We start from the raw sequence: 54252 nt of genomic DNA on the forward strand, positions 1-54252 counted from the left end.
GCGTGACCTCCACCGACTTCTGCCAGCGCGGGTCCTGGAACATCGTCGTGAAGTTGTCCAGCCCCACCCACTCGGGCGGCGTGAACAGGTTGTACCGGGTGAACGCGTAGTACAGCGACGCGATCATCGGCCCCGCCGTGAGCACCAGGAACCCGGCGATCCACGGCGACATGAAGAGATAGCCGGCGATGTTCTCGCGGCGCCGCCCGCGCCGCCCGGCGGCAGGAGCGGCGGACCGCTTCTTCACCGGGCGCACGGGCGCTTCCTTGACGAGCGTCATGGTGGTACGTCCCCTCAGCCCGCGAACGCGGCCTTGGCCTCGCTGAACAGCGCCTTGGCGGCGTCGGCCGGCTTGGTCTTGCCCTGGGAGACCTCGCCCCCGATCCGCAGGAACGCCGCCTCGATGACGTCGGCGCCCGACGGGTGCGGGGTGATCTTGCCGAGCACCCCGGCCTTGGCGACCTCTTCCTCGTACGCCTTGACGCCCTTGTTCTGGGCGTCGGTGGGCACGAACGCGTCGTACTGCTCGGTGGTGGCGAGGATGCCGCGGTCATAGCCCATGATCTTGCCGACCTCGGGGTCGTGGACCATGAAGGAGATGAACTGGGCGGCCTCCTTGGGGTGCTTGGTCCCCGAGAAGGCGCTGAGCATCAGCGAACCGAGGTACTGGCCGGTCTGCTTGCCGTCCGTGGTGGGGATCGGCGCCAGCCCGTAGTCCGACTCGCCCTCGCCCTCGTAGCGGATGGAGAAGTTGTCCCAGGTGAACTCGGACGCGGCGAGCCCGGCCGACAGGCCGGACTTGGGCTGGACCTGCTCGATCTTCTTCGGGTCGGCGACCAGCCCGGACTTCACGCGCTTGTACGCATCCGTCCACCACTGCGTCAGATCGTCCTCGGTGAAACCGAGATCGGAGTCCGTGAAGAACGCCTTGCCGTTCTGACGGAGGTACAGGTCGTACAGGTACATGATGGCGTGATAGCCCGTGTCACCGGCGATCTTCAGCTTGTCCTGGATCGTCTGGAGCGCGTCGAAGTACTCGTCCCAGGTCCAGCCCATCTTCGCCTCGACGCCCGCCTTCTTGAAGGCCTTGAGGTCGATCACGAGTGCCATGGTGTTGGCGCCGACCGGGATGCCGAGCTGCTTGCCGTCGACCTGACCGTTCGCCAGAACGCCGTTGCGGAAGTTCTCCAGGCTCAGATTCCCGGAGTCCGCCTGCGTCTTGAGGTCCAGCAGAACTCCGCGCTTGTCGTACTTGCGCAGGAACCCGACCGCATTCTGGAAAACGTCCGGCGGATTTCCGCCCGAGGCCTGGGTCTGGAACTTCTCCCAGAACGCGGCGTAATCGGTGAATTCGGGCTTTATCTTGATCTTCGGGTGCTTCTTCTCGAAGACCGCGATCGCCTTCTTCATGGCGATGGTGCGCGGCTCTCCACCCCACCACGCATAACGGAGTGTCACCGTCCCGTCCCCGGAACCGCTGTCGCCACCGCACGCGGTGGTCGCACCCAGCCCGAGCGTGGCAGCCGAGGCCCCGGCCACCTTCAGGATCGTTCGCCTCTCAACATTCCTGCTGGTTCCCATGTCTGGGCCCCCTCCCCGCAGCATCATTGCCGCCTGCATGAATCGTTTCAAGTAAGCGCTTGCTGGCACAAGCTACGAGGGGCCTCGGGGTGCGTCAATGATTCGGACAGGATTTTCTTGCGGCACCGCCGGGCGAGTTGACGCCGCGTCGAGGGCGAGAGGCTGCGCCCACGGGGTGAAGTCGCAGGTGAGGAGCGATGATTCGGCGGGCCGAACGCGAACCGGCCAGTCCGGCTCGGATGTTGTCCGGCCGAAACTCGCCGGAGGTGCGAGACCGCGAACACCGGTGGTGTGAGACCGGGAACGCCGGCCGGCGCGAGGCCGGGAACGACGTCGGCCCGTCTGCGCTCTCGCAGACGGGCCGACGTTCCGGGTGGGCGATACTGGGTTCGAACCAGTGACCTCTTCGGTGTGAACGAAGCGCTCTCCCACTGAGCTAATCGCCCGGACGCAGGAAGAACATTACCCCATGTCAGGGGGTGCCTGAGCACCCCCGCAGCGGCCCGTCACTGGTCCTTGACGCGCCACGGCATCTCGAAGCCGAACTTGTACACGTACACCGCGACGAGCGCGGCCACGATCACCAGACCCAGCGAGGTCAGGATGATGTTGCGCCGGCGCACCTTCGGATCCAGCGCCCGCTGGGCCGCCTCGGTCACCTTGCGCTTGGTCCAGCGCAGCACCAGCTGGGCCCAGACGAACTCGGTCGCCCAGATCGCCATGCCGCCGAAGATCACGACCCAGCCGGGCCCCGGCAGCGGAAGCATGATGATGCCCAGGACCACCACCGCGAGCCCGATGACGAAGATGCCGACCTGCCAGCTCAGGTGCAGCACCCGGCGCGCCTTGATGAACTCCGGCGCCTTCGAGCCGAGCCCCTGCTCGCTGCGGGCCCCGTCGGTCCCCGTCTCATTCGATGCCACGGCCACCTCGGCCCGCTCGTCACTCCCCGTATTCATACGGCCCAACTTTACCCGAGGGAAACCAGTCACCGGAATGGTCGTACCTCTCGAACGGGGTCTCGGCCGGAAGAGTTACGTAAAGGCACGCAAAACACCCAGAGGGGTTTACAACGGCACCGTAGGTGGCATGTCGATTTCGCCGACGTGCGAATCCCCGAGCGCACACTGAGCGAAAGGCCCTGGCGCTTATGAACACCACGGTCAGCTGCGAGCTGCACCTGCGCCTCGTTGTGTCGAGCGAGTCCTCCCTGCCTGTCCCCGCAGGCCTGCGGTACGACACGGCCGACCCCTACGCCGTGCACGCCACCTTCCACACCGGAGCCGAGGAGACCGTCGAGTGGGTGTTCGCCCGCGACCTGCTCGCGGAGGGCCTCCATCGGCCCACCGGCACCGGCGACGTCCGAGTCTGGCCGTCGCGCAGCCACGGTCAGGGCGTCGTGTGCATCGCCCTGAGCTCCCCGGAGGGCGAAGCACTGCTCGAGGCCCCGGCCCGGGCCCTGGAGTCGTTCCTGAAGCGAACCGACGCGGCCGTGCCTCCCGGCACGGAGCACCGCCACTTCGACCTCGATCAGGAGCTCTCGCACATCCTGGCGGAGAGCTAGGGCGCGAGGCCCCACCAAGCCGCCCGGCGCCGTCGACTCGGGGTGACGGCTCGGGCCAACACAACCGCATACAGGTACGCCCACCGGCGCCGTCACCGCGGATTTTCGCGGTGCGGCGCCGGTGGGCGTACCCGGTTCGGGCCGATTCGCGGGGTCCGTGGCCGGTACGGGCGCCCGTGGAGCCATTACCATCGGCCAGCATCGGCGGGCGCCCGCCCGACCCCCAGGCCAGGGAGCGAAATGTGCTGATCACCCACGACATGCGGTGTGCCCTCGACGCCGTGGTGGATCTGGTGAACACCGCCCCGGAGGACGCCACGACCCCGGACGCGCTGCCGGACGTGGCGACTCTCGCCGAGTTCGTGGACAGGCACGAGATCAGCGACGTCGGCGTTCTGTCCGAGTTCGACCTGTCGGCGGTGCGCAAGATCCGCGGACGGTTCGCGGCGATCTTCTCGGCGCCGGACGCCAGGGCCGCCGCCGTGCTGATCAACGAGCTGGTGGCCGCGGCCGGCACCACGCCCCGGCTCACCGACCACGACGGCTACGACTGGCATGTGCACTACTTCGCGCCCGGTGCCTCCGTCGCCGACCATCTCGCGGCGGACTGCGGGATGGCGCTGGCCTTCTTCGTGGTCGCCGGGGAGCAGGAGCGGCTGCGGCGCTGCGAGGCTCCCGACTGCCGGCGCGCCTTCGTCGACCTCTCCCGCAACCGCTCGCGGCGCTACTGCGACAGCCGCACCTGCGGGAACCGGCTGCATGTGGCCGCCTACCGGGCGCGCCGCAAGGAGGCGGCCGGCTGACGGTCGGCCCGATGATGACGCGGTACCCGGCGGGTGACGCCGGGCACCGCGGGAACGGCTCAGAGCAGCAGCAGGTCGTGCAGCGCAGCCATGAGCAGCAGACACCCGATCACCGCAAGGAAGATCATCAGCGGTGGCTGGGAAAGGGCGAAAAGGCACCCGCGCGGCTCGTCCTGAGGTGGCGCGGCGTCGCTCTGTGTCGTGTCCAGCATCTCGCGGGCGATGATGACGCAGTCCGCACCCCCCGGATGACCAACACGCCCGGATGAAAGGGTAGTTCGCCGGATCCCGTGACGGGCCGATCAGGTGGTGGACCACCTCGGTACGACTGCTGACCGACTGTGTCGTTTCAGTGCGCCCGCATCCGTCATATGCCGTGCTTCTTCAGGATGGCCTCGATGTCGCTGAAGTCGTCCGCGGAGCCGGAGCGCGGTGCCGCCGCGGGACGGGCCGCCGGGCGCGAGGTCGGGCCCAGGGAGGGCGCCGAGGCCGCCGGGGCCACCGCCTCGGCCTGGGCGGACCGGGCCGCCCTGCGCTCCTTGCGGGTGCCGCCGCGCCGGCGTTCCACCGCGCGGACGCCCACGAGGAGCAGCCAGGAGGCGCCGAGCACACCGAAGCCGGCCCAGGCCGTCGGGCTGAACGCGGTGTCCGCCACCCAGTCGACGACACCGGTCATCACCAGCCCCAGCGGCACCAGAGAGTACGCGGCGAGCCGGGCGGCGGTCAGGAAGCGCTTGCGGTACGCGGTGACCGCGGCGATGCCCAGGCCCGCCGCGGCGACGGCGGAACAGACGGTCTCGGCAATCATCCGGTCCTCCAGGCAGGGCTCGCTCGGGCGGCTCGTCCCTTCCATCCTGCACCGCCCCCGCCCCGCGGGGCCATGCTCCGGCCCGACATCAGGGACATCTCCGGGTCGGCTCCTCCCGAGGTGCCGGTGCGCGGTGCGGGCGGGGCCGACGACGGCACGGGGTCGATTGGGTCGTCCGGCGCCCGGCTGGGAGACTGGGGCCATGAACGACTCCTCCCCCGTGCGCCCCGTCGTCCCCGTGCTCGACGTCTGGTGCGAGCTCCAGTGCCCGGACTGCCGGAGCGCGCTGGACGACATCCGGGCTCTGCGGGCCCGCTACGGCGACCGGCTGGAGCTGCGGCTGCGGCACTTCCCGCTGGAGAAGCACAAGCACGCCTTCGCCGCCGCGCAGGCCGCCGAGGAGGCCGCGGAGCAGGGCAGGGGCTGGGAGTACGTCGAGGCGGTGCTGGACCGGGTCGAGGAGCTGGACCGTGCGGGCGAGCCCCTCCTGGTCGAGGTCGCCGGTGAACTGGGGCTGGACGCCGAGGAGTTCGACACGGCGCTGATCGACGGCCGGCACATCCTGATCGTCGACGCCGACCAGGCCGAGGGCAAGGCGATCGGCGTGACCGGCACGCCGACCTATGTCGTCGACGGCGAGCGCCTCGACGGCGGCAAGAGCCAGGAAGGCCTGCGCGAGCGCATCGAGGAGATCGTGGACCGGCTGCTGGCCGCGCCGGGCGCCTGAGCCGTCGCGGCGCTACAACAGCGGCTTGTGGAAGGTGTACTGCGTCGTCTCGTAGCCGAGTGACTCGTACAGCCGCTCGGCCGGGGTGTTGCCCGCGAAGACGTTGAGGCCCAGGGTCCGTCCGCCGATGGCGTGGGCCTGGGCCTCCGCCACGAGCATGAGGGTGCGGCCGTGCCCCCGGCCGCGGTGGGCCTCCTCGGTCTCCACGTCGAAGATGAAGGGCCTGCCGTCACGCAGGGCGAGCCAGAGGGTGCCCACGCGCGTGCCCTCGTGCTCCAGGACGCTGAACCACACGTCCTCGGTGGCCAGCCCGTCGCCGAGGAGAGTCTCGTGGTCGCGCTGCGACTTGGCGCGTGCCTCGGCCTCGGGTACGCCGCGCTCGATCCACGTACGCGTGTATTCCTCCGACTCGTGCGCCAGCCAGGTGTCGAACTCGTCCTGCGTCATGGGGCGGGCCCGGCTGCCGGCGGGGAGTTCGGGCGGGGTCTCGCCCAGTCGCTGCACCATGCCGCGGTTGCGCAGGACGTAACCGAGGGCCCGGACGAGCCGCAGCCCCGCCTCGGCGTCCGCGGGCACGCTGAGCTCGATCAGCCGGCACCCCCAGCTCCGCGCGACCTCCTCGGCGGCGAGCGCGGCCACCGTGCCCCGGCCGCGCCTGCGGTCGGGTTCCTCGATGCGCAGGTCGTGGACGCGGGCCACCGAGTCGCCGAAGGCGGGCGAGGTGCCGAGGTGGACGGCGCCGACCGGACGGCTGTTCACGCACACCTGGTAGTGGCGTGAACGCGTGCCGTCGGCGTGGTGCTGGAGCGGCTCGGTCGGCCGCAGTGTCGTGGTCATCAGGGGTGTTCTACCCGCCACGCGCGCGTGCGTCAGCCCGTTTTCCGGGGCGCCGCACGGATCTCACGGATCGAGGTCGTTCCCGGCCCGCTCGTCGAAGATCCGCATGGCCTTCGCGGTCACCGGGCCGGGGGCGCCCGGCAGTTCGCGGCCGTCGACGCGGTGCACCGCCTGCACGTCCCGCAGCGTGGAGGTCAGGAAGACCTCGTCGGCCCGCTCCAGCACGTCCAGCGGCAGGTCGGTCTCCTTGGCGCCGGTCCATTCGACGACCAACGCGCGCGTGATGCCCGCGAGGCACCCGGAGGTGACCGGCGGGGTGTGGAGCTCGCCGTCCAGCACGACGAAGACGTTCGACCCGGTGCCCTCGCAGAGCTGTCCGACCGTGTTGGCGAACAGCGCCTCGGACCCGCCGTGCTCACGGGCCCGGGCGAGCGCCACGACGTTCTCGGCGTACGAGGTGGTCTTCAGGCCCGCGAGGGCGCCGCGCTCGTTGCGCGTCCAGGGGACCGTGATCACGGCCGTGGAGTCGGGGCGGCGGGTGGTCTCGCCGAGGGCGACGACGAGGGTCGGGCCGTGCTCGCCGCGGTCGGAGCCGAGGGGGCCGCGACCGCCGGTGTAGGTGATGCGGAGCCGGCCGAGCGCCATCGGGTTGGCCTCGAGGACGGCCGCACAGCCGCGGCGGGCCTCGTCGAGGTCGGGGTCGGGCAGTCCGAGGCCGCGGGCGGAGCGGGTCAGCCGGTCGAGGTGCCGGGTGAGCGCGAACGGTTCGCCGTGCACCGCCTTCACCGTCTCGAAGATGCCGTCGCCCACGGTCAGCCCGTGGTCGAGGACGGAGACACGGGCGGACTCGATGTCCTGCAGCCCGCCGTCGAGCCAAACCTTCACTGGTCCTACCTCGCATGTCTGTACCGGGGTCCCGACCGCGGCCGGACCGGAAGCCCCGGGCCGGCACGGTACGTCAGGGTCCCCCACTCACCTCGTACGTCCCCGACGCTACCGCGAGCAGCCGGGCCGCCTTCAGCTCGGTCTCCCGCCACTCCCCCTCCGGGTCCGAGCCCCAGGTGATGCCGGCGCCGGTGCCGAACCGCAGCACGCCCTCGGCGCGGTCGATCCAGAAGGTGCGGATGCCGACGGCCAGCTCACCCGTCCCGCGATCGGCGTCGACCCAGCCGATGCCGCCGCAGTACGGGCCGCGGGGCGCGGTCTCCAGGGCGTCGATGATCCGCAGGGCGCTGGACTTGGGGGCGCCGGTGACGGAGCCGGGCGGGAAGGCGGCGTCGAGCAGCTCGGGCCAGCCCGCCCCGTCGCGCAGCTCGCCGCGGACCGTGGAGACGAGGTGGACGAGGCCCGGGTGCTTCTCCACGGCGCACAGGTCGGGGACGCTGACGCTGCCGGTGGCACACACGCGGCCGATGTCGTTGCGGACCAGGTCCACGATCATGACGTTCTCGGCGTAGTCCTTCTCCAGGAGATCCGCCTCGGTGCGGCCGGTGCCCTTGATCGGCCCGGACTCGACGATCCGGCCGTCGCGCCGCAGGAACAGCTCGGGGGAGGCGGTGGCTATCTCCACACCGTGCTCCGGCAGCCGGATCGTTCCCGCGTACGGAGCCGGGTTGCCGCGGGCCAGCAGGGCGGTCAGCTCGTCCACGTCGGCGCCGGGCGGAACGGGCGCGGTCAGGACGCGGCAGAGGTTGGCCTGGTAGACCTCGCCGGCCGCGATGTGCTCCCGGACGCGGCGGACGCCGGCCGTGTATCCGGCGCGGTCGAGGGAGGAGGTCCAGCCGTCGGCCGCCGGGCCGTGCCATCGCCCCGGCACCGGCGCGGGCACCGGCGCGTGTCGTACGTCACGGAAGCGGGCGCAGGTCAGACGGCCCTCGAAGTCGGCGCAGACCGCCCAGAAACCGCTGGAGTCCAGAGCGGCGGGGTCGCTGGTGACATCGAGGAGGCCGGTGGCGAGGCGCTCGCCGAAACGGGCGAGGGGAGGCAGGTCGGGCACGCGTCGAGTCTAGGGCGGGTGTCCGACAGGTGACCTGGTCATGTCCCTCCGGGGCCCCTGACCAGGTGCCGGCGTTCGTGCGGCGCAGCACGCTGCACAAACGCGTTTTTGTACTGGCCCGGGAATCCGCTAGAGTTCAACACGTCGCCGGGACGCGCAAGCGGATCGGAAAGACAGGCGAACGTAGCTCAGTTGGTAGAGCGCAACCTTGCCAAGGTTGAGGTCGCGAGTTCGAACCTCGTCGTTCGCTCGAAAGAGCAAGGGGATCTTCCCGACCCCCGCACTCCTGGTGGAGTGGCCGAGAGGCGAGGCAACGGCCTGCAAAGCCGTCTACACGGGTTCAAATCCCGTCTCCACCTCCAAGGACGATTAGCTCAGCGGGAGAGCGCTTCCCTGACACGGAAGAGGTCACTGGTTCAATCCCAGTATCGTCCACTGGATCTTCGACGGATCGTCGACGGTCTGACCCGCGCGATTAGCTCAGCGGGAGAGCGCTTCCCTGACACGGAAGAGGTCACTGGTTCAATCCCAGTATCGCGCACGCAGCCCCTCTCACGGGGTGGCTGACCTGGACGATTAGCTCAGCGGGAGAGCGCTTCCCTGACACGGAAGAGGTCACTGGTTCAATCCCAGTATCGTCCACGCACCGAAGCCCCCGGCCCTGCGGCCGGGGGCTTCTTCGTGTCTGCCGGCTGTCAGCTGGAGAACAGCATGTGCCCGAAGCTCTTGTGCCGCTTGTGGCCGTAGTGGCCACCGTGACCGCCGTGCTGCGGGGCGCCCCAGGCGGGGGCCATGGGGGCCGCGGGTGCCGCCGGGTAGGCCTGCGGGGCGGCCGGGGGCGGCGGGCCGGGCTGGGTCCACTGGGACTCCAGACGGGTCAGCGCCTCCAGCTCGCCGTAGTCGAGAAAGATCCCGCGGCAACCGCTGCACTGCTCGATCTGAACACCGTTGCGGTTGTACGTGTGCATGGGCGCGTGACACTTCGGACACTGCATCGTCGGCTCAACTCCTCGCCGGTTGGTCCTGCTTCGCGTTACGCCAGGACAGACACTGTCCGGCTCCGGTCGGTTGCACCCTACTTCGCGTTGGTCCGGGGCAACTCGGGCGGGGCCGAACCCATTCGGGCACAGGCGTCGACAAGGAGCTGTTCGACCTCGTCCAGGGAGCGGTTCGCCGCGGCGGCCTTGGTCAGGGCGCGGGCCGCGGTCTGCACGGTGAGGGCGCGGGCCGGGACGTCCAGGGCGGGCCAGGGGTCGCCGTCCGCGGGGACGGCCGGGCCGCCGGCCGCGCGGTAGGCGTCGAGGAAGCGGGTCCAGTCGTCGGGGTGGAGCAGGCCGCAGGCGTACCAGGCGGCGGGGCGGGCGAGGTCCCAGGCGGGCACGCCGTGCCCCAGGTCGTCCACGTCGATCAGGCGCCAGGGGCCGTCCGGGGCGGGGTGGCGGACCAGCTGGCCGAGGTGCAGGTCGCCGTGGCAGAGGGTGGTGGTGTCCGGCATGGGGGCCTCGGCGCGGGCCCAGGCGGGGAGGGCGGACCAGGCGTCGAGGACGGGTCGTACGAGGGGTTCGGGGGCCTTGGGTGTGGTGCGGAGGCGGGCGATGGACTGGGCCGCCTTGGCGGGGCCGCGCATGGGGGGTGTGCCGGGTGGGGTGGGGGCGCGGTGGAGGTGGGCGAGGAGGGTTGCGGCTTCTTCCCAGGGGGCCTTGTCCGGGGCGTCCGGGTCCACGGGCGTGCCGTAGGGCCAGAACGTGACCAGGCGGCCGTGCAGGATGACCGGCGTCGGGGTGAGTGGGGGGAGGAGGACGTCGGGCAGGGTGGTCGCCGTGGTGAGGCGGGAGGACAGCTCGGTGGGGGGTGTGTCCGGGGCGTGGGCCTTGGCGACGGTGTCGGCGTGGCGGACGACGGTGGCGTCGGGGCGGTCGGCGAGGACGCTTGTCGCTCCGCAGGGGCACGCGGTGGTGTGGGAGTGGGCCCTGGCCTTGACTCGGGCGGTGAGCTCGGAGAGCAAGGGGGTGGTGGTCACGGGGCTCCCTGGGCGGTGGTGCGCTGTCTGGTCGTGAGGGTACGGGGAGGCGCGGCCGTCAGGTGCTCGGTGTTGTGGCTGGGCTCGGGCTGATTTCGCCCCCGCCGCCCCTACCCGTCCCATCCTCCAGGGGCGCCGCGCCTTCGGCCCCGGCCCCCCGGGGGCTCCGCCCCCAGACCCCCGTCGGCCCCGAAAGGGCCTCGTCCTCAAGCGCCGGACGGGCTGGAACAGCGGGACCCGCATCGAGAGGCGGAGCCCCTCCGGGTGGGTGGGGGCTCCGGACGGCAAACCCTCGCCCTCGAACGCCGGACCGGCAGAAACAGCGGGACCCGCGTCGAGAGGCAGAGCCCCCTCCAGGCGGGTGAGGGCTCGGGACGGCAAGCTCTCGCCCTCGAACGCCGGACGGGTGCGGACACGGCAATGCCGGCGCAGCTCCCCAGCTGCACCGGCATCTGTGCCGTCCGCCGCACCCCCGTCCCCACGGGGTTTCATGGGTGGATGTCCCCGCCCGGACCGCTCTTCCGGGCCTGGGGTCGCCGCTCAGCGCCCCAGCATCACGCCCACGGACGACGCTTGTGTGGCCACTGTCTCCCAGCCGTCGAAGACGAGGAGGAGCAGGGCCGCCAGAGGGAGGGCCATGAGTGTCGCCACCAAGGGGTGGCGCCGGCCCTGACGGCGGGGCTTGCGCTCCTGGGCGCGGATCAGCGTCCGCGGTGCCGTGTGGGCCATGGTCCCTCTCCTGACCGTTCTCCGTTGTCGTTGGCAAGCGGCGGGTGTCTGACCTCGGGGGACGAGTGCTGCACCCGCCGCTTGACCTCAAATCTAGGCGCCCGGGGTCTGCCGGACGTCATGCCCTCGTACCGATTGGCGGGCCTCCCGGAGGATGAGCCGTGACCTGCGGCCTACTCCCCTGGGTGGAGACGAGGGCCTAGGTCTTGGGGTCTTCCCGGAGGGGCTGCCCGGACTGTCCCGCTTTCTCCGAGGCGTCCTCGCGCGGCACCGGCTGCTCGACCAGTGCCAGGACCCGGTTGGCCATGAAGCGGGCCGTACGGACCACCGTGCCGCTCCGGGTGACTTCGCTCACTTCCACGACACCTCGGCGTACCGCCGTCTCCACTCGGCGGCCCGCCCTGCTCGCCACCACCTCGTACGTGCGCGTCGTGTCACCTGCGTCCACGACTATCTCCACGCGATCACCCTTCACGGGTTCAATCCCCCTTCTGTGACGGGTGGTTGGGATCACAGCTGCGGCGAAGCCGCCCTGCTCGCAAGCTCCCTGACCACCCCTCAATTCTCCCACCCGGCACTGACAATCCGTCGGGACGAGAGGGCGCGGCCTCTGCGCGCGGGCGGCCGTGGAAACGTAAGCTGTGGCTCGTCAGACGGACCGGGCAGCGGGGATGAACATGGCGATGATGCGCCTGAGGCGCGAGGACCCGCGCGTCGTCGGCTCGTTCAGGCTTCACAGACGGCTCGGCGCGGGCGGGATGGGCGTCGTCTACCTGGGCTCCGACAAGAAGGGGCAGCGGGTCGCGCTCAAGGTGATCCGGCCCGATCTGGCGGAGGACCAGGAGTTCCGTTCGCGGTTCGCGCGTGAGGTCTCGGCGGCCCGGCGGATCAGGGGCGGTTGTACGGCGCGGCTGGTCGCGGCCGACCTGGACGCCGAGCGTCCGTGGTTCGCCACGCAGTACGTGCCCGGGCCCTCCCTGCACGACAAGGTCGCCGACGAGGGCTGCCTGGGCGCGGCCGAGGTCGCCGCCATCGGGGCCGCCCTGTCGGAGGGGCTCGTCGCGGTGCACGAGGCGGGGGTCGTGCACCGGGATCTCAAGCCGTCCAACATCCTGCTGTCCCCCAAGGGGCCGCGGATCATCGACTTCGGCATCGCCTGGGCGACCGGCGCCTCCACCCTCACCCATGTGGGGACGGCCGTCGGCTCGCCCGGCTTCCTCGCGCCCGAGCAGGTGCGCGGCGCCGCCGTCACCCCGGCCACGGACGTGTTCTCGCTGGGGGCCACCCTGGCGTACGCCTCCACGGGCGACTCCCCCTTCGGGCACGGCAGTTCCGAGGTGATGCTGTACCGCGTGGTGCACGAGGAGGCGCAGCTCAACGGGGTGCCGGACGCGCTGGCTCCGCTGGTGCGTGCCTGTCTCGCCAAGGACCCCGAGGAGCGGCCCAGCACGCTCCAACTGTCGCTGCGGCTCAAGGAGATCGCCGCGCGCGAGGCGCAGGGGATGGCGGACGTACGGCCGCCCGCGCCGCGTGCGGGTGACGGTGACCGGCCCAGTGGGCGGCTCGCCGAGAGCTATCCGGAGCAGCAGCGTGCGCAGCGGCGTCCGCAGGGCCAGGCGCCGGGGCCCACCCAGCGCACTCCCCCGCCCCGGGGTTCCGCTCCGCGCGGGTCCTCGCAGTCGTCGCGGAACGGGTCCGCTTCCCGGGGTGGCACCGGGGCCTCCCGGAACGGGGCGCGGCCCACGCCCGCCTCGCGCAACTCCACGCGTTCCGGGAACCGTCCCGCGCCGCGCAGCGGGGCCGGCAGGCCGGGGCCGCGGACCACGGGGACGGGGCGTCGGCCCGCCAATCCGCGGCTGCTGAGGCAGCGGCTGTTCGTGTTCGTGGTGGTGACGCTGCTGGTGGCGCTGGGTATCGCCGCGGCCCAGGGGTGCCAGGGGCCGGCCCGGGGGCTCGAGGACGATCGTGAGGTCGTCCGGCATCAGCGGGTGCATGTGACGCCCGCGGACGACGGGCCGCTGATGAAGCAGCGGTTCGAGGCGACGTTCGACTCGGCCCGCTGAGGGCTCGGAGCGTCGGCAGAACGCTGTCGAAGAACTCCACGCCGCCCTCGAAGATCGGGGCGAGGGCTAGAGCGCGGGGCGGCCGGTGGCGACCGCGTAGAAGGCGACCGCGGCGGCCGCGCCCACGTTGAGGGAGTCGACGCCGTGGGCCATCGGGATGCGGACCCATTCGTCGGCGGCGACCAGGGCCTGGGTGGAGAGGCCGTCGCCCTCCGCGCCGAGCATCAGCGCGACCCGGTCCATCTTGTGCGGGGCGGCCTCGTCGAGGGTCCTGGCCTTCTCGTCCGGGGTGAGGGCGAGCAGGGTGAAGCCGGCCTCGCGGACCGAGTCCAGGCTCTTGGGCCAGGTGTCGAGGCGGGCGTAGGGGACGGAGAAGACCGCGCCCATGGAGACCTTGACGCTGCGGCGGTACAGCGGGTCGGCGCAGTCCGGGGAGAGCAGGACCGCGTCCATGCCGAGCGCCGCCGCCGAGCGGAAGATCGCGCCGATGTTGGTGTGGTCGTTGACCGACTCCATGACGACCACCCGGCGGGCGGTCTGGAGGAGGTCGGTGGCGGTCGGGAGCGGCTTGCGCTGCATGGAGGCGAGCGCGCCGCGGTGGACGTGGTAGCCCGTCACCCGTTCGGCGAGGTCAGGGCTGACGGCGTAGACCGGGGCCGGGAGTTCGTCGATGACGTCGCGCATGACGTCGACCCACTTCGCCGACAGCAGCATCGACCGCATCTCGTAGCCGGCGTCCTTGGCCCGCCGGATGACCTTCTCCCCCTCCGCGATGAACAGGCCCTCGGCGGGTTCTCGTCTGCGGCGCAGTTCGACGTCGGTCAGGCCTGTGTAGTCGCGCAGGCGCGGGTCGTCGGGATCCTCGACGGTGATGAGATCGGCCACAGGGTGATACTGCCTTGCTCTGGGTGCGGTGCCAACGGCTGGGGACGACTTGGGTTACCCGGGGTTACTCCCCGGTCTTCGTGCCCGCGTTCACGACCTCGCCGATGACGATGACGGCCGGCGGCCTGACCTCCTCGGCGACGACCGTCTCGGCGACCGTGGCGAGGGTGGCGTCCACGCGGCGCTGGGCGGCCGTGGTGCCCTCCTGGACGAGCGCGACCGGGGTGTTCGGGGACTTGCCGTGCGCGACGAGGGTCTCGGCGATCTTGCCGATCTTGTCGACGCCCATGAGGACGACCAGGGTGCCGGTCAGCTTCGCGAGCGAGGGCCAGTCGACGAGGGAACGCTCGTCGTCCGGGGCGACATGGCCGCTGACCACCGTGAACTCGTGGGCGACACCGCGGTGGGTGACCGGGATGCCGGCCGCGCCCGGGACCGAGATCGAACTGGAGATGCCCGGGACCACGGTGCACGGGATGCCGGCCTCGGCGAGGGCGTGCAGCTCCTCCATGCCCCGGCCGAAGACATAGGGGTCGCCGCCCTTGAGGCGTACGACCGACTTGCCCTGCTTGGCGTGCTCGATGAGCGCGTTGTTGATGGCCTCCTGGGCCATGAACCGGCCGTACGGGATCTTCGCCGCGTCGATCACCTCGACGTGCGGCGGGAGTTCGGCAAGCAGGTCGCGCGGGCCGAGGCGGTCCGCGATGACGACATCGGCCTCGGCGAGCAGGCGGCGGCCGCGGACCGTGATGAGGTCCGGGTCACCGGGGCCGCCACCGACGAGGGCGACGCCCGCGGTGCGGGTGCGGTGGTGGGGCGCGACCAGGGTGCCGTCACGCAGGCCCTCGACGACCGCGTCGCGGATGGCGGCGGTGTGGCGGGGGTCGCGGCCCTTGGCGTCCGTGGTGAGGACGGCGACCGTGACGCCCTCGCTGTGGCCGGTGGCCGGGGTCCAGGCGGTCGCCTGGTCGGCGTCGTCGGAGCGGACGCACCAGACGCGGTGCGCCTCGGCCTCCGCGGAGGCCGCCTGGTTCGCGTCGGTGTCGCTGGTGGCGATGAGGGCGTACCAGGCGTCGGCGAGGTCGCCCTCGGCGTACGGCCGCCTCTCCCAGGTGATCTCCCCCGCGTCCGCCATCGCCTCGACCGAGGGTGTCGCCTCGGGGGACACGAGGAGGACGTCCGCGCCCGCGGCGATCAGTGCCGGGAGGCGGCGCTGGGCGACCTGGCCGCCGCCGAGGACGACGACCTTGCGGCCGGTGAGGCGGAGACCTACGGGGTAGGCGGGGTTTTGGGCCATGAGGGTGCGGCTCCTCGAACAGGCGATGCGATGGGCGCTACGGCTCTGGAGCTGCCCTGACGTGCGGATCTTAAGCTGCGGATTCAGCGTACGGCGGGGGTGGGGTCGGCGCGACGGACGCCCTCCCCACCCCCGTACCGGCCGTCTACTTCTCGGTGACGCCCGCCGAGTCGAACGTCGCGACCTCGTGCATCGCCCGTGCGGTGCTCTGCACCAGCGGCAGGGCGAGCAGGGCGCCGGTGCCCTCGCCCAGGCGGAGGTCGAGGTCGACCAGGGGGCGCAGGCCGAGCTTGTTCAGGGCGGCCACATGACCGGGCTCGGCGCTGCGGTGACCCGCGATGCAGGCCGCGAGGACCTCGGGCGCGATGGCACGGGCGACCAGGGCCGCGGCGCCGGCGCTGACGCCGTCGAGGATCACCGGGGTGCGCAGCGAGGCGCCACCCAGCAGGAGGCCGACCATGGCGGCGTGTTCGAAGCCGCCGATCGCGGCGAGCACGCCGATGGGGTCGGCCGGGTCCGGCTGGTGGACCTCCAGGGCACGGCGGACGACCTCGGTCTTGCGGGCGAGGGTCTCGTCGTTGATGCCCGTGCCGCGGCCGGTGACCTCGGCGGGGTCGGTGTCCGTGAAGACGGAGATGAGCGCGGCCGACGCCGTCGTGTTGGCGATGCCCATCTCGCCCGTCAGCAGGGCCTTGTTGCCGGCCGCCACCAGGTCGCGGGCGGTCTCGATGCCGACCTCGATGGCCTGCTTGGCCTCCTCGCGGGTCATCGCGGGGCCGGTGGTCATGTCGGAGGTGCCCGCGCGGACCTTGCGGGGCAGCAGGCCGGGGGTGGCGGGGAGGTCCGCCGCGACGCCGACGTCCACCACGCACACCTCGGCGCCCACCTGGCCGGCGAAGGCGTTGCAGACCGCGCCGCCGCCGAGGAAGTTGGCGACCATCTGGGCCGTCACCTCCTGCGGCCAGGGGGTGACGCCCTGGGCGTGGACGCCGTGGTCACCGGCGAAGATCGCGACGGCCGCGGGCTCCGGGATGGGCGGCGGGCACTGCCGGGACAGCCCCGAGAGCTGGGCGGAGATGATCTCCAGCATGCCGAGCGCGCCGGCCGGCTTGGTCATCCGCTTCTGCCGCTCCCAGGCCTCGCCGAGCGCCTTGGCGTCCAGTGGGCGGATCTGGGAGACGGTCTCGGCGAGCAGGTCGTGCGGCTCCTCACCGGGCAGGGCGCGACGGCCGTACGTCTCCTCGTGCACGACCCACGACAGCGGGCGACGCTTGGACCAGCCCGCCTGCATCAGCTCGGGCTCGTCCGGGAACTCGTCGACGTACCCGACGCACAGGTAGGCGATGACTTCGAGGTGCTCGGGCAGGCCGAGCGCGCGGACCATCTCGCGCTCGTCGAAGAAGCTGACCCAGCCGACGCCTAGGCCTTCGGCACGGGCGGCGAGCCAGAGGTTCTCGACGGCGAGCGCGGCGGAGTAGGGGGCCATCTGCGGCTGGGTGTGCCGGCCGAGGGTGTGGCGGCCGCCGCGGGTGGGGTCGGCGGTGACGACGATGTTCACCGGGGTCTCGAGGATGGCCTCGATCTTCAGTTCCTTGAACTGCTTGGCCCGGCCCTTGGGCAGCGACCTGGCGTACGCCTCCCGCTGACGCTGGGCCAGGTCCTGCATCGCGGCGCGCGTCTCGGCGGAGCGGATGACGACGAAGTCCCAGGGCTGCGAGTGGCCGACGGAGGGCGCGGTGTGGGCGGCCTCCAGGACCCGGAGCAGCACCTCGTGCGGGATGGGGTCGCTGCGGAAGCCGTTGCGGATGTCGCGGCGTTCGCGCATGACCTTGAGGACGGCCTCGCGCTCGGCGTCGTCGTAGGCGGGCGCGGCCGGGCCGTTGGAGGGGCGTGCTTCTTCCACGGCGGCCGTGCTCTCTTCCTGATCGGCGTCCCGGGTGTCGAGGTCGTCGGCGTGCTGGACGAGCTCGGGGTCACCGTCACGCGGTGCGGGGACGCCGGGCTGCTCCTCCGCCGGGAGGACCAGCGCCTGCGGCGGGGTCGGCGCGAGATGCGGGGTCGTCGGGACCGAGCCATCGACCGGGACGAACTGCCCCACCGGCTGCGGGACTTCCGCGACGGGCCGGCCGTGGTCCTGGTCCTGGCCCTGCTCCTGGTCCACGAACAGGACCTGGGGGCCTGCCGGTTGGCTGAGGAGCGAGGGTGCGGGAGCGGGGGCCGGGGTGGCGTGGGGGGCGTCTGCGGCCGCGTCGATGAGGGCCGACGGCTCGGCCTGCGCCTCGGCGTCCGCGGGAGCGCCGTCCTGCGGTTCGGCCTGCTCCGCGACGGCGGCGGGCGGCTCCGGCTGCGCCACGGCGGCCACGCTGTCCGCGGGGTGCGGCGGCTGCTCCGCGTCGGTGGACTCGGGGGACGGCACTTCGGGGATCTCCGGGGCGGGGGTGGTGGCTTCGGGCACGCCCGGGGGCGGCTGGACGGCATCGGGGGCGGGCGCGAGCACGGCCTCGGGGGCGGGAGCGGGCTCGGGTACGGCTTCGGGGACCTGCGCGGGCTCGGCCAGCAGGGCCGTGGGGGCCATGGGTGCGGCCGCCGTCTCCGCCGCGGCGTCCAGGGGTACCGCCTGCGGGGCGAGCTGCGGGGCGGACTGCGGGTCGAGGGACTCCGGCGCCGGTACGGGTACGGGCTGGGGCTCGGCGACTTCGGCCGCGGCGGTCTCCGGTGCCGGGGTGGGGTGGGGCTCGGCGGTCTCGGGCGTCTCGGCACCGAGGTACGCCTCAGGGGTGGGGACGGGCACGGCGGGCGAGGGCTGCTCGGCGCCGGGTACCGGAACGGCCTCCGGGAGCGGGGGCTGCTCGCCGGGCACCGATACGGCGTCCGGAGACTGAGGTGCGTCGGCCGCGTGCATGGTGACGGGGACTTCGGTGCCATCCGCTACCGCCACGGGGTCGGGGACCTCGGCGGCGACGGGCACTTCGGCGACAGCCGGGTCCACGGCATCGGGTACGGCGGGGTCGACGGCTACCGGCATCGGGGCGGCCTCGACACCCTCCACTGCACTCGGCACCGCAGCGGCAGGATCCAGGGCACCGGGCGCCGCAGCGGCAACCGCGGGATCCACGGCGACCGGCATCGGGGCGGCCTCGGCACCACCCGGCAGGGCGTCCGGCGTCTGGAGGTGCTCGACACCATCCACGACACCCGGCACCAGGTCACCCTCGGCACCCGGCATGGCATCCGGCGTCTGCACGTACTCGACACCGTCCACAGCACCCGGCATCGGGGCGGCCTCGGCATCCGGCGTCTGGACGTGCTCGACACCATCCACAGCACCCGGCATCGGGGCAGCCTCGGCACCCGGCAGTGCACCCGGCGTCTGGACGTGCCCGACACCATCCACGGCACCCGGCACCCCGTCACCCTCGGCACCCGGCACCTGCCCAGCCTCCGGAACGGCCGTGCCCGCGGCGTCCTCGCCCGCGTCACCGGCCGCCTCGGGCCCTGCCGCCTGGTCGGCGATGTCGATCGGCTCCGCCTCGCCCGGCACTCCGGTCCCAGGGAGCTCCCCGCCTTCCGGAGCGGGTACGGCGGTCGCGCCCTCGTGAGTCACCGGCGCGGGCTCGGCGCCCTCCGGAACCCCCGCGGCAGCCTCTGTCGGGAGCGGCTCGGCGTCGGCCACGTGCGCGGCGACAGGGGTGTCCACGGTCTCCGCCGCGACCGGGGTGGTCGCCTGCGGGTCTTCCGCGCTCGCGGCAAGGTCACCGGCCTGCGCGATGCCTTCGACAGCCGCCTCGGGCCCGGCGCTCTCGTCGGGCAGCGACGCGTGACCGTCCGCAGTCGCCGCGGTCTGCTCGGCGTACCTGGCCTCCTGGGGCGCGAGGCGGTCGATGGCGGCCTGGGCCGCGCCCATCGGCCCGGAGTCTTGCTCCGGCACCGGGACAACCGTTTCGGCAGGCGGGGCCATGGTCCCTGCCGGGGCCGGGGCGCCCCAGGGGGCGGCGCCCTGTGGGGCCATCTCGCGCAGGGGCTGCTGGACGTCGAGGTACTCGGCGGTGGACGGGACCGGCTGGCGGGCCGGTGCGCCCGCGGGGCCGCGGTCGGCGAGGGAGCGGACGGGGCTGGCGGAGGCGTCGGGGATGGGCGGACCGAGGTGCAGGGGCCGCCGCGGGGTGATGGGCGGGATCGGCAGCGTCGGCGCCGGCCCGGGTGTGCGTACGGCACTGAGGTCGTGCGCGCCGCTGTCGCGGCCGGCCGTCTCGTGCGGTCCCGGTTCGTGCACGGTCTCCACGACCGGCTCGGGCGCAGGCGGGGCGACCTCGTTGCCCCACGCGCCCTGGGCGCCCGGCAGCAGCAACAGGTCTTCGTCCTCGGCGGTGGTCTCGGAGAGGTAGGTGTACGCACCGTGCGCGGCAACGCCCGGCTGCTCCACCATGCCTGCGTTCTCCGGCAGTCCCTCGCCCGGGACCTGGCCGGTGTCGGTCATGCGTACCCCTCGCCCATCGGTTAGTGCCTCTACGACCAGCTCACCGGGAACGGCGCACCGACCGCCCCGCAGTGAAGAACGAGCGTGCGTGCCCAGCGGCACGAACGGCCCGCCGAGAAAGACGACAAAGCCATTAACTGGCATTGTCCCGGCCGTTCCCCCGTCGCGACAGGTTGATCCGCGACAGCCCGCTGTGGACTGCGCCACGTTGCGCGTCCCCCGGCTCTGCCGTACCACACCCACCCCAAAACGGGCGGGTTTTCCGGACATTGACGAACGAAAGACCGGACCACCCGGAGCGGTACAAGCGGTACAACAGTCGGCCAGCCTACCGCGCGCGGTACGACAACAGGATCACCGGGACGGTGGCCGAGGTCAGCTCGTGCGGTCCGGGAGGACCCCGCTGAGCAGGAACGCGACGCTCCGCTCCGTCTCCGTCCAGGCCCGCGTGTCGAGTTCGACGGACTGGATGAGGGCGCACTCCACGCGGTAGCCGTGCTCGGTCAGGTCCCGGCCGACGAGTTCGGCCTCGTCACGGGTCATGGCGTGGGCGACGATGCGCTGCGGGCGGCGGTCGGCGACCGCGGAGACGACGGCGGCTCCCCCGCCGCCGACACGGACGACGTCCGGCTCGGGGAGGTTCTCCAGAACGTGCGGGGCGGTACCGCGCACGATCTGGAGCTGGACGCCGAGACGGCGGGCGGCGGCGTCGGTGCGGCCGCAGGCGATGAGGTCCCGGTCGACGGCGAGGACGGCGGCACCCGCCCGGGCGGCCTCCACGGCGAAGGCTCCGCCGCCGCAGCCGATGTCCCACACCAGGTCCCCGACCCGGGGCCCGAGACGGGCGAGTTGGGCCGCGCGGAGCAGCTCGGACTCGCCCTCGCCGAGCGGACCGTCGTAGGCCTCGGCGGGCAGGGTCCAGCCGCGGGGCCCGGCCGCCGGTTCGCGGCCGGAGATCCAGCCGCCGTCGCCCGTGGGTCCGACGGGGCCGCCGATGACGATGACGACGTTCGGGTCGCGCCAGCTGTGGTCGGCGGCCTTGTCGGAGGTGAGGATCGTGACCTGTTCGCGCTCGGTGCCGAGTTCCTCGCAGATGACGAAGGTGCGGTGGACACCTTCGAGGAGCAGACCGAGTTCGGCGGGGCCCGCGCCGGGTGAGGTGAGGACGGCGACCTTGGTGTGGGCGCGGCACACGTTCACCGCGCGGCGCAGGGTGCGCCGGTGGGCGACGACCACCTGGGCGTCGTCCCAGGGCATGCCGGCGCGGGCGAAGGCGGCGGCGACCGAGGAGACGGCGGGGACGACCTCGACCTCCAGGCCGAAGTCGGGGGCGCGCAGGGTCCGTACGACTCCGAAGAACCCGGGGTCGCCGTCGGCGAGGACGACCGCGGTGCCGCGGTGGCCCGCGATCCGGCGGGCGGCCAGCGAGACGCTGCCGAGGCGGACGCGTTCGGCGGCGGGGGGCACCTCGGGCAGTGCCAGGTGGTGGGCGGCGCCCGCCACCAGCGTGGCGGCGCCGAGCGCGGCGCGTGCCGCGTCGGTCAGCGGCGAGCCGTCCCAGCCGATCACCGTGACCCGGTCGGCCATCTTCGTCAGTCTCCAGAGGATTCGCGCAGGTCGTCAGGGGCGGGCTCCGTGAGCGTACCTGGTCGACCCCGCGAACACGGCAGCGGCCTCGTGAGCCCTCCGGTTCAGTTCCAGTCGCCGTAGGACGTGAACCCGTCGGAGTCGCTCAGCTGCTCCCCGGCGCTCTCCACGTCCTCCGGCAGCAGGCTCCAGACGATGAAGTCGGTGCGGACGTCGACCCAGGTGCCGTCGTCGGTGCGGAGCCGCGCTATGCAGGCGTTGCGCAGGACGCCCTCGCTGATACAGCCGATCTTCTGGGCGACCTGCTGGGAGGCGGTGTTGTCGGCCGCCGTGCGCAGCTCCACGCGCTCGAACTTCTGGTCGGTGAACAACCATTGGGCGGTGGCGAGCGCGGCCTCGGAGGCGTAGCCCTCGCCGCGGGCCCAGGGGGCGATGATGTACGACAGCTCGGTGGAGCGGATGTGCCAGTCGGTCCTGGTGAGTTGGACGACGCCCACCAGGCGCTGGGTGAGGAACTCGGTGACGGCGAGGTCGAGTCCGCGGCCGGTCTCGCGTTCGGCGGACGCGTGGGCGCTGATCCAACTGCGGGCGGCGTCCCGGGTGAAGGGGTGCGGGACGTCCGTCCAGGCCACGATCTGCTCGTCGTTCATCATCTCGGTCAGCGCGGGGAGGTCGTCCTCGTCGAGGGGGCGCAGCACCAACCGCTCCGTGCTGATGGAGATGTTGGGGAAGGTGCTTGCCATGCGCCGCTCCGTAACCTTCGGAAACCTTCACGTCGTGCTGAACTGCCCAGCATGCAGCATGAAAGCACTCAACTGCACTACAGGGCCCACCCGGGGTGAGCGAGTGGACCCTGTGCGTGGCGATACGGGTCAGAACGAGGCGATGACGGAGCCGGCGTACTTGTCCTCGATGAACTTCTTGACCTCGGCGGAGGTGAGGAGCTTCGCGAGCTTCTTCACCCGCGGGTCGTCCTCGTCGCCGTCCTTGACCGCGAGGAAGTTGCCGTACGGGTTGTCCTTCGCGGACTCCAGTACGAGCGCGTCGTCGGCGGGCTTCAGGTCGGCCTCGATGGCGTAGTTGCCGTTGATGACCGCGGCGTCGACGTCGTCCAGGGAGCGCGGGGTCTGGGCCGCCTCCAGCTCCTTGAACTGGAGCTTCCTGGGGTTCTTGGTGATGTCGGCCGGGGTCGCCTCGTTGCCCACGCCGTCCTTGAGCGTGATGATCCCGTTGGCGTCGAGCAGCTTGAGGGCACGGGCCTCGTTGACGCTGTCGTTGGGGACGGCGATGGTCGCACCGCTCTTGAGCGCGTCGGCGCTCTTCACCTTGTTCGAGTAGAGGCCGAGCGGCTCCAGATGGACCGTCACGACGGGCACGATGTGGGTGCCGTTCTTCTTGTTGAAGTCGTCGAGGTACGGCTGGTTCTGGAAGTAGTTGGCGTCCACCGAGCCGTCCTCGGTCGCCGTGTTCGGCGTGACGTAGTCCGTGAACTCCTTGACCTCCAGGTCGAGTCCCGCCTTCTTCGCCAGGTTGTCCTTGACGTAGGTGAGGATCTCGGCGTGCGGGACGGGGCTCGCGGCGACGACCAGCGGCCCGCTGGTGTCGGCGGAGGCGCTGCCGGATTCCTCGGAACCGCAGGCGGTGAGGCCGAAGGTGAGGGCGCCGGCGGCGAGGACGGCAGTGGTGAGCTTTGCGGTGTTACGCACGAAAAGTGCCTTTCCTTTTGGGTACAGCGGCCCCGTGAACGGGTGCACGGGGAGTTTTTCGGGGTGGGTCAGACGGTCTTGGTGTCCGCCGTGGCCGCCTTCAGCAGCCGCAACTTCGGCTCGGCGCCGCCGCGTCCGCCCCGGCTGTACAGGGAGCGGGCGGCGTAGTCGCCGGCGAACTGGATGAGCGAGATCACGACGGCGAGGATCGCCACGGTGATCCACATCAGCTCGGTCTCGAAGCGCTGGTAGCCGTAGCGGATGGCGATGTCGCCGAGGCCGCCCGCGCCGACGGTGCCGGCCATGGCGGAGTAGCCGATGAGGGCGACGATCGTGGTGGTGGTGCTGGCGATCAGCGAGGGCAGGGACTCGGGGACGAGGACCTTGCGGACGATCGTCCAGGTGTTGCCGCCCATCGACTGCACGGCCTCCACGAGCCCGCCGTCCACTTCGCGGACCGCCGTCTCGACCAGGCGCGCGAAGAACGGGATGGCGCCGATGGCGAGCGGCACGATCGCGGCCTCGCGGCCGATGGTCGTCCCGGTGAGGGAGCGGGTGAAGCCCATCAGCGCGACCATCAGGATGATGAACGGCATCGAGCGGGCGACGTTCACGACCTGCCCGATGACCCTGTTGGCGAGGACGTTCTGGAGGAGTCCGCCCCGGTCGGTCAGGACCAGCAGGACGCCGAGCGGGAGGCCGCCGACGACGGCGATGGCGGTGGACCAGCCGACCATGTAGAGGGTGTCCCAACACGCCTGCTCCAGCAGGGGCCGCATCTCGGACCAGGTCACTTGGCACCTTCCTTCACCAGCAGGTCTTCGCCGACGACATCGATCTGGAGGCCCTGTTCGCGCAGGAAGCCGACCGGCACCACGTTGTCCTCGTAGCGGCCGGGCAGTTCGATGCGCATCCGGCCGACCTGGAGGCCGCCGACGGTGTCGATGGCGGCGCCGAGGATCGATATGTCGATGTTGTACGTGCGCGAGAGCTGGGAGATGACCGGCTGGGTCGCGGCCTCCCCGTGGAAGGTGACGTCGACGACGGTGCGGTCGTCGCCAGTGGCCTCGCCGCCGACCGGGAAGAGCGCGGCGGCGAGTTCGGAGCCGGGGGTGGCGAGCAGCTCGCTCACCGTCCCGGACTCGACGATGCGGCCGTTCTCCATGAGGGCGGCGGAGTCGCAGATCGACTTCACGACGTCCATCTCATGGGTGATGAGCAGGACGGTGAGCCCGAGCTGCCGGTTCAGGTCGCGCAGCAACTGGAGGATCGAGCGGGTGGTCTCCGGGTCGAGGGCGCTGGTGGCCTCGTCGGAGAGCAGCACCTTGGGGTCGCCCGCGAGGGCGCGGGCGATGCCGACTCGCTGCTTCTGACCGCCGGAGAGCTGGGCGGGGTACGCCCTGGCCTTGTCGGCGAGCCCGACGAGGTCGAGGAGCTCCAAGGCCTTGCGCGAGCGCTCCTTGCCGGACTTCCCGAGGATCTCCAGGGGCAGTTCGACGTTGTCCTGGACGGTCCGGGAGGACAGCAGGTTGAAGTGCTGGAAGACCATGCCGATACGGCTGCGGGCCTGGCGGAGTTCGCGGCCGGCCCGGGGACCGCGCCCGGCGAGGGCGGTGAGGTCCTGCCCGGCGACGGTGACCGTGCCGGCGGTGGGGCGTTCCAGCAGGTTGACGCAGCGGATCAGCGAGGACTTGCCGGCGCCGGACTGCCCGATGACGCCGTAGACCTCGCCTTCGCGGACGTGGAGGTCGACGCCGTCGAGAGCGGTGACCTCGCGGCCGCGTGAGCGGTAGACCTTGGTCAGGCCCGATGTGGTGATCACTGGGATTCCATCACTGTCGAGATCCGTACGCGGGCGTGGGTGTGCCCTGGTACGAGAGGAACGGGTGTGCGCGGGGCAGCACGGTCACGTACGGCGGAGCACGTACGGACATGCCACGGCTGCTCGCTTCGGGGCGCGAGGCTCAGGTGGTGCGGGGGCCCTCTAGAAGGCGCACATTCGACACATACAACGAGCACCGGGCGTCAGGGTCGCCTCGGTCGCAAAGGTGCGGCAGCTCGTCGTGGTCATGGAATCAGTAAAGCAGACGTATGGTCCTTACCAACCGCGGTTGTCCGCATGTTGGACACCGGCGGACAGGGTTCAGGGGCGGACGGAGATCTCCACTCCGGCGTCCGTGACCAGGGCGGACAAGGCCGAGAGGTTCTCGACCACCAGGTCGGCGTCGACCTCGTGGGCCTGGTGGGTTGTGGTCAACGCCACGGTGGTCATACCGGCCGCGCGACCGGCCCTGAGACCGGCGGGGGCGTCCTCGAAGACCACGCAACGGGCCGGGTCCACGCCGAGCACGCGGGCGGCCAGGAGGTAGGGCTCGGGGTCGGGCTTGCCGCGTGTCACGTCCTCGGCGGCGACGAGGGTCTTGGGCAGGATGCCGACCGCGTCGAGACGGGCCTCGGCGAGCCGCCGGGTGGCGGAGGTGACGACGGCCCAGCGGTCGACGGGGAGGGAGTTGAGGAAGTCCTTGGTGCCGGGAAGCAGCTGGACCCCGCCGTTGGGCACGTCCTGCACCTCCAGCGTCTCGATCCGCGCGACCGCCTCGGGCACGATCTCGGCGGGCAGCAGGTCGGCGGCTATCTCGGCGGCGGTACGACCGTGCAGCTCGACCCGCCCGAACTCCTCGGCCGCGATCCCGTACTCCCCGGCCCACTGCCGCCAGCAGCGGTCGACCGAGGCGAGGGAGGAGACGAGGGTGCCGTCGTTGTCGAAGAGCAGGGCTTGCGCGTGGATCGTCATGGTCCAGACCCTACGGGGGCGGGGGGACTCGTCCGGTCGCCCCCGTACCCGCCGCCGCTGGAGCCTCGCTCGAGCGTTGCTGGAGGGGGCCGGAACGGGTCCGCCTTGCGTTCTCGCCGGTGGGGCCGGGACCGCGGGCCCGTCCGGGGCGGGCGGGCCGGTCCGGTGGTCGGGCCCGCGCGCCGGGGGTCCTGTCCTGCGTAATAAGCTCGCCGACATGCTTGATGCCCTGACGCTCGTGACCGGCGTCGCCGCGCTCGTGCTCGCCGCGTGGTGCGGCTGGGCGGCCTACCGTGACGAGCCCACGAAGGACTGGCACTTCATCGGGATGGGTGTGGTGTCGCTGCTGGCGCTCGTGCAGCTGGTGGTGGGGATCGTGCAGCTGGCCCGGGGCGAGAAGCCGGAGCAGGGGACGACGATCTTCGTGGCGTATCTGCTGGGCGCGTTCGCGTGCGTCCCGGCGGCGGGGCTGATGTCGCTGACCGAGCGGTCCAAGTGGGGCTCGGTGACGGTCGCGGCCGGCGGTGTGGTGCTGGCCGTGCTGGAGGTGCGGCTCTATGACATCTGGGGAGGCTGAGGTGACCGTGACGGAGGGCGAGTCGACGAGGAACCGGCTGGTCAGCGGGCCGGGCACCCTGCTGGTGTGGCTGTACGGCGTGATGGTCGTCGGCGCGGTGTCGCGCTCGGCCTACCAGATCGCGACCGAGTTCGACCGGGCGCCGCTCGCCTACTCGCTGTCCGCCCTCGCCGGCCTGGTCTACGGCTTCATCACCTACACCCTGGTGCGCGGCGGGGAGACCGCCCGCAAGGCGGCGCTGGTGTGCTGCGCCGCCGAGCTGGTGGGTGTGCTGACGGTGGGGACCTGGACGCTGGTGGAGCCGTCGGCGTTCCCCGACGCGACCGTCTGGTCCGACTTCGGCATGGGGTACGTCTTCATCCCCGTACTGCTGCCGCTGTCGGCGATCTTCTGGTTGCGCAAGGCCCGGACGGCTCCCGCTACGCCGTAGCGGCGTACGTCCCCGCGGGCTTCTCCAGGATGATCATCGGGACGCCGTCCGCGCCCTTCGAGGTGCCGACCGCCTCGTAGCCGACCTTGCGGTACAGGCGCAGGTTGCCCTCGCTGCGGTGGCCGGCCTCCAGGCGGAACCTGGTGGCGCCGCGCTGTTCCGTCAGGGCGGACTCCGCCGCCCGGAGGAGGCGGGCACCGATGCCGTGGCCCTGGAGGCGGGGGTGGACGCAGAGTTTGCCGATGGCGGCGGAGCCGTCCTCCGTGGTGCGGCCGCGCACCGAGCCGACCACTTCCTCGCCGAGCCGCGCCACGAAGACGCAGTCCGCGGCGACCTCCTCACGGACCGAGTCCAGTGTCTGGACGAGCGGATCGATGCGGTAGTTGCCGTACAACGCCGCCTCGCTCTGGAAGCACAGGTACTGGAGCCTGAAGATCTGCTCCGCGTCCTGCTCGGTCGCCACCGAGATGGTCACGCTCATGCCCATGTGCGCACGCCTCCCGCTCACCTGATCGCCTGTCGTCCCTCACTCCTATCCCCGCCCTCCCCGGGCCGCAACCTCCGGTGTGAGCAAACGTCGGAGACAACCCAGGCATCTGGAACGTTCCGGGCCGAGACTGCCCTGTGAGATACCCAACTCCCCCGCGATTTCCCGGTACGTGAGGTCCATCGGGGAGAGCAGCGCCTCCATGAGCCTCGGGCAGCGGCCCGGCAGTCGGTGTACGGCGTCCCGCAGGGCCCGGCCGCGGGCCGCGGCGAGGGCGAGGTGTTCGGGGGTGCGGTCCGCGTCGTCCGCGGGCTCGGCCTCATACGGCCGTTCGATCCGCGTCGTACGGCGGGTGCGGCGGGACTCGGAACGGACCGCACGGCGTAGCCACCCCTGCGGGTCCGCGGGCGGCCGGTCGGCGTCGAGGCGCTCCAGGAGCCGGAGCCAGACCGCCTGCTCCAGATCGCCCGGTTCCGTACCGGTGGCATGTGCCTCGGCCGAGGCCTCGGCGGTGAGCAGGGGACGCAGGGAGGTGAGCAGGTCGTGCGACATATGCCTGACGACGCGGCCGCCCGGGCGGGGGTTGCCCGGACGGCCGTATGTCACCCCAACCGGGGGCGGGCGCTCAGCCGTTGACGAAGTCCTCGCGGGCCAGCAGGCCGGTGTCCGGGTTGTCGGTGAAGACGCCGTCGATGCCGGTGGCGAAGTACGCCTGGTAGGCGCCGAAGACGTCGCCGTAGGCGTCGACGTCGGTGCCCTTGCGGAAGTTCGTGGGCAGGAAGGGGTTCTCGTTGCGCATGGTGTAGGGGTGCAGGATCAGCCCCACCTTGTGCGCGTCGGCGACGAGCGTGGTCGGCGTGGTGAGGTTGCCGTTCGCGTCCTTCGGGATGACCAGGTCGAGGGTCGGCCCGATGCCCTGGGCATAGCCCGCGATCTCCCGGAGGCCCTTGGGTGTGATCAGGTCGGCGACCGTGCGCGGGTCGCCCGTCTCGACGAAGTCCCAGGGGCGGCTGTTCGCGGCGGAGAGCAGGACCACCAGCGGGTTGTCGACCAGCGTGTTCAGGCGCTGGATGCTGGTCGGCTCGAAGGACTGGAGGATGACCGGCGAGTTCCGCCTGTCCTTGCCGTACTTGCGCAGCAGCTTAGCGACCCGCTCCTCCAGGCCGAGGCCCAGCTTGCGGAAGTACGTGGGGTGTTTGGTCTCGGGGTAGATCCACACCTGGCGGCCGCGCTTGCGGGTCTGCTCGTCCTGCCACTTCAGGACCTCTTCGAAGGTGGGGATGTCCCAGCGCCCGTTGTAGAGGGTGTTGTGGGGGCGGTTGGCCGGGATGCGCTCGATCGCGCGCAGCGTCTTCAGCTCGGCGAGGGTGAAGTCCTCGGTGAACCAGCCGGTGACGGGGACCCCGTCGAGCACCTTGGTGGCCTTGCGGTCGGCGAACTCCTTGTGGTCCGCGACGTCCGTCGTGCCGCCGATCTCCGGTTCGTGACGGCAGACGAGGTGACCGTCCCTGGTGGGCACCAGGTCGCCGGCCTCGACGACATGGGCGCCGAGGTCGAGGGCGAGCTGGTACGAACCGAAGGTGTGCTCCGGCCGGTAGCCGCTGGCGCCCCGGTGACCGATGATCGTCGGCACGGGCAGGCTCTTCACGCCTCCACCATGGCGCGCCTCGCCCGCTCTCGCGGTACCCGGCAGGCCGAGCACGGCCCCGCTCGCGCCGAGCACCGCGGCACCCAGGAGCGCCCGCCGCCCGGTCCCGCCCGCCTGCTCGTCCGAGTCCTGCGTTCCCATGAGGCCCTCCCTGCGTCGGCTCTTCAGTGCGGCCCGATCGTAGGTGCGTGTACATGACTGACGGGAGACCTTCGGGGGAACACGCGGGTGACGCTGGATGTCACCCGGGAGGGGCACACGGGCGAGGCTGGATGTCGCACGGGAGGGACACGCGGGTGACGCTGGATGTCGCACGGGAGGGCCGAGGTGACGGACCATCAGAGGCGGGGGCGAGTTCCGTCACACCATGGCCGTCAGGTTACGGGCCGCGCGGCGCACGCCCGCGCAGGTGAACCAGCGTCAACACCGTGTAAGACCTCGGTGAACCCGGCCCACCCGATGTGCACGACCCCGGTAACCGCGAGTATCGTCCTCACCTGCACAGACATATACCGATTCACTTGACACCGGAGGGTCCGTTGTCCCGCTTCGCGCTCATCAAGGCAGTGCTCGGACCGATCATGCGCCTGATGTTCCGCCCACAGGTGGAGGGCGCGGAGCACATCCCGGGAGACGGCCCGGTGATCCTCGCCGGCAACCACCTCACGTTCATCGACTCGATGATCATGCCGCTCTTCTGCGACCGTCAGGTGTTCTTCATCGGCAAGGACGAGTACGTCACCGGCAAGGGTTTCAAGGGCCGGCTGATGGCCTGGTTCTTCACCGGCTGCGGCATGATCCCGGTCGACCGGGACGGCGGGCGCGGCGGGGTCGCGGCGCTGATGACCGGCCGCCGGGTGCTGGAGGAGGGCAAGGTCTTCAGCATCTACCCCGAGGGCACCCGCTCCCCCGACGGCCGGCTCTACCGCGGGCGCACCGGCATCGCCCGGCTCGCCCTGATGACCGGGGCGCCCGTCGTGCCGTTCGCCATCATCGGCACGGACAAGGTGCAGCCGGGGGGTGCGGGCTTCCCGCGGCCCGGCCGCGTCACCGTCCGTTTCGGGGAGGCGATGGAGTTCTCCCGGTACGAGGGGATGGACCGGGACCGCTATGTGCTGCGGGCGGTGACGGACTCCGTGATGACCGAGGTCATGCGGCTGTCCGGTCAGGAGTACGTGGACATGTACGCGACCAAGGCGAAAGAGGCCGCGTAGCACGTCGGCCGCGGGGCGGCGGGGGCTGGTCGCGCGGTTCCCCGCGCCCCTGAGGTGCGTCCTCTAACCGGCGTTTTCCAGGCGCTGTTCCTTCAGCATGAACCAGGCCGCCACCGCCGCTGCCAGCAGGACCGCCGCTCCCAGGCCCGTCGCCAGTGACAGGCCGTCCACGAAGGCCTGCCGCGCCGAGTCCAGGAGTGCCGCCGACTGCTGCGCCGGCATCCCGGCCGCCGCCTCCACCGCGCCGCCCAGCGACTCGTGCGCCCCGTCCGGTGTGCCCACCGGGCCCGTGAAGTCGCGGTACACGCCCGTCACGACGGAGCCCAGTACGGCGATGCCCAGGGCCGCGCCCAGTTCGTAGGCCGTCTCCGAGACCGCCGACGCCGAGCCCGCCTGTTCCTTCGGGACGCTCGACAGGATCACGTCCGCCGTCACCGTGAACGAGAAGCCCGCGCCGATGCCGACGACCAGCAGGGAAGCGCCCAGCAGCGGGTAGCCCGTCGACTGGTCGATCACCGTCAGGGAGGCCAGGGCGAGGCCGACCGCCGCCAGGCCGCCCGCGACCACCGAGCGGACCGAGAAGCGGCGGGCCGCGCGGCCGGCGAGCAGGCCCGCCGCCACCGCGCCGATCGCCGCGGGCAGTTCGGCCAGGCCCGCCTCCAACGGGCGCCTGCCCTGCACGAGTTGCAGGTACTGCGAGAGGAAGAACACCAGGCCCGACAGGCCGAGGATGGTCAGCAGGTCGGCGAGGACCGCCGCGCTGAAGCCGCGGTTGCGGAACAGCCGCATGTCCAGCAGCGGGGTCGGCAGGGTCAGCTGGCGGCGGACGAACCAGATCAGCGCGCCCGCGCCCAGCAGGGCGACGGCGGCGGCCTCGCCGCTGAAGCCGTGGGTGGCGGTCTCCTTGACGGCGTAGACCAGGGCGATCATGCCGACCAGGGACAGGGTGACGCTGAGCATGTCCCACGGGCCGGGGTTCGGGTTCTTCGACTCCGGCAGCATCTTGACGCCGACGACGACCAGGACCGCCATCACGGGCAGGTTGATCAGGAAGACCGAGCCCCACCAGAAGTGTTCGAGCAGGAAGCCGCCCACTATCGGACCGATCGCCGTGCCGGCGGAGGCGGTCGCACCCCAGATGCCGACGGCGAGGCTGCGTTCGCGCGGGTCGTGGAAGAGGTTGCGGATCAGGGCCAGGGTCGCCGGCATCAGGGTCGCGCCCGCCACGCCCAGCAGGGCACGGGCGAGGATCATCAACTCGGGTGTGGTGGCATAGGCGTTGAGGACCGAGATCGCACCGAACGCCGTGGCGCCGACGAGCAGGATCCGCTTGCGGCCTATGCGGTCGCCGAGGCTGCCCATCGAGACGAGCAGACCGGCGATGACGAACGAGTAGACGTCGCCTATCCACAGCAGCTGCGTGCCCGAGGGCTTCAGGTCCTCGCTGATGTAAGGGGTCGCGAGACCGAGGACGGTCGCGTCGACGGCCACCAGCAGCACGGCGAGGACCAGGACGGACAGCGCGAGCCAACGACCCGGGCGCTTGGTCACCGCCTCGGTCGTCGACGCCGGCCGCAGGGTGCTGGTCATGGTTGCTCTCTCCGTAGTGCGCCGCCGAGCAGCAGCTCGGTGATCATGAAGGTGAAGTCCTTGCGGGCCACCCGGCCCTCCGACACCGCCCAGGCGCCGGAGGCCAGCAGGCCGTACACCGCCTCGGTGAGCCAGACGGGGCTGAGGTCGATGCGGAACTCGCCGCTTTCCTGTCCGCGCCGGAACAGCGCGGAGATGCGGTGGTCGATCCGGGTCCAGCCCGCGTTCTGCTCCCCGCCCTCGAACAGCTGGTTCTCGCTGTAGAGGAAGGCGAGCAGCCCGGCGGCCGGTTCGATCTCGCGCACCAGCCGCCGCACGGCGTCGCTCGCGGGCCCCTCGTCCGGGCGGGCCGCGTCCAGGGCGGCCTCGCACTCCGCGATGCCGAGCGCCTCCAGCGCCCGCACGAGCGCGTCCCGCCCGGCGAAGTGCCGGTGCAGGGTGGCGCGGCTGAGCCCGGCGGCCTTCGCGACCTCGTCCATGGTCGCGGTGGATTTGCGGGTCAGCAGGGCCGCGGCGCTGCGCAGCACATGGTCACGATCGACAGCCATGAGACAAGAGTAGCCCATGTGAGACATTGATGTCTCATCACGGGCATGGCCGTCTCAGGCTGGGGTGACCGGCGCTTCCGGTCCGTCAGTGCCAGGGCAGCTGCCCGCGCCGCTCCCAGTACGTGCGCGGCTCCTCGGCCAGCGTGGCGAGGCGCGCCAGTTGGTCCTCGTCCAGGTCGACGACGGCGGCGTGCAGGTTGGAGGCGAGCTGTCCGAGGGTCGCGGCGCCGGAGAGGACGACGCCGGCCCAGGGGCGGCGAAGGATCACGGCGAGGGCGACCGCGTCGCAGCCGAGCGAGGTCTCGGCGGCCACGGCCTTCAGGGCGTCCGGCGCGTGGGCGGCGGCGAGCCTGCCGTTGGCCATGCCCTCCTTGACGATGACCGTGAGCCCGGCGTCATGGGCCTCGGCGAGGGCGGGGGCGGCCGAGGTCTCCAGGATGTTGTACGTCGACTGCACGGTACGGAAGAGAGGCTCCCCGTCGACCGTCACGGCGAGGGCGGCCCGGATGGCGTCGGCCTGGGCGGGGCCGCTGGTGGAGAACCCGATGCTCACGCCCGCGGCGGCCGCCTCCGCCAGCCTGGCGTGCAGCTCCTTGTCGGCGAGGGCCGGGCTGTCCGGGGTCACCGAGTGGATCTGGTACAGGTCCAGGCGCTCGCCGAGCAGCTCGGCGCTCTCGGCGCGCTGACGCTCGTACGTCGCGAGGCTGTGGTCCTTGACCTCGTGCCGCTCGGCGTCGGTGGTCCAGCCGGCGGTGTAGGTGTAGCCCCATTTGCTGCCGATGACCACGTCGTTCCGGCCGGGATGCTTGTCGAGCCAGTCCGCGAGGAACTCCTCCGAGCGGCCGTAGGAGCGGGCCACGTCGATGTAGCGGACGCCCTGGGCGTAGGCGGCGTCGAGGAGTTCATGGGTGCGGGTGCGCAGGGCGTCGACGGTGCGGTTCTCTCCGAGGTCGTCGTCCCGGCCGAGGTTGATGTAACCGGGGCGCCCGACGGCTGCGAGTCCGAGTCCGATGTGGCAGGTGGGGGTGGTCGCCGTAGCCAGGCGGGCGAAGGGCATCGCGGGCTCCGTTCGGTCGGGTCCGGTGACGGTCTGGGACCCAACGTAACGCGCGATGACCTCCGGCGAGGGAGCCGCGCGCCCAGGAGCTCGGATGGTCACGGCTCCTGGGCGGTGCGGGCTCACCGTGGTCTGACGTGCGGTTCCCCGCGCCCCTAAGAGCGCTTCTCCGCTGCCCACTTGTGCTGCGCGGCCACGTCCGCCTTGACCTCCGCCAGCTGCACCGCCACCGCGCTCGGGGCCGTGCCGCCGCGACCGTTGCGGGAGGCCAGCGCGCCCGGCACGTTCAGGACCGAGCGGACCTCGGGCGTCAGATGCGCCGAGATCTTCGCGAACTGCTCGTCCGTCAGGTCGCCCAGTTCCTTGCCCTCGGCCTCCGCGACCTTGACGCACTCGCCGGCCACCTCGTGGGCCACGCGGAAGGGCACACCCTGCTTGACCAGCCACTCGGCGATGTCGGTGGCCAGGGAGAAGCCGGCCGGGGCCAGTTCCTCCATGCGCTCGCGGTTGACGGTGAGGGTGGCCATCATGCCGGTGAAGGCGGGGAGCAGGACCTCGAGCTGGTCGCAGGAGTCGAAGACGGGCTCCTTGTCCTCCTGGAGGTCGCGGTTGTAGGCGAGCGGGAGGGCCTTCAGGGTCGCCATCAGACCCGTCAGGTTGCCGATCAGACGGCCGCTCTTGCCGCGGGCCAGCTCCGCGATGTCCGGGTTCTTCTTCTGCGGCATGATCGACGAGCCCGTGGAGAACGCGTCGTGCAGGGTCACGAAGGAGAACTCCTTCGTGTTCCAGATGATGACCTCCTCGGCGATCCGGGACAGGTTCACCCCGATCATCGCCGTGATGAAGGCGAACTCCGCGACGAAGTCACGGGAGGCCGTGCCGTCGATGGAGTTGCCGACGCTGCCGCGCTCGAAGCCGAGGTCCTTCGCCACCGCCTCCGGGTCCAGGCCGAGACTGCTCCCGGCCAGGGCTCCCGAGCCGTACGGCGAGACGGCCGTGCGCTCGTCCCACTGGCGCAGCCGCTCCGCGTCCCGGGACAGGGCCTGGGCGTGCGCGAGGACATGGTGGGCGAAGAGCACCGGCTGGGCGTGCTGGAGGTGGGTGCGGCCGGGCATCGCCACGTCCGGGTGCGCCTCCGCGAGGCCGACCAGCGCGTCCTGGAGCTCGGCGATCAGAGCGCCGATGATCCGGGCGTGGTCCCGCAGGTACATCCGGAACAGGGTCGCGACCTGGTCGTTGCGGGACCGGCCGGCGCGCAGCTTGCCGCCGAGGTCCGGGCCGAGACGCTCCAGCAGGCCGCGCTCCAAGGCGGTGTGGACGTCCTCGTCGGCGATGGTGCCCACGAAGGAGCCGTCGGCGACGTCCGCGGCGAGCTGGTCCAGGCCCTCGGTCATCCGCGTCAGCTCGTCGTCGGTGAGCAGGCCCGCCTTGTGCAGCACGCGCGCGTGGGCACGCGAGCCGGCGATGTCGTAGGGCGCGAGGCGCCAGTCGAATTGCACGGACGCGGACAGTTTCGCCAGGGCCTCGGCGGGGCCGTCGGCGAAACGGGCGCCCCAGAGCCGTACGTCACCGCTGTTGCTGCTCACTTGCACTGCTCCTAGAGGGGTCGGGGTGCGTCTGCGCCGGATCATGCCGCGTTCACTGTCACGCATGAGTACCCACCTGAGTACCTGCATGAGTATGCAGTGCACTGCATGATTCGTCAATTCAGGATCCTCCGGCATGGATTTGAAGATCCTTTGAACAAGTGAAACCGCTTACCCGTACCTCTCCCCGAACGCAGGCGCCGCGTTTGTAAACGACGACACCCCGACCCTTGTGAGGCATCCGCATGTCCAGGGCTCTTCCGAAGTACAACAAGCGCCGCGTCGCGTTGATCGGCGGTGCCACCGCCCTCGTGCTGACCGGTGCGGTGATCGCCGGTTCCGCCCTCGCCGGGGAGAGCTCCAAGAGCGGCGGTGCCACCGACGCCCGGACCCTGGCCTCCCCCGGCACCATCTCGTGCCCGGACGTGGCCTCGAAGCTCCCCGCGATCCCCGCCACCGCACAGGCCGAGGTCACCCGCAACCTCACCCTCCTCCAGACCCAGATCGCCGAGGCCAACAAGCGACTCGTCGACACCGTCGGACAGGGCGGCCCCAACTTCGTCCAGAACGCCATCCTCGGCCCGCTCAAGGACAAGCGGGTGGCCACCGTCAACCGCATCGCCACCGCCATCGGCCGCACCGCCGCCAAGCCCCAGGGCCTGGACGCCCTCGCACCGTGCTCCCTGAACGCGGGCGGCGCGGCCGGGAACGGCGCGAACACCGGCGCCGGCCAGCAGGGCAACGGTCAGGGGGCGAACAACGGGGCCGGCCAGCAGGGCAACGGTCAGGGCGCCAACAACGGGGCCGGGAACAACGCCGGGAACGCCGGTGTCGGCACCATCTCGTGCCCGGACGTGGCCTCCAAGCTCCCCGCGATCCCCGCCACCGCACAGGCCGAGGTCACCCGCAACCTCACCCTCCTCCAGACCCAGATCGCCGAGGCCAACAAGCGACTCGTCGACACCGTCGGACAGGGCGGCCCCAACTTCGTCCAGAACGCCATCCTCGGCCCGCTGGCGGACAAGCGGAAGTCGACCATCGACCGCATCGCCATCTCCATCGGCCGCACCGCCGCCAAGCCCCAGGGTCTGGACGCCCTCGCCACCTGCACGGTCACCAAGTGACGTGACAGGTGCTGTGGCCGCCCCGAGTTCAGCGCCGGCCGGGGCGGCCACGGCGATGTCCGGGCCAGACCCCGGCCGGCCCCGAGACGGGCGCTTCCGAGGCGGGTGTCCTTGAGGCGGATGCCTCCGGGGCGAATGCCGCCGACGCGGATGCCCCCGAGGCGGATGCCTCCCAGGCCAATGCGGCAATTCCTTAGACAGACAAAAGAGTTGCTCCCATAATCGTTAGACATGGGAAAGACCTACGCACGCATAGACGGCCGGCTGCGCGACTTCATCGAGGCGCAGCCCCTCTTCTTCACCGCGACCGCCCCTCTCTCCGGCGACGGCACGGTCAACCTCTCCCCCAAGGGCCTCAAGGGCTCCTTCGCGGTCCTCGACGAACTCACCGTGGCCTACCTGGACTTCGCCGGTTCCACCGCGGAGACCGTCGCGCACCTGCGGGAGAACGGCCGGATCACCCTCATGTGGTGCGCGTTCCAGGGGCCGCCCAACATCGTCCGGGTGCACGGGCGCGGCGAGGCCGTCCTGCGCGACGACCCCCGCTTCGGAGAACTGCTCGGCCACTTCCCCGACATCGACCCCAGCCTGCACGGACTGCGCGCGATCATCGTCGTGACCGCGCAGACGGTCCGCGACTCCTGCGGCTACGCGGTGCCCTTCATGACGTACGACGAGGACCGCGACCTGCACGCCAGGCGCTTCGCGCGCGAGGACGACGCATCACTCAGCGCCTACTTCGCCAAGAAGGAGCACATCGCCACGAGCCTGGACGGCCTACCCGGGCTGCCGTTGCCGCTGCCTCCCTCTACCGTCTGAGCCATGGGCTCCCCCACCGTCGCCACGGCCGTCGTGACCGCGTCCCTGCTCGTGCTCACCGCCGCGTCCGGCGGCGGGCCGCCGCTGCCCGCCCGTATGGCCGACACCGGCGGCGGCACCCAGCTGATCACCGCGGTCGCCGCGCGGAGCGGCTCGACCACCGGGACCGTCACCTGGTGGGACCTGCGCGAGGGACGGTGGGTGAGGGCCGGGTCGGTCAGGGCCCGGTTCGGCGCGGGCGGGCTCGTCGAGGGCGCCGCACGCGAGCAGGGCACGAACACCACCCCTACGGGCCTCTACCATCTGCCGTTCGCCTTCGGCATCAAGGCCGCGCCGGACGGGACCTCCTACACGTACCGCCCCGTGCGCGCGAACTCCTGGTGGTGCCAGGACAACGACTCCCGCTCCTACAACCGCTGGAGCGAGCCGCGCGCCGCGGACTGCCGGGCCGCCGAGGCCGAGCACCTGGTCTCGTACCCGAAGCAGTACGCGTACGCCCTGGTCATCGGCTTCAACTACAGCCGGCCGGTGCGTGGTCGGGGCGCCGGGATCTTCCTCCATGTCAACGGCGCCGGGGCGACCGCGGGGTGTGTGTCGGTGTCCGCGGGCGCGATGCGGCGGATCCTCGACTGGGCCGAGCCCGACGCCGAGCCGCACATCGCGATCGGCACCACGAGCGGGCGTACGGCGATCACGCGGTACTGAGGGTTACCCCGAGTCACTCAAGTCCGCGTCGAACTCGAACGGACACTGAACACCCGGGCGTCGCGCCACGTACCTCTGGGCCAAGGGACCACGCCACCCCCCTTGCCCCGCTCCCGGAGGAACCGTGACCACCACGCTCGCCGGCGGCCGCGCCGCCCGCCGCCAGACGATGCGCCGCATCCGCCCGCGCCGCTCCCCGGCCGTCCCGCTGGTGATCGCCCTGTGGGCGGGCGCGGCCGCGGTGCTGTGGCTGTGGTGGGACAACACACCGTCCCTCGCGGACAACACCGCCCGGATCGTCGCCGCGGGCCGCATCACCGGTCTGCTGGCCGGCTACCTGATGGCGCTCGTGGTGCTCCAGATGGCCCGGGTGCCCGCGCTGGAGCGGCGGGTGGGCTCGGACCGGGTCGCCCGCTGGCACGCGATGAGCGGCCGCTACACGGTGAGCCTGGTCATCGCGCACGTCTTCCTCATCACCTGGGGGTACGCGCTCCAGGCGGGCAAGACGCTCGGGGACGTGGTGCAGCAGTTCATCGACCTGATCACCACCCTGCCGGACATGGGCAAGGCCGCCATCGGCACCGGGCTGCTGCTGGTCATCGCGCTGCTGTCGATCGGCGGGGTGCGCCGCCGGCTGCCGTACGACACCTGGTACCACGTGCACCTGCTCACCTACGCCGTGGTGTACCTGACGTTCTGGCACCAGATCACCACCGGCAACGAGTTCGCCGTCGAACCGGCCGCGAAGACCTTCTGGTACGGGCTGTACGGCGTGGTCACCGCGCTGGTGCTCTGGTACCGGGTGCTCACCCCGATCCGCCTCAACCTGCGCCACCGGATGTACGTCGAGGCGGTCATCGAGGAGACGCCGGGCATCGTGTCGGTGCTCATCGGCGGCAAGAAGCTGCACCGGATGGGCGCGGAGGCGGGGCAGTTCTTCCGCTGGCGGTTCAAGGCGCCGGGGATGCGGTTCAGCTCGCACCCGTACTCCCTGTCGGCGGCGCCGCGCCCGGACATGCTGCGCATCACGGTCAAGGCGATCGGCGACCACACCTCCCGGCTGCGCGAGCTGACGCCCGGCACCAAGGTGTGGGCCGAGGGCCCCTACGGCGCGCTGACCGCCCAGCGCCGCAGCCGCGGCAAGGTGCTGCTGGTGGCGGGCGGCGTCGGCATCACCCCGATGCGGGCCCTGTTCGAGACGCTGCCCGGGGCGGCCGGTGACATCACCCTGCTCTACCGGGCCAACAGCACCCAGGACCTCGCGCTCTGGGACGAGCTGGCCGCCATCGCCGACGAGCGGGGCGCGCGGCTGATGTACGCGGTGAACAGTCCGGACGGCGAGCGGCCCGACATCTCGGCGGAGCGGCTGCGGCAGAAGCTGCCGGACATCGAGGACCACGACGTCTTCATGTGCGGGCCACCCGGCTTCGCGCAGGGCGTCTACGAAGCACTGCGCGGCGCGGGTGTGCCCGCCCGCCGCATCCATCACGAGTCGTTCGAGATGTGAGCGACGGGACTTCAGGAGCTGTTCAAGCGATGAGGAAGAGTCACCCCGTACGGCGTGTCGTCCTGGCCGGCGCCGCCACCGTCTCCGGGATCGTGCTGCTGCTGGCGCTGAAGCCGGCGAGCGACCCGGCCGCCGCCTCCGCGGCGGGCGGCGCGGCCCCGCAGGCCACCGCGGCGGCCCAGGAGTCCGCGCAGGACGGTGCCCAGGGCGCCACCGGCACGGCCACCGGGGACGCCGCGCAGACCCAGTACGGAGCCGTCCAGGTCCGTATCACCTTCAGCAACAACAAGATCACCAAGGCCGAGACGGTGCAGGCCCCCAAGGGCGGCCAGAGCGACCAGATCACCGGCAACGCGGTGCCGAAGCTCAACGCGGCCGTGCTGACCAGGCAGAGCGCGCAGATCGACGCGGTCTCCGGGGCGACCTACACCAGCGCCGGATACAAGAAGTCGCTCCAGTCGGCCATCGACAAGGCGAACGCGGCGGCCGCCCCGGGCGCGGCGGGCTCGTCCACGCCTGCCCCCTCCCAGAGCCCGGGCGGCGCCGAGGCGGCCGCCCCCAAGACCGTCACCGGCTCGGTCGCCCAGACGCAGTACGGCCCGGTCCAGGTCCGTGTCACCGTCAGCGGCGGCAAGATCACCAAGGCGGAGGCGGTCCAGCAGCCCAAGGGCGGGCAGAGCGACCAGATCTCCGGCAACGCCGTGCCCAAGCTCAACCAGGCGGCGGTGGCGGCGGGCAACGCCGACATCGACGCGGTCTCCGGGGCGACGTACACCAGCGCCGGATACAAGCAGTCGTTGCAGTCCGCGCTGGACCAGGCCGGTGGCTGACACGGTGACCGGACCGTCGGAAGCTCCCGCCGCGGTGCGCCACACGGAGGAGGTCATGGGGACCGTCTTCTCCTTCGACGTCCGCGGCGGGGACCCCGAGGCCGTGCGAGCTGCCCTGGAGCGGGCGGTGGCCGGTCTGCACCGCGTCGACGCCGTCTTCAGCACCTACCGCGACGACAGCCAGATCTCCCGGCTGGCCCGCGGCGAGCTGACCGTCGCCGACTGCGATCCGGAGGTCGCCGAGGTGCTGGAGCTGGGGGCCAGGGCCGAAGAACTGAGCGACGGCTGGTTCAGCACGCGCTACGAGGGCCGGCTGGACCCGACGGGTGTCGTCAAGGGCTGGGCGGTGGAACGCGCGGCCCGCTCCCTGACGGCGGCCGGGGCGACGGGGGTCAGCCTCAACGGCGGCGGGGACGTGCAGTTGCTGGGGACGCCGGGGCCGCAGCGGCCGTGGCGGGTGGGGGTCGCCGATCCCCTGCGGCCGGGCGGACTGGCGGCGGTGGTGTCCGCGGCGGGTACGACCGAGCTGTCCGTGGCGACCTCCGGTACGGCCGAGCGGGGCGCCCACATCGTCGACCCGCGCACCGGCCGCTCGGCGGTGACCGACCTGGTCGCCGTCACCGTCGTCGCGCCCAGCGTGACCTGGGCGGACTGCTGGGCGACGGCGGCGTTCGCGATGGGCTCACGGGACGGCCTGCGCTGGCTGGAGTCGCTGCCGGACGTGGAGGCCCTGCTGATCACGGCGGGCGACGAGGTGCGGTGCACAGGGGGCCTGGCGTCCCGACTCGGGTGAGTGCCCCCACCTCGGGGGCGCCGTGACCGGCGCGCGACGAGCCACGGACGGCCCGCGCCCGGCCGCCTGCCGCCCGGCCGCCGGCCGCCTGCCGCCTGCCGCCTGCCGCCTGCCGCCTGCCGCCTGCCGCCTGCCGCAACCATCCCGTTCAGTGGCCGTTCTGTGCCAGCCGCAGCAGGTGCTCGGCGAGAGCCTGACCCCCCGTGGGGTCCCGGCTGATCAGCATCAGCGTGTCGTCCCCTGCGATCGTGCCCAGGATGTCGTGCAGCTCGGCCTGGTCGATCGCCGACGCCAGGAACTGCGCCGCGCCCGGCGGCGTCCGCAGCACGACCAGGTTCGCGGACGCCTCCGCGGAGATCAGCAGCTCCTGGGAGAGCCGCCGCATCCGCTCCTCCTTCGCCGACCCCCCGAGCGGCACCCGGGGGGTCCGGAAGCCCCCCTCACTGGGCACCGCGTAGATCAGGTCGCCGTCGGTGTTGCGGATCTTCACCGCGTTGAGCTCGTCGAGGTCCCGGGAGAGCGTCGCCTGGGTGACGCTCAGCCCGTCGTCGGACAGCAGCTTCGCCAACTGGCTCTGCGACCGCACCGGTTGCCGGTTGAGGATGTCCACGATCCGGCGGTGCCGCGCGGTGCGGGTCTGCGGCACCGCAGGCCCGCCGGCCCCGTTCTGCTCATGCTCCTGCGCCTGGCTCATCGACGTCTCATTTCTCCGGATCATCCGTCCCCGTGGGCCACGTCAAGAACGCCGGGCAGCTCCTGGAGCAGCGCCGCCACCTCGTCGTCGCCGAGGTTCAGCGGCGGCATCAGCCGTACGACATTGGGGGCGGGCGCGTTCACCAGGAAACCGGCGTCCTGAGCCGCCTTCTGCGCCTGGGGCGCGAGCGGCTCGGTGAGCACGATACCCAGGAGGAGGCCGCTGCCCCGGACATGGGCGATCAGCGGGTGCCCCAGGGCCTCGATCCCGTCCCGCAGCGCGGCGCTCTGCCGCTTGACGTTCTCGAGGAGTCCCTCGGCCTCGATGGTGTCGAGCACGGCGAGTCCGGCCGCGCACGCGACGGGGTTGCCGCCGAAGGTCGTGCCGTGGTGACCGGGCTGGAGCAGCTCGGCCGCCCGGCCGAAGGCCACGGTCGCTCCCAGCGGCAGGCCGCCGCCGAGCTGCTTGGCGAGGGTGACGACATCCGGCAGGACGCCTTCGTGGGCCTGGTACTCGAACCAGTGGCCGGTCCGGCCGATGCCGGTCTGCACCTCGTCGAGGACGAGGAGGGTGCCGGTGGCGGCGGTGATCGCGCGGGCCGCCTTGAGGTAGCCGGCGGGCGGCACGACCACGCCGTTCTCGCCCTGGATGGGCTCGATGACGACGAGGGCGGTCTCCTCGGTGACCGCGGCGGCCAGTGCCTGTGCGTCGCCGTACGGCACGTGCGTGACCTCGCCCGGCAGCGGCAGGAACGGCTCCCGCTTGGCGGGCTGGCCGGTGAGGGCGAGGGCGCCCATGGTCCGGCCGTGGAAGCCGCCCGAGGTGGCGACCATGTGGCCGCGCCCGGTGAGGCGGCCGATCTTGAACGCGGCCTCGTTGGCCTCGGCGCCGGAGTTGCAGAAGAAGACCTTGCCGTCCCGGCCGAAGAGCTGGAGCAGCCGTTCGGCGAGGGCGACGGTGGGCTCGGCCATGAAGAAGTTGGAGATGTGGCCGAGGGAGGCGATCTGCCGGCTCACGGCGTCGACGATCGCCGGGTGGGCGTGGCCGAGCGCGTTGGTGGCGATGCCGCCGACCCAGTCGTGGTACTCCGTGCCCTCGCTGTCCCAGACCTTGAGGCCCGCACCGCGGACGAGAGGGAGGCGCGGGGTGCCGTAGTTGTTCATGAGCGAGCCCTGCCACCGCTGGGTGAGCTCCTGATTGCCGGTCATACGGCATCCCCCTCCTGCGCGTCCGGCACGACCATCGTGCCGATGCCTTCGTCCGTGAAGATCTCCAGCAGGATCGAGTGCTGGACCCGCCCGTCGATGACCCGGGCCGTGTTCACGCCGTTGCGCACGGCATGCAGGCAGCCCTCCATCTTCGGGACCATTCCGGAGCTCAACTCCGGCAGCAGCTTCTCCAGTTGGGAAGCGGTGAGGCGGCTGATCACCTCGTCGCTGCGCGGCCAGTCCTCGTAGAGGCCCTCGACGTCCGTGAGGACCATGAGGGTCTCGGCGCCCAGCGCAGCAGCGAGTGCCGCAGCCGCCGTATCAGCATTGACGTTGTAGACATGCCCGTCGTCCTGGCTTCGGGCGATCGACGAGACGACCGGGATCCGGCCGTCGGCGAGCAGTGCCTCGATGGCGCCCGTGTCGATCGCGGTGATCTCGCCCACCCGCCCGATGTCGACCAACTCGCCGTCGATCTCGGGCTGGTGCTTGGTGGCGGTGATGGTGTGCGCGTCCTCGCCCGTCAACCCCACGGCCAGCGGGCCGTGTTGGTTGAGGAGCCCGACCAGCTCGCGCTGGACGTGCCCGGCCAGCACCATCCGTACGACGTCCATGGCGTCCTCGGTGGTGACCCGGAGCCCGGCCTTGAACTCGCTCACGATGCCGGCCTGGTCGAGGGCGGCGCTGATCTGCGGGCCGCCGCCGTGCACGACGACCGGCTTGAGCCCGGCGTGGTGCAGGAAGACGACGTCCTGGGCGAAGGCGGCCTTCAGGTCCTCGTCGATCATGGCGTTGCCGCCGAACTTGATGACGACGGTCTTGCCGTTGTGGCGGACCAGCCAGGGCAGCGCCTCGATGAGGATCTGGGCCTTCGGCAGTGCGGTGTGCTTGCGAGTAGTGCTCATGACGAGTACGCGCTGTTCTCGTGGACGTAGTCGGCGGTGAGGTCGTTGGTCCAGATCGTGGCGGTCTCGGACCCGGCGGCGAGGTCGGCGACGATGTGCACCTCGCGGTAGCGCATGTCGACCTTGTCGCGGTCCTCGCCGACGCCGCCGTTCTTGCACACCCAGACGCCGTTGATCGCCACGTTCAGCTGGTCCGGCTCGAAGGCGGCCTGCGTGGTGCCGATCGCGGAGAGCACGCGGCCCCAGTTGGGGTCCTCGCCGTGGATCGCGCACTTGAGGAGGTTGTTGCGGGCGATGGAGCGGCCCACCTCGACGGCGTCGTCCTCGCTCGCGGCGTTGATCACCTCGACCTTGATGTCCTTGCTGGCGCCCTCGGCGTCCCGGATCAGCTGCTGGCCGAGGTCGTCGCAGACCTGCCGTACGGCCTCCGCGAACTCCTCGTAGGTCGGGGTTACTTCGGAGGCGCCGGAGGCGAGCAGCAGCACGGTGTCGTTGGTGGACATGCAGCCGTCGGAGTCGACGCGGTCGAAGGTGGTGCGCGTGGCGGCCCGGAGCGCCTGGTCCAGTGCCGCGCTGTCGAGGTCGGCGTCGGTGGTGAGGACGACCAGCATGGTGGCGAGGCCGGGGGCGAGCATGCCCGCGCCCTTGGCCATGCCCCCGACGGTCCAGCCGTCCTTGCTGACGACGGACGTCTTGTGGACGGTGTCGGTGGTCTTGATGGCGATGGCGGCCTTCTCACCGCCGTGCTCGGACAGTTGGGCGGCCGCGGCCTCGACTCCCGGCAGCAGCTTGACCATCGGGAGCAGGACGCCGATGAGGCCGGTGGAGGCGACGGCGACCTCGCCCGCGCCGATCTCCAGCACCTCGGCGACCTTCTCGGCGGTCGCGTGCGTGTCCTGGAAGCCCTTGGGTCCGGTACAGGCGTTGGCGCCACCGGAGTTGAGGACGACGGCGGTCAGCCCACCGCTCTTGAGCACCTGCTCGGACCACAGGACCGGCGCGGCCTTCACACGGTTGGAGGTGAAGACGCCGGCGGCGGCGCGGCGCGGACCGGTGTTGACCACGAGGGCCAGGTCCGGGTTGCCGTTCTCCTTGATCCCGGCGGCGATGCCCGCCGCCTGGAATCCCTTGGCTGCCGTGACGCTCACGGTGCGACTCCGATCGTGGAAAGCCCGGTGGACTCGTCGAGCCCGAGGGCGATGTTCATGCTCTGTACGGCACCGCCCGCGGTGCCCTTGGTCAGGTTGTCGATGACGCTGATGGCGATGATGCGGCCCGCGGCCTCGTCGTACGTGACCTGGATCTGAACGGCGTTGGAACCGAGGACGGACGCCGTGGCGGGCCACTGCCCCTCGGGGAGGAGGTGCACGAACGGTTCGTCGGCGAGGGCCTTGTCGTAGGCGGCGCGGACGGACTCGGCGGTGACACCGGGCTTCGCCTTGGCGGAGCAGGTCGCGAGGATGCCGCGGGGCATCGGCGCGAGGGTCGGGGTGAAGGAGACCGAGACCCGCTCCCCCGCGACCCCGCTGAGGTTCTGGATCATCTCGGGCGTGTGCCGGTGGCCGCCGCCGACGCCGTACGGCGTCATGGAGCCCATGACCTCGCTGCCGAGCAGGTGGGGCTTGGCTGCCTTGCCGGCGCCGGAGGTGCCGGAGGCGGCGACGATCACGGCCTCCTGCTCGGCGATACCGGCGGCGTACGCGGGGAAGAGCGCGAGGGAGACGGCGGTCGGGTAGCAACCGGGCACCGCGATGCGCCTGGACCCCTCCAGCGCGGCGCGGGCGCCCGGAAGTTCGGGGAGCCCGTAGGGCCAGGTGCCGGCGTGCGGGGAGCCGTAGAACGTCTCCCAGTCGGCGGCGTCCTTCAGCCGGAAGTCGGCGCCCATGTCGACGACGAGGACGTCCGGGCCGAGCTGCTCGGCGACGGCGGCGGACTGGCCGTGGGGCAGGGCGAGGAAGACGACGTCATGGCCGGCGAGGACGTCGGCCGTGGTCTCCTGGAGCACGCGGTCGGCCAGCGGCAGCAGGTGCGGCTGGAGCGCGCCCAGCTTCTGTCCGGCGTTGGAGTTGCCGGTCAGGGCGCCGATCTCGACCTCGGGGTGCGCCAGGAGCAGCCGCAGGACTTCGCCGCCCGCGTATCCGCTCGCTCCGGCCACTGCCGCACGTACCGCCATGGAATCCTCCTCTTGGATGGCATGACTATACGTTTCGATGCACGTTTATGCAATCTCGGCAGTCTCCTCGATCACCCTCCGACCGGAAGCGCCAGTGGGACCGGCCGGCAGTGCGGTGCCGGAGAAGTGCGGCGCCCACCGATGGGCCTCGCTGCCGGCCCGGCACGCTGCGCGCCGGTGCACTCATGGCACCGGCGCGCAGTGAGGAACTACCTCTGCCGGATTCTCAGGAACGTGATCGAGTTCGCCGGGAAGGTGTACGAGAACTCGCTCGCGACCCCGTCGAACGTGGACCGGACCGGGGCGACCGGCGTCTCGGTCTGCGAGTTCACCGCGTCCGGGTCAGCGGTCAGCGTGGTGACCCGGGCCCTGGGGGCGACCTTGGCGCCGCCGAGGTCGATCGCGGTGCGGGCCGCGGTGGGCTGGGCGTTGACGACCTTGACGATCAGTTCGCCGGTCTTCTTGTCCCGCGTGACGACCTGCCGGAACGGCTCGGCGGGCTTGTCGTCGGTGAAGCTGCCCCACTCCTGGCCGTCGAGGTACAGGGTGACCTGGCGGCCGCGCACCTTCACCTCGATGTCGTAGGTACGGCCCGTCTCGATCGTGCCGGCCTTGGAGATCAGCGTGGACTTGCCGCCGTCCACGGCCTGCTCGACGGCGGACTGGGTGTTGTTCCAGCCGCCCAGGTTCCACCAGTAGTAGGTGCCGGTGTCCTTGACGCCGAACGCGACGAGGAAGCCTTCCTTGCCGGACTTCTTGGTGGCCTTCACCTTCAGGTCGTAGTCGTGCCAGTTGGTGTCGCCCGCCGACACCATGGTGTTCTCGGCGGCCACGTCGCTCTGCACGTACTGCCCGTCCTGGACGCTCCAGCTGCCGCCGCCGGTGTGCGTCCACCGCGAGGCGTCACCGGAGAAGTCGTCGCTCAGCAGGGAGTTGCCGTCCGCGTCCGTGACCTGGACGTCGTCGTAGGCGGCCGTGGTCGCCCAGGTCGACAGGCCGACGGCACCCTTGATGGGGCCGGTCAGCGACGGGGTCCCGGTGGCCGTGGAGGGCACCACGCGGTCGCCGACGTTGGTCATGAACAGCTTCTGGACCTCGTAGTTGGCGGAGTTCCAGGAGGCGTGGTTGTTGAACCAGACCAGGTCCGGCTGCCACTGGACGTAGTCCTCGTTGGCGAACAGCGGTGCGTAGGACGCGAGTTTGACGACGTCCGCGTTGCGCTCCAGGCCGGTCATGAAGGCCGCTTCGGCGAGGCCGTTCTTGAAGGCGTTGCCCCAGGAGGCGTACTCGCCGAGGAAGACCTTCGGGCCCTGTCGGTCGTAGGAGTCGTAGCGGTCGTTGTTCTGCAGGAACCACTGCGTGCTGTTGTAGTAGTGCTCGTCGACCATGTCGACGTCGGCGTCCCTGTTGAGCTTCCAGGCCGTGTCGAAGGTCGAGCCCGCGTCGTCGGGGCCGGCGTTGGAGATCACGGTGATGTTCGGGTACTTCGCCTCGATGGCGGCGCGGAACCGCGTGAACCGGGCGAAGAACGCCTCCGGCAGGTTCTCCTCGTTGCCGACCTCGAGGTGGGTGAGGTGGAAGGGCTTGGGGTGGCCCATCCGGGCGCGCACCTTGCCCCACTTCGAGGTCGCCGGACCGTTGGCGAACTCGATGAGGTCGAGGGTGTCCTGGATGTGCCGCTCGAGCAGCGCCTCGTCGTCGACGGCCTTGTTCTGGCCGCAGCCGGTGACCAGAGCGGGGACGACGGGCAGCGGCATGGCGCCGATGTCCTCGGAGAAGCGGAAGTACTCGTAGTAGCCGAGGCCGTAACTCTGGTTGTAGCCCCAGAAGTTGGAGTTGGTGGCACGCTCCTCGACCGGGCCGACGGTGTCCTTCCACTGGTAGGAGCGCTTGCGCTGCCAGCCGGAGGCCTCGCTGTAGTCCTCCATCGAGCCGGTGTTGACCAGGCAGCCGCCGGGGAAGCGCACGAAGCCCGGGTGCAGGGCGGCGATCTTCTCGGCGAGGTCCTTGCGCAGGCCGTTGGCCTGGTGCTTGTAGGTGTCCCGGGGGAAGAGGGACACCATGTCCAGGGCGACCGCGCCCGAGGAGGCCACGGTCAGCCGCCCGTCGCTGCTGGTCCGGGTCGCGGTGAGGGTGGCCCGGTACTTGGCCCAGCCGCTCTTCGTGACGGCCACCCGGCGGGCGGTGGCGAGGGAGCCGGCGGCGTCCTGGAGCGAGACCGTGAGGGTCGTGCCGCCCTCGGCGCGGGCCCACACCGAGAAGTCGTACGTCTTGCCCTCCTCGACCGGGACACCGGTGTTGTACCCGGCGTTCGTCACGGCCGAACCGGCGCCCAGGGAGAGGTAGGTGCGGTTGCGCGTGTTGAGCCGGCCGTCGTCGTTCACGACCTTTCCGGTGCCGTCGACGCTCCAGGAGGTGAGGGGCGTGTACGAGGCGTTGTCGTCGGTGGAGTACTCGAAGGACCGGTTCTGTACGAGCTCGGCGTACAGACCGCCGTCGGCGGCCCGGTTGATGTCCTCGAAGAAGACGCCGTACATCGTGTCGTCGATCTTCGCGCCCTTGGCGGTGGGGTCGACGGTGATCGCGTAGTCGGTGGTGTCCTCGGCATGGGCGGGAGCCGGCACAAGACCGGCGGCCACCAGGAAGGCGGTGGCGGCGAGGCCGAATCTCCAGCGGGTGCGTGACATGGATACTCCGCGGCTCGATGGGGAGTTGTTCGATATATCAGACACTGATCAGCACTTCGAACGGCAAGATAGGGAGGGGGTCGGCGAGCGTCAACGGGTCGCGCGGTACCGAAAGTGTCGGAGGGGAGGAAGGCATGGGTGAGATCTGGCCAGTACCGGACGTGCTGACCTACCTGACCGGGAGCTGGCGGGTGGGGCGCGCCGTGCGGGATCTGGCGAGCGGGGACACCGGGGAGTTCTCCGGCACGACACTTTTCCGCCCCCTGGACGGCGGCGGGCTCCTGCATCACGAGTCCGGCATCTTCGTCTGGCAGGGTGTCCCCCGGCCCGCCGAGCGCACCCTGCGCTTCCTGCCGGGGAGTTCGGCGGCCGAGGCCGAGGTGTGCTTCGGCGACGGCCGCTTCTTCCACACCCTCGATCTGAGCCGCGGGCACCACATCGCCGACCACCCCTGCGCGGCGGACCTCTACCGCGGCGAGTTCACCGTCCTGGACGAGGACCGGTGGCGGTCGGTGTGGCGGGTGGGCGGCCCCGCGAAGGACCTCGTGCTCACCACGCACTACACCCGCGCGAGCTGACCGCTACGCCCGCAACGGCTGCGTCGGCGCCCCGTCGAAACGCAGGTTCCAGCGGCCCCCGCGGCCCGTGACAGTGGTCGTCGACAGCGGGCGGACGTCGAGGTTCCAGTAGGTCGACGGCGGCGCCTTCAGCGCGTACACCAGCGCGGCGCGCACCACCGAGGGCTCGGCGACGGCGACGATCCGGCCGCCGTCCTCCACCGGCCGGGTGTCGAGCCAGCCGCCGACGCGGCCGATGAAGGCCAGCAGCGACTCCCCGCCGTGCGGGGTGCCGCGTGGGTCGGCGAGCCAGGCGTCCACCGCCTCCGGCTCGCGTGCCATCGCCTCACCCAGGGTCAGCCCACGCCAGCGGCCCATGTCGCAGTCCCGCAGCGCGAGCTGCACGAGCGGCGCATAGCCGAGGGCGTCCCCGGTCGCACGGCTGCGCGGGGTCGGCGAGCAGTAGCGCAGTTCCGCGGCGGCCAGCGGCAGCAACTCCCCCGCGGCGCGCTGCACCTCGTCCCAGCCGGCCTGGTCCAGCGGCTGGTCGTCCTCGAAGCGTTCCGCGAGGACGGGGGTGCTGCGCGCGGCGGCGACGAATGTGACCCGGAGTGCCATGCGGCGATGGTGAGCGGAGAAAGTGCGCAGGTCAAGGGAGGTTACCCAGGAGTTACGCAGGGTTGGCGAGACCTTACCGCGCGGTCGGGACCTGCCGGACAACTCATCCGAAACGAGGGGACTCAGTAGAGGTGGGCCATCCAGTGGTCCGGGTTCGCGAGCGGCGCGAACCCCGCCTTCTCGTAGACGCCGTGCGCGTCGTGGGTGGCGAGCAGGATCCGCCGCAGACCGTACGGCCTGAGGTGTTCGCGGACGGCTTCCACGAGCGCGGTCCCGATCCCCTTGCCGCGCGCGGACGGATCGACGTACACATCGCAGAGCCAGGCGAAGGTGGCCCGGTCGGTGACGATCCGGGCATACGCCACCTGCTCCCCCGAGGCCGTGTCGTACACCCCGAAGTTGAGCGACCCCGCGATCGCGCCGTCCTGCTTCTCCCGGGACCGGCCGATCGCCCAGTACGCGTCGGTGGAAAGCCAGCGGTGGACGCGGGCGGCGTCGATGCGGTCGGGGTCGGCGGAGATCTCGTAGCCGTCGGCGAGGTCGCTCATGCGGGGATCCTCGCAGGGCGGGGGGACGGCGGGCCAACGGTTTCCGCGCGCGCGTGGAGCCCCGGGTGTGCCCGCCCTCCGGCGGCACGATGACGACGAAACCTAGAGCGCCTCGTCCGCCGCCGCCCGCAACCGCCGTACCCCCTCCGCGATCTCGCCGGTCCCGGCCACCGCCGCGAAGCTCAACCGCACGTGTCCCGCCGGTGGTTCCGCGCTGAAGTAGGGGCGGCCCGGGGTGATGGCCACGCCCGCGCGGAGGGCGGCGGCGGTGAGGGCGGCTTCGTCGGCGCCGTCCGGCAGGCGCAGCCACAGGTGGTAGCCGCCCGACGGGACGTGCGGGAGGGCGAGTTCGGGAAGTTCCAGGCCGAGGGCCGTGGTCATGGTGTCGCGGCGGGTCTTCAGGTCCGCGGAGATCGCCCGCAGATGACGCGGCCAGGCGGCCGAGCCCACGAGTTCGAGCGCCGCCTCCTGCAAGGGGCGGGGGACGAAGAAGGTGTCGACGACCTGGATGGCCCGCAGCCGCTCCAGCACCGGGCCTCGGGCCGCGAGCGCGCACACCCGGAAGCTGGGCGAGGTCGCCTTGGTCAGCGAGCAGACGTGGACCACGACCCCGTCGGGGTCCTCGGCGGCCAGGGGAGGCGGCAGCTCGCCCGCGTCCGCGTGCACGAGCCGTCGTACGAAGTCGTCCTCGACGACGAACGCGCCGGCCTCGCGCGCGATGCGCAGCACCTCGCCCCGGCGTTCGGGGGCGAGCACGGCACCGGTGGGGTTCTGGAAGAGCGGCTGGCACACGAAGACCCGGGCGCCGGTGGCCCGGAAGGCGTCGGCGAGCAGCTCCGGCCTGACCCCGTCCGGGTCGACCGGCACGGGCACCGGCCGCAGCCCCGCGGCCCGGGCGATGGCCAGCATCCCCGGGTAGGTGGGCGACTCGACGAGCACCGGCGCCCCGGGCGGCGCCAGTGCGCGCAACGCGATGGTCAGCGCCGACTGCCCGCCCGCCGCGATCAGCACCTCCGCCGCCGTGACCGAGCCGCCGATGCCCCGCGCGAACCAGGAGCGCAGTTCCGCGAGTCCCTCCATGGGCGGCCGCCCCCAGGCGCCGGGCCGGCGCGCGGCGCGGGAGAGTGCCGCGGCGAGCGCCTGTTCGGGCTGGAGTGAGGGGTGGAGGTAGCCGCCGGTGAATTCGATCACGCCGGGCGGCGGCTCGGTGAGCGAGACCAGGACACCGCCGGCGTCCACCGAGCGCGGGACGGTGTCGGCCGCGCCGTCCGCGCTGAGCGCCACCTCCTGCCAGGAGGTGTCCCCGGCCGGGGCGGCGGTGGTCCGGGGCCGGGCGCGGAACACCCCGGCGCCGGGCCGGGTGACGACCAGCCCCTCGGCGGCCAGCTGCGCCAGTGCCCGCGAGACGGTCACCGGGCTCACCCGGTACTGCTCGATCAGGGCCCGGCTCGACGGCAGCTTTCCACCGGGAGAGTAGCGGTTGAGTTCGCTCCGCAACCGTTCCGCCAGCTCATCCACGCTGCTACGCTCTTGCATGAGAGCACAGAGTAGCGCTACTACGCCGATCGCGATAGCGGTTGGCAGCGATCCCGCCCCGGTCGGCAGAACCACCAGCGCTGCCGGCACCCTGCTGGCCGGTCTCGGCGTCGTCGCGTTCTCCCTCACCTTCCCCGCGACGGCCTGGGGTCTGGAGGGCTTCGGTCCCTGGTCCCTGGTCGCGGTACGCAGCGCCCTCGCCGCGCTGATCGCCGGGGGCTGTCTGCTGGCGCTGCACGTCCCGGTGCCCGCCCGGCGGTACTGGGCGGGGCTCGTCGTCGTCGCCGGCGGTGTCGTCGTCGGCTTCCCGCTGCTCACCACCCTCGCGCTGCGGACGTCGACCACCTCGCACGCGGCGGTGGTGGTCGGGCTGCTCCCGCTCACCACCGCGCTGTTCTCCGCCCTGCGCATGGGCACCCGCCCGTCCCGCACCTTCTGGACGGCCGCCCTCGCGGGAGCCGCCGCGGTCCTCGCCTTCACCGTGCAGCAGAGCGGCGGCGCCCTGACCTCGGCCGACCTGTACCTCTTCGGCGCGCTGCTGGTGTGCGCGGCCGGTTACACCGAGGGCGGCCGGCTGGCCGGGGTCATGCCGGGCTGGCAGGTCATCGGCTGGGCGCTGGTGCTGTGTCTGCCGCTCTCCGCGCCCGCCGCCGCGGTGGCTCTGTCGTACGAGCCCGCGCACCTCACCGCGCACAGCGTGCTCGGGCTGCTGTGGGTGGCGGCGGGCTCGCAGTTCCTCGGTCTGGTCGTCTGGTACCGGGGCATGGCGGCGATCGGCATCCCCAAGGCCAGCCAGTTGCAGTTGGCCCAGCCCCTGCTCACACTGGTGTGGTCGGTACTGCTGCTGGGTGAGCACCTGACGCCGGCCGCCCCGCTGACGGCCGCGGCGGTGCTCGTCTGTATCGCCGTCACCCAGCGGGCACGAGGCTGAGCGGCGCGCACGCGCCCGGTTCCCACCGGGCCCCCGCGCCGTAAACCCAACGCTGAAACCAACGCTGAAACTCAACGCTGAAACCAACGCTGAAACTCAACGCTACGGACCGATGCTCCCGCACCTGGCGAGGAGGACCGACAGATGCGCGCAACCGTGGGCGACCAGCTTGTGCAGCACGGCAGGGTGGTCGGACAGCACGACAAGATCGGCGAGATCGTCGAGGTCATGGGCCAGGAGGGCAACCCCCCGTTCCGCGTCCGCTTCGAGGACGGGCACACGGGCGTGTGCTCACCCGGCCCCGACACCGAGATCCGCCACAAGGACGAAATGCACCAGGCCTAGGCCGGCACGGCCCAGGTCAGCGTGAGGGCTTCGCCGGCTGCTGGTAGTGGTCGGCGACCACGCGCGCCATGGCGCCGACCCGGTCCGCGGTCACTTCCCTGGCGGCGAAGTACACATGCCCGCACACCTCCGGGTGCTCCTTGGCGAGGGTGAGGTGCCGGGACAGTTCGGCGGGGTCCTGCCAGGCGGCGGGCTGCGCCGGGTCACCGGCCTTGTACAGCGCCTCGCCCACGTACAGCTTCGTCCTGCTCCCCCGCGCCACCTCGGCCCACCAGGGCACGAGCTTCGCGTAGTCGGCGGCCGCGAAACCGATGTTCCAGTAGAGCTGCGGCACCAGGTAGTCGATCCAGCCCTCCCGGACCCACTTGCGGGTGTCCGCGAAGTTGTCGTCGTACGACTGCACCCCCGCGCGCGTGGCGGAGCCGAGCGGATCGGTGGCGGCGTTGCGCCACACCCCGAAGGGGCTGATGCCGAACCGGGTGCCCGGCCGGATCTCCTTGATCCGGTCCGCGGTCTCCCGCACCAGCCGGTCGATGTTGTCCCGCCGCCAGTCCGCCCGGGAGGAGAAGCCGCCGCCGTGCTCGTCGTAGGCCGCGTCGTCGTCGAAGGTCTGGCCGGCCACCGGGTAGGGGTAGAAGTAGTCGTCGAAGTGGACCGCGTCCACCGGGTACTTCTCCACCGCGTCCAGGATCGCGTCCTGCACGAAGGCGCGTACCTCCGGCAGCCCGGGGTTGTAGTAGAGCTTCCCGCCGTAGGTCACCACCCAGTCCGGGTGCCGGCGCGCCGGGTGCGAGGCGACGAGCTTGGCCGGGTCGGGCTGGTTGGAGACGCGGTACGGGTTGAACCAGGCGTGCAGTTCCAGGCCCCGTGCGTGCGCCTCGCGTACCGCCGTGCCGAGCGGGTCCCAGCCGGGGGATGTGCCCTGGGTGCCGGTGAGGTACTGCGCCCAGGGCTCGTACGGCGAGGGCCACAGCGCATCCGCGGTCGGCCTGACCTGGAGGATCACCGTGTTGAGACGGTCCGCCACCGCCTTGTCGAGGTGGGCGATCAGCTCGGCCCGCTGCTGGGCGGCGCTCAGCCCGCTCCGGGACGGCCAGTCCCGGTTGGCCACGGTCGCGATCCACACGCCCCGCATCTCCCGGGCGGCTCGCCTGCGGTGGGGCTTGGAACCGCCCGCCGCCGCGGCACCGGCGGCCACCGCGCCGCCTCCCGCCATGAGCGCCGAGAAGGCGGTCACCGTGAACGCCCGCCGCGACAGCCG

General features: G+C 71.7%; 54 protein-coding genes and 6 tRNA genes (2 of these 60 running past the window's edge). 21 read left to right on the forward strand and 39 right to left on the reverse strand.

Going from position 1 to position 54252, the window contains the following annotated elements; all coding sequences use genetic code 11:
* The 4 genes from ACZ56U_RS28775 to ACZ56U_RS28790 form a co-directional block, all read right to left on the reverse strand.
* Positions 1 to 280: the 5' end (the start) of a carbohydrate ABC transporter permease gene (locus tag ACZ56U_RS28775; protein ID WP_469086877.1), read on the reverse strand. Its footprint begins 677 nt before the window's first position; only the first 280 of its 957 coding nucleotides appear in the window; the start codon lies at positions 278 to 280; its stop codon lies beyond the left edge, outside the window.
* A gap of 14 nt (positions 281 to 294) precedes the next feature.
* The gene (locus ACZ56U_RS28780) at positions 295 to 1581 is read right to left on the reverse strand and encodes an ABC transporter substrate-binding protein (RefSeq protein WP_469086878.1); all 1287 of its coding nucleotides are present in this window, start codon (positions 1579 to 1581) and stop codon (positions 295 to 297) included.
* A gap of 374 nt (positions 1582 to 1955) precedes the next feature.
* A tRNA-Val gene (locus tag ACZ56U_RS28785) sits at positions 1956 to 2027 on the reverse strand.
* 60 nt (positions 2028 to 2087) lie between these two features.
* Positions 2088 to 2540, reverse strand: coding sequence for a TIGR02611 family protein (locus ACZ56U_RS28790; protein ID WP_469086879.1), 453 nt, complete (start codon positions 2538 to 2540; stop codon positions 2088 to 2090).
* Between the two features lie 191 nt (positions 2541 to 2731).
* Here ACZ56U_RS28790 and ACZ56U_RS28795 point away from each other — a divergent pair, with 191 nt between their 5' ends.
* Positions 2732 to 3145, forward strand: a complete 414-nt coding sequence (locus ACZ56U_RS28795; protein WP_004002642.1) for an SsgA family sporulation/cell division regulator — start codon at positions 2732 to 2734, stop codon at positions 3143 to 3145.
* A 242-nt stretch (positions 3146 to 3387) separates the two neighbouring features.
* Positions 3388 to 3948, forward strand: coding sequence for a CGNR zinc finger domain-containing protein (locus tag ACZ56U_RS28800; RefSeq protein ID WP_469086880.1), 561 nt, complete (start codon positions 3388 to 3390; stop codon positions 3946 to 3948).
* 59 nt (positions 3949 to 4007) lie between these two features.
* Here ACZ56U_RS28800 and ACZ56U_RS28805 read toward each other — a convergent pair whose 3' ends face one another.
* Together ACZ56U_RS28805 and ACZ56U_RS28810 are read right to left on the reverse strand one after the other, a co-directional pair.
* A complete protein-coding gene (locus ACZ56U_RS28805; RefSeq protein ID WP_020138043.1) occupies positions 4008 to 4160 on the reverse strand; it encodes a hypothetical protein in 153 nt (50 codons plus the stop codon).
* 155 nt (positions 4161 to 4315) lie between these two features.
* Positions 4316 to 4756, reverse strand: a complete 441-nt coding sequence (locus tag ACZ56U_RS28810; RefSeq protein WP_469086881.1) for a hypothetical protein — start codon at positions 4754 to 4756, stop codon at positions 4316 to 4318.
* 202 nt (positions 4757 to 4958) lie between these two features.
* Between ACZ56U_RS28810 and ACZ56U_RS28815 the strand changes: the two genes are divergently transcribed.
* Positions 4959 to 5483, forward strand: a complete 525-nt coding sequence (locus ACZ56U_RS28815; protein WP_469086882.1) for a DsbA family protein — start codon at positions 4959 to 4961, stop codon at positions 5481 to 5483.
* Between the two features lie 12 nt (positions 5484 to 5495).
* Here the strand turns inward: ACZ56U_RS28815 and ACZ56U_RS28820 are convergent, their stop codons facing one another.
* The 3 genes from ACZ56U_RS28820 to ACZ56U_RS28830 form a co-directional block, all read right to left on the reverse strand.
* Complete coding sequence (locus ACZ56U_RS28820; RefSeq protein ID WP_469086883.1) at positions 5496 to 6320, reverse strand: GNAT family N-acetyltransferase; 825 nt, start codon at positions 6318 to 6320, stop codon at positions 5496 to 5498.
* 63 nt (positions 6321 to 6383) lie between these two features.
* Positions 6384 to 7205, reverse strand: coding sequence for an aminotransferase class IV (locus tag ACZ56U_RS28825; protein ID WP_469086884.1), 822 nt, complete (start codon positions 7203 to 7205; stop codon positions 6384 to 6386).
* Between the two features lie 73 nt (positions 7206 to 7278).
* Entirely contained in the window at positions 7279 to 8316 is a 1038-nt protein-coding gene (locus tag ACZ56U_RS28830; protein WP_469086885.1) for a chorismate-binding protein, read from the reverse strand.
* 177 nt (positions 8317 to 8493) lie between these two features.
* Here ACZ56U_RS28830 and ACZ56U_RS28835 point away from each other — a divergent pair.
* The 5 genes from ACZ56U_RS28835 (at position 8494) to ACZ56U_RS28855 (ending at position 8958) form a co-directional block, all read left to right on the forward strand.
* Positions 8494 to 8566: transfer RNA gene (locus tag ACZ56U_RS28835), tRNA-Gly, on the forward strand.
* Between the two features lie 38 nt (positions 8567 to 8604).
* Positions 8605 to 8678, forward strand: a tRNA-Cys gene (locus tag ACZ56U_RS28840).
* Between the two features lies 1 nt (position 8679).
* Positions 8680 to 8751: transfer RNA gene (locus ACZ56U_RS28845), tRNA-Val, on the forward strand.
* 34 nt (positions 8752 to 8785) lie between these two features.
* Positions 8786 to 8857: transfer RNA gene (locus ACZ56U_RS28850), tRNA-Val, on the forward strand.
* 29 nt (positions 8858 to 8886) lie between these two features.
* Positions 8887 to 8958 (forward strand) — tRNA-Val (locus ACZ56U_RS28855).
* Positions 8959 to 9011: 53 nt separating this feature from the next.
* Here the strand turns inward: ACZ56U_RS28855 and ACZ56U_RS28860 are convergent.
* The 4 genes from ACZ56U_RS28860 to ACZ56U_RS28875 all read right to left on the reverse strand — a co-directional run bounded on the left by ACZ56U_RS28860 (position 9012) and on the right by ACZ56U_RS28875 (position 11540).
* Positions 9012 to 9311: a TFIIB-type zinc ribbon-containing protein gene (locus ACZ56U_RS28860; protein WP_469086886.1), complete on the reverse strand. Its 300-nt coding sequence runs from the start codon at positions 9309 to 9311 to the stop codon at positions 9012 to 9014.
* Positions 9312 to 9391: 80 nt separating this feature from the next.
* Positions 9392 to 10336, reverse strand: a complete 945-nt coding sequence (locus tag ACZ56U_RS28865; RefSeq protein ID WP_469086887.1) for a phosphotransferase family protein — start codon at positions 10334 to 10336, stop codon at positions 9392 to 9394.
* A gap of 540 nt (positions 10337 to 10876) precedes the next feature.
* Complete coding sequence (locus ACZ56U_RS28870; protein WP_469086888.1) at positions 10877 to 11065, reverse strand: hypothetical protein; 189 nt, start codon at positions 11063 to 11065, stop codon at positions 10877 to 10879.
* A 199-nt stretch (positions 11066 to 11264) separates the two neighbouring features.
* The gene (locus tag ACZ56U_RS28875) at positions 11265 to 11540 is read right to left on the reverse strand and encodes a hypothetical protein (protein WP_469086889.1); all 276 of its coding nucleotides are present in this window, start codon (positions 11538 to 11540) and stop codon (positions 11265 to 11267) included.
* A 196-nt stretch (positions 11541 to 11736) separates the two neighbouring features.
* On the opposite strand from ACZ56U_RS28875, the gene ACZ56U_RS28880 reads away from it, so the two are divergent.
* The gene (locus ACZ56U_RS28880) at positions 11737 to 13128 is read left to right on the forward strand and encodes a serine/threonine-protein kinase (protein WP_469086988.1); all 1392 of its coding nucleotides are present in this window, start codon (positions 11737 to 11739) and stop codon (positions 13126 to 13128) included.
* A 66-nt stretch (positions 13129 to 13194) separates the two neighbouring features.
* Here the strand turns inward: ACZ56U_RS28880 and ACZ56U_RS28885 are convergent, their stop codons facing one another.
* From ACZ56U_RS28885 to ACZ56U_RS28925, 9 genes are all read right to left on the reverse strand, one after another.
* Entirely contained in the window at positions 13195 to 14013 is an 819-nt protein-coding gene (locus ACZ56U_RS28885) for a TrmH family RNA methyltransferase (protein WP_469086890.1), read from the reverse strand.
* Positions 14014 to 14077: 64 nt separating this feature from the next.
* The gene (gene cobA / locus ACZ56U_RS28890; RefSeq protein ID WP_469086891.1) at positions 14078 to 15310 is read right to left on the reverse strand and encodes a uroporphyrinogen-III C-methyltransferase; all 1233 of its coding nucleotides are present in this window, start codon (positions 15308 to 15310) and stop codon (positions 14078 to 14080) included.
* 145 nt (positions 15311 to 15455) lie between these two features.
* Positions 15456 to 19787, reverse strand: coding sequence for a nicotinate-nucleotide--dimethylbenzimidazole phosphoribosyltransferase (cobT, locus tag ACZ56U_RS28895; protein WP_469086892.1), 4332 nt, complete (start codon positions 19785 to 19787; stop codon positions 15456 to 15458).
* A gap of 375 nt (positions 19788 to 20162) precedes the next feature.
* Positions 20163 to 21374, reverse strand: a complete 1212-nt coding sequence (gene cbiE / locus ACZ56U_RS28900) for a precorrin-6y C5,15-methyltransferase (decarboxylating) subunit CbiE (RefSeq protein ID WP_469086893.1) — start codon at positions 21372 to 21374, stop codon at positions 20163 to 20165.
* Between the two features lie 104 nt (positions 21375 to 21478).
* Complete coding sequence (locus ACZ56U_RS28905; protein WP_469086894.1) at positions 21479 to 22117, reverse strand: GNAT family N-acetyltransferase; 639 nt, start codon at positions 22115 to 22117, stop codon at positions 21479 to 21481.
* A 129-nt stretch (positions 22118 to 22246) separates the two neighbouring features.
* Positions 22247 to 23080 carry a MetQ/NlpA family ABC transporter substrate-binding protein gene (locus ACZ56U_RS28910; RefSeq protein WP_469086895.1) on the reverse strand — a complete coding sequence of 278 codons (834 nt, stop codon included), beginning with the start codon at positions 23078 to 23080 and terminating at the stop codon, positions 22247 to 22249.
* Between the two features lie 68 nt (positions 23081 to 23148).
* The gene (locus tag ACZ56U_RS28915) at positions 23149 to 23874 is read right to left on the reverse strand and encodes a methionine ABC transporter permease (protein ID WP_469086896.1); all 726 of its coding nucleotides are present in this window, start codon (positions 23872 to 23874) and stop codon (positions 23149 to 23151) included.
* Positions 23871 to 24902: a methionine ABC transporter ATP-binding protein gene (locus ACZ56U_RS28920; protein ID WP_469086897.1), complete on the reverse strand. Its 1032-nt coding sequence runs from the start codon at positions 24900 to 24902 to the stop codon at positions 23871 to 23873. The genes ACZ56U_RS28915 and ACZ56U_RS28920 overlap by 4 nt, the downstream gene beginning before the upstream one ends.
* Positions 24903 to 25223: 321 nt before the next feature.
* Complete coding sequence (locus ACZ56U_RS28925) at positions 25224 to 25874, reverse strand: HAD family hydrolase (protein ID WP_469086898.1); 651 nt, start codon at positions 25872 to 25874, stop codon at positions 25224 to 25226.
* A 217-nt stretch (positions 25875 to 26091) separates the two neighbouring features.
* On the opposite strand from ACZ56U_RS28925, the gene ACZ56U_RS28930 reads away from it, so the two are divergent.
* On the forward strand, positions 26092 to 26451 hold the full coding sequence (locus ACZ56U_RS28930; RefSeq protein ID WP_469086899.1) for a hypothetical protein: 360 nt from the start codon (positions 26092 to 26094) through the stop codon (positions 26449 to 26451).
* Positions 26432 to 26881, forward strand: coding sequence for a hypothetical protein (locus ACZ56U_RS28935; protein WP_469086900.1), 450 nt, complete (start codon positions 26432 to 26434; stop codon positions 26879 to 26881). Before ACZ56U_RS28930 ends, ACZ56U_RS28935 begins: the two co-directional genes overlap by 20 nt.
* On the opposite strand, the gene ACZ56U_RS28940 is transcribed toward ACZ56U_RS28935, so the two are convergent.
* The 3 genes from ACZ56U_RS28940 to ACZ56U_RS28950 form a co-directional block, all read right to left on the reverse strand.
* Entirely contained in the window at positions 26871 to 27368 is a 498-nt protein-coding gene (locus tag ACZ56U_RS28940; RefSeq protein ID WP_391242148.1) for a GNAT family N-acetyltransferase, read from the reverse strand. The genes ACZ56U_RS28935 and ACZ56U_RS28940 overlap by 11 nt on opposite strands.
* Before the next feature lie 45 nt (positions 27369 to 27413).
* Complete coding sequence (locus ACZ56U_RS28945; RefSeq protein ID WP_469086901.1) at positions 27414 to 27920, reverse strand: RNA polymerase sigma factor; 507 nt, start codon at positions 27918 to 27920, stop codon at positions 27414 to 27416.
* 73 nt (positions 27921 to 27993) lie between these two features.
* On the reverse strand, positions 27994 to 29157 hold the full coding sequence (locus ACZ56U_RS28950) for a glycerophosphodiester phosphodiesterase (RefSeq protein WP_469086902.1): 1164 nt from the start codon (positions 29155 to 29157) through the stop codon (positions 27994 to 27996).
* Between the two features lie 398 nt (positions 29158 to 29555).
* On the opposite strand from ACZ56U_RS28950, the gene ACZ56U_RS28955 reads away from it, so the two are divergent.
* The gene (locus ACZ56U_RS28955) at positions 29556 to 30230 is read left to right on the forward strand and encodes a lysophospholipid acyltransferase family protein (RefSeq protein WP_469086903.1); all 675 of its coding nucleotides are present in this window, start codon (positions 29556 to 29558) and stop codon (positions 30228 to 30230) included.
* Positions 30231 to 30293: 63 nt separating this feature from the next.
* Here ACZ56U_RS28955 and ACZ56U_RS28960 read toward each other — a convergent pair whose 3' ends face one another.
* The 4 genes from ACZ56U_RS28960 to argH form a co-directional block, all read right to left on the reverse strand.
* A complete protein-coding gene (locus tag ACZ56U_RS28960) occupies positions 30294 to 31820 on the reverse strand; it encodes an MFS transporter (RefSeq protein WP_469086904.1) in 1527 nt (508 codons plus the stop codon).
* A complete protein-coding gene (locus tag ACZ56U_RS28965) occupies positions 31817 to 32368 on the reverse strand; it encodes a TetR/AcrR family transcriptional regulator (protein ID WP_469086905.1) in 552 nt (183 codons plus the stop codon). Before ACZ56U_RS28965 ends, ACZ56U_RS28960 begins: the two co-directional genes overlap by 4 nt.
* 85 nt (positions 32369 to 32453) lie before the next feature.
* Entirely contained in the window at positions 32454 to 33425 is a 972-nt protein-coding gene (locus tag ACZ56U_RS28970; protein ID WP_469086906.1) for an aldo/keto reductase, read from the reverse strand.
* Positions 33426 to 33580: 155 nt separating this feature from the next.
* Positions 33581 to 35011 carry an argininosuccinate lyase gene (gene argH / locus ACZ56U_RS28975; RefSeq protein WP_469086907.1) on the reverse strand — a complete coding sequence of 477 codons (1431 nt, stop codon included), beginning with the start codon at positions 35009 to 35011 and terminating at the stop codon, positions 33581 to 33583.
* 245 nt (positions 35012 to 35256) lie between these two features.
* On the opposite strand from argH, the gene ACZ56U_RS28980 reads away from it, so the two are divergent.
* The 6 genes from ACZ56U_RS28980 (at position 35257) to ACZ56U_RS29005 (ending at position 40789) form a co-directional block, all read left to right on the forward strand.
* The gene (locus ACZ56U_RS28980; protein ID WP_469086908.1) at positions 35257 to 36135 is read left to right on the forward strand and encodes a hypothetical protein; all 879 of its coding nucleotides are present in this window, start codon (positions 35257 to 35259) and stop codon (positions 36133 to 36135) included.
* A 231-nt stretch (positions 36136 to 36366) separates the two neighbouring features.
* The gene (locus tag ACZ56U_RS28985; RefSeq protein WP_391242120.1) at positions 36367 to 36954 is read left to right on the forward strand and encodes a pyridoxamine 5'-phosphate oxidase family protein; all 588 of its coding nucleotides are present in this window, start codon (positions 36367 to 36369) and stop codon (positions 36952 to 36954) included.
* A 3-nt stretch (positions 36955 to 36957) separates the two neighbouring features.
* Entirely contained in the window at positions 36958 to 37659 is a 702-nt protein-coding gene (locus ACZ56U_RS28990; RefSeq protein ID WP_469086909.1) for a L,D-transpeptidase family protein, read from the forward strand.
* Between the two features lie 124 nt (positions 37660 to 37783).
* Positions 37784 to 39166 carry a ferredoxin reductase family protein gene (locus ACZ56U_RS28995; protein ID WP_469086910.1) on the forward strand — a complete coding sequence of 461 codons (1383 nt, stop codon included), beginning with the start codon at positions 37784 to 37786 and terminating at the stop codon, positions 39164 to 39166.
* A gap of 29 nt (positions 39167 to 39195) precedes the next feature.
* Positions 39196 to 39996, forward strand: a complete 801-nt coding sequence (locus ACZ56U_RS29000; RefSeq protein WP_469086911.1) for an FMN-binding protein — start codon at positions 39196 to 39198, stop codon at positions 39994 to 39996.
* A gap of 55 nt (positions 39997 to 40051) precedes the next feature.
* Positions 40052 to 40789, forward strand: a complete 738-nt coding sequence (locus ACZ56U_RS29005) for an FAD:protein FMN transferase (RefSeq protein WP_469086912.1) — start codon at positions 40052 to 40054, stop codon at positions 40787 to 40789.
* A gap of 148 nt (positions 40790 to 40937) precedes the next feature.
* On the opposite strand, the gene ACZ56U_RS29010 is transcribed toward ACZ56U_RS29005, so the two are convergent.
* The 6 genes from ACZ56U_RS29010 to ACZ56U_RS29035 form a co-directional block, all read right to left on the reverse strand.
* Positions 40938 to 41483, reverse strand: a complete 546-nt coding sequence (locus ACZ56U_RS29010; protein WP_469086913.1) for an arginine repressor — start codon at positions 41481 to 41483, stop codon at positions 40938 to 40940.
* A gap of 20 nt (positions 41484 to 41503) precedes the next feature.
* Positions 41504 to 42691 carry an acetylornithine transaminase gene (locus ACZ56U_RS29015; RefSeq protein WP_469086914.1) on the reverse strand — a complete coding sequence of 396 codons (1188 nt, stop codon included), beginning with the start codon at positions 42689 to 42691 and terminating at the stop codon, positions 41504 to 41506.
* Positions 42688 to 43596 carry an acetylglutamate kinase gene (argB, locus tag ACZ56U_RS29020; RefSeq protein WP_469086915.1) on the reverse strand — a complete coding sequence of 303 codons (909 nt, stop codon included), beginning with the start codon at positions 43594 to 43596 and terminating at the stop codon, positions 42688 to 42690. The genes ACZ56U_RS29015 and argB overlap by 4 nt, the downstream gene beginning before the upstream one ends.
* Positions 43593 to 44744 carry a bifunctional glutamate N-acetyltransferase/amino-acid acetyltransferase ArgJ gene (gene argJ, locus ACZ56U_RS29025; RefSeq protein ID WP_469086916.1) on the reverse strand — a complete coding sequence of 384 codons (1152 nt, stop codon included), beginning with the start codon at positions 44742 to 44744 and terminating at the stop codon, positions 43593 to 43595. Before argJ ends, argB begins: the two co-directional genes overlap by 4 nt.
* Positions 44741 to 45769 carry an N-acetyl-gamma-glutamyl-phosphate reductase gene (argC, locus tag ACZ56U_RS29030; protein ID WP_469086917.1) on the reverse strand — a complete coding sequence of 343 codons (1029 nt, stop codon included), beginning with the start codon at positions 45767 to 45769 and terminating at the stop codon, positions 44741 to 44743. Before argC ends, argJ begins: the two co-directional genes overlap by 4 nt.
* 209 nt (positions 45770 to 45978) lie before the next feature.
* Positions 45979 to 48456, reverse strand: coding sequence for an alpha-L-arabinofuranosidase C-terminal domain-containing protein (locus ACZ56U_RS29035; RefSeq protein WP_469086918.1), 2478 nt, complete (start codon positions 48454 to 48456; stop codon positions 45979 to 45981).
* 134 nt (positions 48457 to 48590) lie between these two features.
* Between ACZ56U_RS29035 and ACZ56U_RS29040 the strand changes: the two genes are divergently transcribed.
* Positions 48591 to 49034, forward strand: coding sequence for a DUF6314 family protein (locus ACZ56U_RS29040; RefSeq protein ID WP_469086919.1), 444 nt, complete (start codon positions 48591 to 48593; stop codon positions 49032 to 49034).
* 3 nt (positions 49035 to 49037) lie between these two features.
* Here ACZ56U_RS29040 and ACZ56U_RS29045 read toward each other — a convergent pair whose 3' ends face one another.
* The 3 genes from ACZ56U_RS29045 to ACZ56U_RS29055 all read right to left on the reverse strand — a co-directional run bounded on the left by ACZ56U_RS29045 (position 49038) and on the right by ACZ56U_RS29055 (position 51715).
* Positions 49038 to 49631 (reverse strand): histidine phosphatase family protein, encoded by a 594-nt coding sequence (locus tag ACZ56U_RS29045; RefSeq protein WP_469086920.1) that lies wholly within the window; start codon positions 49629 to 49631, stop codon positions 49038 to 49040.
* A gap of 122 nt (positions 49632 to 49753) precedes the next feature.
* Positions 49754 to 50179 (reverse strand): GNAT family N-acetyltransferase, encoded by a 426-nt coding sequence (locus ACZ56U_RS29050; protein WP_469086921.1) that lies wholly within the window; start codon positions 50177 to 50179, stop codon positions 49754 to 49756.
* A 102-nt stretch (positions 50180 to 50281) separates the two neighbouring features.
* Positions 50282 to 51715 (reverse strand): aminotransferase-like domain-containing protein, encoded by a 1434-nt coding sequence (locus ACZ56U_RS29055; RefSeq protein WP_469086922.1) that lies wholly within the window; start codon positions 51713 to 51715, stop codon positions 50282 to 50284.
* On the opposite strand from ACZ56U_RS29055, the gene ACZ56U_RS29060 reads away from it, so the two are divergent.
* Positions 51714 to 52646 (forward strand): DMT family transporter, encoded by a 933-nt coding sequence (locus ACZ56U_RS29060; protein WP_469086923.1) that lies wholly within the window; start codon positions 51714 to 51716, stop codon positions 52644 to 52646. The two genes, ACZ56U_RS29055 and ACZ56U_RS29060, sit on opposite strands and share 2 nt — an antisense overlap.
* Positions 52647 to 52790: 144 nt before the next feature.
* Positions 52791 to 52991: a DUF1918 domain-containing protein gene (locus ACZ56U_RS29065; protein ID WP_469086924.1), complete on the forward strand. Its 201-nt coding sequence runs from the start codon at positions 52791 to 52793 to the stop codon at positions 52989 to 52991.
* 16 nt (positions 52992 to 53007) lie between these two features.
* On the opposite strand, the gene ACZ56U_RS29070 is transcribed toward ACZ56U_RS29065, so the two are convergent.
* On the reverse strand, positions 53008 to 54252 hold the 3' portion of the coding sequence (locus tag ACZ56U_RS29070; protein ID WP_469086989.1) for a glycoside hydrolase family 10-like protein. The gene runs 15 nt beyond the window's last position; the window shows 1245 of its 1260 coding nt (coding positions 16-1260); the start codon falls outside the window, past its right edge — the gene reads right to left on this strand; its stop codon occupies positions 53008 to 53010.

Source organism: Streptomyces sp. NPDC034103 (assembly GCF_055575395.1).

What these genes read in the sequence shown, in the direction of transcription:
- ACZ56U_RS28780 (WP_469086878.1), bottom strand. Translation starts at nt 1,581, where the DNA reads ATGGGAACCAGCAGGAATGTTGAGAGGCGAACGATCCTGAAGGTGGCC.
- ACZ56U_RS28790 (WP_469086879.1), bottom strand. Translation starts at nt 2,540, where the DNA reads ATGAATACGGGGAGTGACGAGCGGGCCGAGGTGGCCGTGGCATCGAAT.
- ACZ56U_RS28795 (WP_004002642.1), top strand. Translation starts at nt 2,732, where the DNA reads ATGAACACCACGGTCAGCTGCGAGCTGCACCTGCGCCTCGTTGTGTCG.
- ACZ56U_RS28805 (WP_020138043.1), bottom strand. Translation starts at nt 4,160, where the DNA reads ATGCTGGACACGACACAGAGCGACGCCGCGCCACCTCAGGACGAGCCG.
- ACZ56U_RS28810 (WP_469086881.1), bottom strand. Translation starts at nt 4,756, where the DNA reads ATGATTGCCGAGACCGTCTGTTCCGCCGTCGCCGCGGCGGGCCTGGGC.
- ACZ56U_RS28815 (WP_469086882.1), top strand. Translation starts at nt 4,959, where the DNA reads ATGAACGACTCCTCCCCCGTGCGCCCCGTCGTCCCCGTGCTCGACGTC.
- ACZ56U_RS28820 (WP_469086883.1), bottom strand. Translation starts at nt 6,320, where the DNA reads ATGACCACGACACTGCGGCCGACCGAGCCGCTCCAGCACCACGCCGAC.
- ACZ56U_RS28860 (WP_469086886.1), bottom strand. Translation starts at nt 9,311, where the DNA reads ATGCAGTGTCCGAAGTGTCACGCGCCCATGCACACGTACAACCGCAAC.
- ACZ56U_RS28870 (WP_469086888.1), bottom strand. Translation starts at nt 11,065, where the DNA reads ATGGCCCACACGGCACCGCGGACGCTGATCCGCGCCCAGGAGCGCAAG.
- ACZ56U_RS28880 (WP_469086988.1), top strand. Translation starts at nt 11,737, where the DNA reads ATGAACATGGCGATGATGCGCCTGAGGCGCGAGGACCCGCGCGTCGTC.
- cobA (WP_469086891.1), bottom strand. Translation starts at nt 15,310, where the DNA reads ATGGCCCAAAACCCCGCCTACCCCGTAGGTCTCCGCCTCACCGGCCGC.
- cobT (WP_469086892.1), bottom strand. Translation starts at nt 19,787, where the DNA reads ATGACCGACACCGGCCAGGTCCCGGGCGAGGGACTGCCGGAGAACGCA.
- cbiE (WP_469086893.1), bottom strand. Translation starts at nt 21,374, where the DNA reads ATGGCCGACCGGGTCACGGTGATCGGCTGGGACGGCTCGCCGCTGACC.
- ACZ56U_RS28905 (WP_469086894.1), bottom strand. Translation starts at nt 22,117, where the DNA reads ATGGCAAGCACCTTCCCCAACATCTCCATCAGCACGGAGCGGTTGGTG.
- ACZ56U_RS28925 (WP_469086898.1), bottom strand. Translation starts at nt 25,874, where the DNA reads ATGACGATCCACGCGCAAGCCCTGCTCTTCGACAACGACGGCACCCTC.
- ACZ56U_RS28930 (WP_469086899.1), top strand. Translation starts at nt 26,092, where the DNA reads ATGCTTGATGCCCTGACGCTCGTGACCGGCGTCGCCGCGCTCGTGCTC.
- ACZ56U_RS28935 (WP_469086900.1), top strand. Translation starts at nt 26,432, where the DNA reads ATGACATCTGGGGAGGCTGAGGTGACCGTGACGGAGGGCGAGTCGACG.
- ACZ56U_RS28940 (WP_391242148.1), bottom strand. Translation starts at nt 27,368, where the DNA reads ATGGGCATGAGCGTGACCATCTCGGTGGCGACCGAGCAGGACGCGGAG.
- ACZ56U_RS28945 (WP_469086901.1), bottom strand. Translation starts at nt 27,920, where the DNA reads ATGTCGCACGACCTGCTCACCTCCCTGCGTCCCCTGCTCACCGCCGAG.
- ACZ56U_RS28950 (WP_469086902.1), bottom strand. Translation starts at nt 29,157, where the DNA reads ATGGGAACGCAGGACTCGGACGAGCAGGCGGGCGGGACCGGGCGGCGG.
- ACZ56U_RS28960 (WP_469086904.1), bottom strand. Translation starts at nt 31,820, where the DNA reads ATGACCAGCACCCTGCGGCCGGCGTCGACGACCGAGGCGGTGACCAAG.
- ACZ56U_RS28965 (WP_469086905.1), bottom strand. Translation starts at nt 32,368, where the DNA reads ATGGCTGTCGATCGTGACCATGTGCTGCGCAGCGCCGCGGCCCTGCTG.
- ACZ56U_RS28970 (WP_469086906.1), bottom strand. Translation starts at nt 33,425, where the DNA reads ATGCCCTTCGCCCGCCTGGCTACGGCGACCACCCCCACCTGCCACATC.
- ACZ56U_RS28980 (WP_469086908.1), top strand. Translation starts at nt 35,257, where the DNA reads ATGTCCAGGGCTCTTCCGAAGTACAACAAGCGCCGCGTCGCGTTGATC.
- ACZ56U_RS28985 (WP_391242120.1), top strand. Translation starts at nt 36,367, where the DNA reads ATGGGAAAGACCTACGCACGCATAGACGGCCGGCTGCGCGACTTCATC.
- ACZ56U_RS28990 (WP_469086909.1), top strand. Translation starts at nt 36,958, where the DNA reads ATGGGCTCCCCCACCGTCGCCACGGCCGTCGTGACCGCGTCCCTGCTC.
- ACZ56U_RS29000 (WP_469086911.1), top strand. Translation starts at nt 39,196, where the DNA reads ATGAGGAAGAGTCACCCCGTACGGCGTGTCGTCCTGGCCGGCGCCGCC.
- ACZ56U_RS29005 (WP_469086912.1), top strand. Translation starts at nt 40,052, where the DNA reads ATGGGGACCGTCTTCTCCTTCGACGTCCGCGGCGGGGACCCCGAGGCC.
- ACZ56U_RS29010 (WP_469086913.1), bottom strand. Translation starts at nt 41,483, where the DNA reads ATGAGCCAGGCGCAGGAGCATGAGCAGAACGGGGCCGGCGGGCCTGCG.
- ACZ56U_RS29015 (WP_469086914.1), bottom strand. Translation starts at nt 42,691, where the DNA reads ATGACCGGCAATCAGGAGCTCACCCAGCGGTGGCAGGGCTCGCTCATG.
- argB (WP_469086915.1), bottom strand. Translation starts at nt 43,596, where the DNA reads ATGAGCACTACTCGCAAGCACACCGCACTGCCGAAGGCCCAGATCCTC.
- argC (WP_469086917.1), bottom strand. Translation starts at nt 45,769, where the DNA reads ATGGCGGTACGTGCGGCAGTGGCCGGAGCGAGCGGATACGCGGGCGGC.
- ACZ56U_RS29035 (WP_469086918.1), bottom strand. Translation starts at nt 48,456, where the DNA reads ATGTCACGCACCCGCTGGAGATTCGGCCTCGCCGCCACCGCCTTCCTG.
- ACZ56U_RS29040 (WP_469086919.1), top strand. Translation starts at nt 48,591, where the DNA reads ATGGGTGAGATCTGGCCAGTACCGGACGTGCTGACCTACCTGACCGGG.
- ACZ56U_RS29045 (WP_469086920.1), bottom strand. Translation starts at nt 49,631, where the DNA reads ATGGCACTCCGGGTCACATTCGTCGCCGCCGCGCGCAGCACCCCCGTC.
- ACZ56U_RS29050 (WP_469086921.1), bottom strand. Translation starts at nt 50,179, where the DNA reads ATGAGCGACCTCGCCGACGGCTACGAGATCTCCGCCGACCCCGACCGC.
- ACZ56U_RS29060 (WP_469086923.1), top strand. Translation starts at nt 51,714, where the DNA reads ATGAGAGCACAGAGTAGCGCTACTACGCCGATCGCGATAGCGGTTGGC.
- ACZ56U_RS29055 (WP_469086922.1), bottom strand. Translation starts at nt 51,715, where the DNA reads ATGCAAGAGCGTAGCAGCGTGGATGAGCTGGCGGAACGGTTGCGGAGC.
- ACZ56U_RS29065 (WP_469086924.1), top strand. Translation starts at nt 52,791, where the DNA reads ATGCGCGCAACCGTGGGCGACCAGCTTGTGCAGCACGGCAGGGTGGTC.